32 protein-coding genes and 2 pseudogenes are annotated in these 41295 nt (G+C 73.4%); 21 read left to right on the top strand and 13 right to left on the bottom strand.

Going from position 1 to position 41295, the window contains the following annotated elements; translation table 11 throughout:
- Positions 1 to 198: 198 nt before the first annotated feature.
- From J1M44_RS08860 to J1M44_RS08850, 3 genes are all read left to right on the top strand, one after another.
- Complete coding sequence (locus J1M44_RS08860; RefSeq protein ID WP_144823938.1) at positions 199 to 1155, top strand: PAC2 family protein; 957 nt, start codon at positions 199 to 201, stop codon at positions 1153 to 1155.
- Positions 1156 to 1191: 36 nt separating this feature from the next.
- On the top strand, positions 1192 to 2250 hold the full coding sequence (locus J1M44_RS08855) for a DUF4192 family protein (protein WP_206480853.1): 1059 nt from the start codon (positions 1192 to 1194) through the stop codon (positions 2248 to 2250).
- A gap of 234 nt (positions 2251 to 2484) precedes the next feature.
- Positions 2485 to 3945 carry an RNA polymerase sigma factor gene (locus tag J1M44_RS08850; protein WP_144824167.1) on the top strand — a complete coding sequence of 487 codons (1461 nt, stop codon included), beginning with the start codon at positions 2485 to 2487 and terminating at the stop codon, positions 3943 to 3945.
- 65 nt (positions 3946 to 4010) lie between these two features.
- On the opposite strand, the gene J1M44_RS08845 is transcribed toward J1M44_RS08850, so the two are convergent.
- Complete coding sequence (locus J1M44_RS08845) at positions 4011 to 4220, bottom strand: DUF7455 domain-containing protein (protein WP_002858172.1); 210 nt, start codon at positions 4218 to 4220, stop codon at positions 4011 to 4013.
- Positions 4221 to 4472: 252 nt separating this feature from the next.
- Between J1M44_RS08845 and J1M44_RS08840 the strand changes: the two genes are divergently transcribed.
- Positions 4473 to 6578, top strand: a complete 2106-nt coding sequence (locus J1M44_RS08840; protein WP_065573151.1) for a DNA gyrase/topoisomerase IV subunit B — start codon at positions 4473 to 4475, stop codon at positions 6576 to 6578.
- 123 nt (positions 6579 to 6701) lie between these two features.
- Here J1M44_RS08840 and J1M44_RS08835 read toward each other — a convergent pair whose 3' ends face one another.
- The 3 genes from J1M44_RS08835 to J1M44_RS08820 form a co-directional block, all read right to left on the bottom strand.
- On the bottom strand, positions 6702 to 7775 hold the full coding sequence (locus J1M44_RS08835) for an NAD-dependent epimerase/dehydratase family protein (RefSeq protein ID WP_144823940.1): 1074 nt from the start codon (positions 7773 to 7775) through the stop codon (positions 6702 to 6704).
- Complete coding sequence (locus J1M44_RS08830) at positions 7772 to 11152, bottom strand: 3-oxoacyl-ACP synthase III (RefSeq protein WP_342356586.1); 3381 nt, start codon at positions 11150 to 11152, stop codon at positions 7772 to 7774. The genes J1M44_RS08835 and J1M44_RS08830 overlap by 4 nt, the downstream gene beginning before the upstream one ends.
- Positions 11153 to 11292: 140 nt before the next feature.
- Positions 11293 to 13899 (bottom strand): DNA gyrase/topoisomerase IV subunit A, encoded by a 2607-nt coding sequence (locus tag J1M44_RS08820; RefSeq protein WP_136940480.1) that lies wholly within the window; start codon positions 13897 to 13899, stop codon positions 11293 to 11295.
- Positions 13900 to 13947: 48 nt separating this feature from the next.
- On the opposite strand from J1M44_RS08820, the gene J1M44_RS08815 reads away from it, so the two are divergent.
- Genes J1M44_RS08815 through J1M44_RS08805 form a run of 3 tightly spaced genes read left to right on the top strand, consistent with a single transcriptional unit; the run spans position 13948 to position 18581 of the window.
- The gene (locus J1M44_RS08815) at positions 13948 to 16677 is read left to right on the top strand and encodes a bifunctional acetate--CoA ligase family protein/GNAT family N-acetyltransferase (RefSeq protein WP_144823942.1); all 2730 of its coding nucleotides are present in this window, start codon (positions 13948 to 13950) and stop codon (positions 16675 to 16677) included.
- A 57-nt stretch (positions 16678 to 16734) separates the two neighbouring features.
- Positions 16735 to 17403, top strand: coding sequence for a DUF5998 family protein (locus tag J1M44_RS08810; RefSeq protein ID WP_049158347.1), 669 nt, complete (start codon positions 16735 to 16737; stop codon positions 17401 to 17403).
- The gene (locus J1M44_RS08805; protein WP_144823943.1) at positions 17400 to 18581 is read left to right on the top strand and encodes an alkaline phosphatase family protein; all 1182 of its coding nucleotides are present in this window, start codon (positions 17400 to 17402) and stop codon (positions 18579 to 18581) included. Before J1M44_RS08810 ends, J1M44_RS08805 begins: the two co-directional genes overlap by 4 nt.
- Before the next feature lie 19 nt (positions 18582 to 18600).
- Here the strand turns inward: J1M44_RS08805 and sepH are convergent, their stop codons facing one another.
- Complete coding sequence (gene sepH, locus J1M44_RS08800; protein ID WP_144823944.1) at positions 18601 to 20025, bottom strand: septation protein SepH; 1425 nt, start codon at positions 20023 to 20025, stop codon at positions 18601 to 18603.
- Positions 20026 to 20316: 291 nt separating this feature from the next.
- Here sepH and J1M44_RS08795 point away from each other — a divergent pair, with 291 nt between their 5' ends.
- Positions 20317 to 20616 carry a DUF4193 domain-containing protein gene (locus tag J1M44_RS08795; protein ID WP_002858157.1) on the top strand — a complete coding sequence of 100 codons (300 nt, stop codon included), beginning with the start codon at positions 20317 to 20319 and terminating at the stop codon, positions 20614 to 20616.
- A gap of 19 nt (positions 20617 to 20635) precedes the next feature.
- Here J1M44_RS08795 and J1M44_RS08790 read toward each other — a convergent pair whose 3' ends face one another.
- A complete protein-coding gene (locus J1M44_RS08790; protein ID WP_002858155.1) occupies positions 20636 to 21178 on the bottom strand; it encodes a DUF3093 domain-containing protein in 543 nt (180 codons plus the stop codon).
- Between the two features lie 116 nt (positions 21179 to 21294).
- On the opposite strand from J1M44_RS08790, the gene dut reads away from it, so the two are divergent.
- From dut to J1M44_RS08770, 4 genes are read left to right on the top strand one after another with little or no spacing between them, the layout of a single operon-like run.
- Positions 21295 to 21777 (top strand): dUTP diphosphatase, encoded by a 483-nt coding sequence (gene dut / locus J1M44_RS08785; RefSeq protein ID WP_002858154.1) that lies wholly within the window; start codon positions 21295 to 21297, stop codon positions 21775 to 21777.
- The gene (locus tag J1M44_RS08780; RefSeq protein ID WP_002858153.1) at positions 21774 to 22550 is read left to right on the top strand and encodes a DUF3710 domain-containing protein; all 777 of its coding nucleotides are present in this window, start codon (positions 21774 to 21776) and stop codon (positions 22548 to 22550) included. Before dut ends, J1M44_RS08780 begins: the two co-directional genes overlap by 4 nt.
- Positions 22547 to 22864 carry an OB-fold nucleic acid binding domain-containing protein gene (locus tag J1M44_RS08775; protein WP_144823946.1) on the top strand — a complete coding sequence of 106 codons (318 nt, stop codon included), beginning with the start codon at positions 22547 to 22549 and terminating at the stop codon, positions 22862 to 22864. Before J1M44_RS08780 ends, J1M44_RS08775 begins: the two co-directional genes overlap by 4 nt.
- Before the next feature lie 23 nt (positions 22865 to 22887).
- On the top strand, positions 22888 to 23592 hold the full coding sequence (locus J1M44_RS08770) for a DUF3159 domain-containing protein (protein WP_002858147.1): 705 nt from the start codon (positions 22888 to 22890) through the stop codon (positions 23590 to 23592).
- Here J1M44_RS08770 and J1M44_RS08765 read toward each other — a convergent pair.
- Positions 23544 to 24257 carry a potassium channel family protein gene (locus J1M44_RS08765; RefSeq protein WP_002858144.1) on the bottom strand — a complete coding sequence of 238 codons (714 nt, stop codon included), beginning with the start codon at positions 24255 to 24257 and terminating at the stop codon, positions 23544 to 23546. The genes J1M44_RS08770 and J1M44_RS08765 overlap by 49 nt on opposite strands.
- Positions 24254 to 24955, bottom strand: a complete 702-nt coding sequence (locus J1M44_RS08760) for a potassium channel family protein (RefSeq protein ID WP_049158350.1) — start codon at positions 24953 to 24955, stop codon at positions 24254 to 24256. The genes J1M44_RS08765 and J1M44_RS08760 overlap by 4 nt, the downstream gene beginning before the upstream one ends.
- A 134-nt stretch (positions 24956 to 25089) precedes the next feature.
- Here J1M44_RS08760 and J1M44_RS08755 point away from each other — a divergent pair, with 134 nt between their 5' ends.
- The 4 genes and pseudogenes from J1M44_RS08755 to J1M44_RS08740 form a co-directional block, all read left to right on the top strand.
- Positions 25090 to 27042 carry an APC family permease gene (locus J1M44_RS08755; protein ID WP_060774517.1) on the top strand — a complete coding sequence of 651 codons (1953 nt, stop codon included), beginning with the start codon at positions 25090 to 25092 and terminating at the stop codon, positions 27040 to 27042.
- 159 nt (positions 27043 to 27201) lie between these two features.
- The gene (locus J1M44_RS08750; RefSeq protein ID WP_002858141.1) at positions 27202 to 28674 is read left to right on the top strand and encodes a class I SAM-dependent RNA methyltransferase; all 1473 of its coding nucleotides are present in this window, start codon (positions 27202 to 27204) and stop codon (positions 28672 to 28674) included.
- Positions 28675 to 28875: 201 nt separating this feature from the next.
- A complete protein-coding gene (gene acnA, locus J1M44_RS08745; protein WP_002858140.1) occupies positions 28876 to 31578 on the top strand; it encodes an aconitate hydratase AcnA in 2703 nt (900 codons plus the stop codon).
- Between the two features lie 225 nt (positions 31579 to 31803).
- A pseudogene (locus J1M44_RS08740) lies at positions 31804 to 32228 on the top strand (transposase); the annotation flags it as partial.
- A gap of 386 nt (positions 32229 to 32614) precedes the next feature.
- Here J1M44_RS08740 and J1M44_RS08735 read toward each other — a convergent pair.
- The 4 genes from J1M44_RS08735 to J1M44_RS08720 form a co-directional block, all read right to left on the bottom strand.
- On the bottom strand, positions 32615 to 33238 hold the full coding sequence (locus J1M44_RS08735; protein ID WP_136940484.1) for a CueP family metal-binding protein: 624 nt from the start codon (positions 33236 to 33238) through the stop codon (positions 32615 to 32617).
- Positions 33239 to 33419: 181 nt separating this feature from the next.
- Positions 33420 to 33755, bottom strand: coding sequence for a metal-sensitive transcriptional regulator (locus J1M44_RS08730; RefSeq protein WP_174232817.1), 336 nt, complete (start codon positions 33753 to 33755; stop codon positions 33420 to 33422).
- Positions 33756 to 33766: 11 nt separating this feature from the next.
- Positions 33767 to 35902 carry a heavy metal translocating P-type ATPase gene (locus tag J1M44_RS08725; RefSeq protein WP_206480852.1) on the bottom strand — a complete coding sequence of 712 codons (2136 nt, stop codon included), beginning with the start codon at positions 35900 to 35902 and terminating at the stop codon, positions 33767 to 33769.
- 89 nt (positions 35903 to 35991) lie between these two features.
- The gene (locus J1M44_RS08720) at positions 35992 to 36579 is read right to left on the bottom strand and encodes a YdhK family protein (protein ID WP_144823947.1); all 588 of its coding nucleotides are present in this window, start codon (positions 36577 to 36579) and stop codon (positions 35992 to 35994) included.
- Between the two features lie 141 nt (positions 36580 to 36720).
- Between J1M44_RS08720 and J1M44_RS12030 the strand changes: the two are divergent.
- The 5 genes and pseudogenes from J1M44_RS12030 to J1M44_RS08700 all read left to right on the top strand — a co-directional run.
- Positions 36721 to 36825: pseudogene (locus tag J1M44_RS12030) on the top strand (cation diffusion facilitator family transporter); the annotation flags it as partial.
- 20 nt (positions 36826 to 36845) lie between these two features.
- Positions 36846 to 38861 carry a 1-deoxy-D-xylulose-5-phosphate synthase gene (gene dxs, locus J1M44_RS08715; RefSeq protein WP_002857092.1) on the top strand — a complete coding sequence of 672 codons (2016 nt, stop codon included), beginning with the start codon at positions 36846 to 36848 and terminating at the stop codon, positions 38859 to 38861.
- Positions 38858 to 39376, top strand: a complete 519-nt coding sequence (locus tag J1M44_RS08710) for a hypothetical protein (protein WP_002857091.1) — start codon at positions 38858 to 38860, stop codon at positions 39374 to 39376. The genes dxs and J1M44_RS08710 overlap by 4 nt, the downstream gene beginning before the upstream one ends.
- A 3-nt stretch (positions 39377 to 39379) precedes the next feature.
- Positions 39380 to 40354, top strand: coding sequence for an aldo/keto reductase (locus J1M44_RS08705; protein WP_065573138.1), 975 nt, complete (start codon positions 39380 to 39382; stop codon positions 40352 to 40354).
- Positions 40354 to 40692 (top strand): PLD nuclease N-terminal domain-containing protein, encoded by a 339-nt coding sequence (locus J1M44_RS08700; protein ID WP_065573137.1) that lies wholly within the window; start codon positions 40354 to 40356, stop codon positions 40690 to 40692. Before J1M44_RS08705 ends, J1M44_RS08700 begins: the two co-directional genes overlap by 1 nt.
- A gap of 7 nt (positions 40693 to 40699) precedes the next feature.
- Here J1M44_RS08700 and J1M44_RS08695 read toward each other — a convergent pair whose 3' ends face one another.
- Positions 40700 to 41212, bottom strand: a complete 513-nt coding sequence (locus J1M44_RS08695; protein WP_065573136.1) for a Rieske (2Fe-2S) protein — start codon at positions 41210 to 41212, stop codon at positions 40700 to 40702.
- Positions 41213 to 41295: the final 83 nt, after the last annotated feature.

The following is a 41295-nucleotide window of genomic DNA, read 5'->3' as shown; positions in this document are numbered from 1 at the left end:
CGGCGGGGTGGGCCGGGCCGTCCCGCGTCATCCTAGCCAGAGGGCTCGCGCGCCCGTCCAGGGCGCGCGGGCGCGGAATAGGAGGGTGCCGTGCCGTGGTTGACTGACGCCAGAGGACAGGGAGGGATCCGCGTCCGTCGCCATCCGGGCGGCGGGGACGGCTCTCCCGCAGACGGACCACCGGAAGGGGAACGAGACGTGCAGGACGCCGCGCCGCTGTACACCCGTCATGAGGGGGCACCCGTGCCCCCCGGCCTGGGCATGCTCGTGGCCCTGACCGGGCACATGGACGCGGGCCGGGTCGCTCGGCAGGTGCGGGCCGCCCTGCACGAGCACCTGACCCATCGGACCGTCGTCTCCTTCGACGTCGACTCGATGTTCGACTACCGCGCCCGGCGTCCCCGGCTCCGGTTCGACCGGGACCGCTACCGCGATCTGCGTCTGCCCGCGCTCGAGGTGCAGCTGGTCGAGGACCTGCTCGGTCACCCCTTCCTGCTGCTGTCCGGTCCCGAGCCGGACTTCCGGTGGCATGCGGTGACGGAGGCTGTGCTGGGCCTCGCGCAGGAGTGGAAGGTGGACTCGCTCACGTTCCTCGACGCGGCCCCGCTGCCCGTGCCGCACACGCGACGGCTCGGGGTCACGACCCACGGGTCCCGCGCCGACGCCGTGGAGGGGCTGTCCACGTGGAGCCCGGAGGCGGACATCGTCGCGGGGCTGCTGCAGATGCTCGAGCTGCGCGCCGAGGAGGCGGACCTGCCGACGGCGGGCTACACCGTCCATGTGCCGCACTACGTGGCCGAGGCGTCCTTCCCCCAGGCGGCCGTGGCCGCGCTCGAGTACGCGGGGGCCGCCATGGGGCTCATGCTGCCCTCGGACGACCTGCGAGACGCCTCGCGGGACATCGAGGCCGAGCTGGAGCGTCAGGTCTCCGGGTCCGGAGAGATCCAGCAGATGATCGCCGGCCTGGAGCGCAACTACGACCAGAACGCCGAGGACCAGGAGCGGTCGCTGCTGGAGACCGAGCAGGGCCTGCCCGACGGCGACGAACTCGCCTCCGCCGTCGAGGCGTACCTCGCCGCGCGGGACGCCGGCGGCGGGTCCGCTCCTGCACAGGAGGACGGACCCGGTCGTCCGTCCACCGACGACGGGGACTGATCCCACCGCGGGTGCCCGGTCGGCGAGGGTGGCGGCATGGAAGCCCCCACCTCGCTCGACGCCCCCGTCCTGCCGGCCCGCGGCCCGGAGGACCTGCTCGCCTACGTCGGCCACGCCCTCGGGCGGTTGCCCGAGGACAGCCTCGTCCTCCTCACCCTGCGTGACGGGCGCCTGCGCGCCGTGGTGCGGGTCGATCTGCCTCCCGAGGAGGTCGACGTCGGCGCCTGGGCCTGTGCCGTGGCCGAGGTGTGCCGGCGGGACGCGGCAGCGGACGCGACGCTCTGCCTCGCGTTGCCGGACGGCGCCCGGGCCACGCTGACCCGTCCCGGTTGGGCCGCGGCGCTCGATGACGCCCTGGCGTCCGCGGGTCGCCCCCTGGCCGCGGCCTGGACGTGCGCGCACGGACGGGCGCGCCCCTGGTGGGGGAGCAGCGTCGCCGAGGAGGGCCCGCTCGACCCCCGAGCCGCGCCGCTGTCCCTGCACCTGATGACCCGCGGTTCGGTCTGGGCCCGCGCGGCGGTGCCCGACCCGGTCCCGCGCCGTGGTCCCGCCGCGGCCCGGCCCGACGACGCGCGGTGGCGGCCGCCCGAGCAGGACGTGCCCCGGGCACGCCGCGCGTGGCTGGCGCAGTGGGAGTCGGTGCTGACCGGCACGGCGCGTGGCCGCGGTGCGCCCGCACCCGCCGTGCTGGGCTCGCCTTTGACGCGTCCGGCCTGGCGCGACGGCCTGCTGCTCCATGCCGCCGCGCCGTCCGGCGTGGCCACGGGGGATCCGGGGGACGAGGAACGGATCCTCACCGCGGCTTCGAGCCGGGCGCCGGCCTGGGACCGGCTGGACGCGCTGCGGGCGGGGCTGCGCGCGCTCGTGCCCGTCGCGACGCCGGCCGTGGCGGCTCAGGCCCTGGCGCTGGCCGGGTGGGTCGGCTGGGCCCGCGGCCACGGCTCCGACGCGGACGCCCACCTGACGGCGGCGGCGGCGCTGAGTCCCGACGACCCGTTCGTCTCCGTCCTGCGACGCATCGTGGCCGCAGGGTGCGTCGCCGGCTGGGCGACCGACCCGGCCACCGCGTGGCGGTCCGACGGTGGCGGCCCATGAGAGAATGATGCGGCTTCACGACGGTACGGCCGACCGCAGCCCGTTTCCGGGGTTCGGAATAGATCGGTCTCAGCCGTCGTTGACACTCACGGACCCTGCAGTCGGCGGGCCCGGACGACGTCGGTCGTCCGGGCCGCGACTTGACAGGGTCACGTGTATATGGACTGCAAGGATCCGCGGGTGGCCGCGGACGAGACGGAAAGGCCTCGAGTGACCACTTCGACGACCAGCGGTGTGCAGGACGGCAAGGAGACCACTGCCTCCGAGGCCACGACCACGCGCACCCGCTCCACGGCAGCCAAGAAGTCGGCAGCCACGAAGAGCACCACGACCCGGACGACCGCGACGAAGTCGGCGGCGACCAAGACCGCTGCCACGCCGACGGCCAAGAAGAAGGCGACCCGGAAGCCCGCCGCGGCCAAGACCACCGCCACGGCCAAGACCACCGCCGCGAAGAAGACCGCCACGACCCGGGGCAAGAAGGCCACCGCCTCCGCCGCCTCCGCCGAGCAGGCCGAGGACGACGAGGAGCTCGTCGAGGCGCGCGAGCGCACCGAGGCCGCGGACGCCGTCGAGGAGGACGTGGTGGCGGACGAGACCGCCACCGAGGACTCGGACGATGAGGACGCGGACGGCTCGGACGCTCCGGAGCGCCCGGCGATGGACGCGGAGGCCGTGACCGGCACGACGGCCGCCACAGGCCAGAAGGTGGCCCAGTCCAAGGGCGCGTTCGTCATGGACGACTCCGAGGACGACGCCCCGGTGCAGCAGGTGGTCGTGGCGGGCGCCACGGCGGACCCGGTGAAGGACTACCTGAAGCAGATCGGCAAGGTCGCCCTGCTCAACGCCGAGCAGGAGGTGGACCTGGCCATGCGCATCGAGGCCGGCCTCTACGCCGAGCACGTCGTGCAGCACGAGGCCTCCGACGACTACCGCGAGCGCCGGGACATCCAGCTGATCATCGCGGACGGGCGCAAGGCCAAGAACCACCTGCTCGAGGCCAACCTGCGTCTGGTGGTCTCCCTGGCCAAGCGCTACACCGGTCGCGGCATGCTGTTCCTGGACCTCATCCAGGAGGGCAACCTCGGCCTGATCCGCGCCGTCGAGAAGTTCGACTACACCAAGGGCTTCAAGTTCTCCACGTATGCCACGTGGTGGATCCGTCAGGCCATCACCCGTGCCATGGCGGACCAGGCCCGCACCATCCGCATCCCGGTGCACATGGTGGAGGTCATCAACAAGCTGGCCCGCGTGCAGCGGCAGATGCTCCAGGACCTCGGCCGTGAGCCCACCCCGGAGGAGCTGGCCAAGGAGCTGGACATGACCCCGGAGAAGGTCGTGGAGGTGCAGAAGTACGGCCGCGAGCCCATCTCGCTGCACACCCCGCTCGGCGAGGACGGCGACTCGGAGTTCGGCGACCTGATCGAGGACTCCGAGGCCGTGGTGCCCGCAGACGCCGTCTCCTTCACGCTGCTCCAGGAGCAGCTGCACTCGGTGCTGGACACCCTCTCCGAGCGCGAGGCCGGCGTCGTCGCCATGCGCTTCGGCCTGACCGACGGCCAGCCCAAGACGCTGGATGAGATCGGCAAGGTCTACGGCGTGACGCGAGAGCGGATCCGCCAGATCGAGTCGAAGACCATGTCCAAGCTGCGTCACCCCTCCCGCTCGCAGGTGCTCCGGGACTACCTGGACTGAGTCGGAGCGGCATGACGAAGGGCCGGACCCCCGCGGGGGTCCGGCCCTTCGTCATGCCGGGCGCGTCAGGCGCCGGCGGTGAGGCGGTCCGTCTCGTCCTGCCACAGCGCGGCCTGGGGACGCAGCGCGTCCTCGACGGCGCGGGCGTGGTGGGCGCAGAACTGGAGGGCACCGCCCGAGTGCAGCACGGCGCGGACGTAGGCCTGCGCGCCGCAGCGGTCGCAGCGGTCGGAACGGGTGAGGGCGGCCGGCTCGGCCACGGCGGTGATGGACATGGTGTCCTCCTCGGGTCTCTCGGGGCTGGAGGGCGACGACGCCGGTGGGGCGGGCCGGTCCTCCTCTTGTCCCATGGAACAGCAAGGATGGCAGGGAACTTCCCCGCGCGCCCGCCCCGCACCCGCGTTTCGCCACCCGCGTACGCGAGCGCCCGGGCCGGGCGGCCCGGGACGACCGGCTCGGATCCTGGCGTGTCCGGCCCGCGGAGTAGGCTGGACCGGCCGCCGTCGTCCACCGAAAGGCCCGCCCCCGTGCCCGCGAACACCGAGTACAACGCCCGCCACCTCTCCGTGCTGGAGGGGCTCGAGGCTGTCCGCAAGCGGCCGGGCATGTACATCGGCTCCACCGATTCCCGCGGCCTCATGCACTGCCTCTGGGAGATCATCGACAACTCGGTGGACGAGGCCCTGGCCGGCTTCGGGCAGTCCATCGAGATCACCCTGCATCCGGACGGCTCCGTCGAGGTCGAGGACAACGGGCGCGGCATCCCCGTGGACGTGGAGCCGCGCACCGGCCTGTCCGGCGTCGAGGTGGTGTTCACCAAGCTCCACGCCGGCGGCAAGTTCGGCGGCGGTTCCTACGCCGCCTCGGGTGGCCTGCACGGCGTGGGCGCGTCGGTGGTCAATGCCCTGTCCTCGCGCCTGGACGTGCAGGTGCTGCGCGGCGGCAAGGTCCACCAGATGTCGTTCCGGCGCGGCGAGCCGGGCCGCTTCCAGGACGGGTCGCGCCCGTCGCCGGACGCCCCGTTCGAGCCGTCCACGGACGCCTCGCCGCTGGACGTCGTCGGGAAGGCCAAGCGCGGGCAGACCGGCACGCGCGTGCGCTACTGGGCGGACGAGCAGATCTTCGTGAAGGACGCGACGTTCTCCGCCGAGGAGCTCCAGGCGCGGGCGCGCCAGACCGCCTACCTGATCCCGGGCCTGCGGATCACGGTCAAGGACCTGCGCCGCCGACCCGGCACGCCCGGCGCCGACGGCCCGGTCGAGGAGGTCTTCCAGTACGACGGCGGCATCTCCGAGTTCGTGGAGCACCTCACGCCCGCCACCCCGGCGACGGACGTGTGGCGGATCCAGGGCTCCGGCACCTTCAAGGAGCGGGTCCCGGTGCTCGGCGAGGACGGGCGCACCTCCATGCAGGATGTGCAGCGCACGTGCGAGGTGGACGTCGCCCTGCGCTGGGACGTCGGCTACGACACCGTGTTCCGGTCCTTCGTGAACATCATCGCCACACCCAAGGGCGGCACCCACCAGTCCGGGTTCGAGGCGGCACTGCTGAAGGTGTTCCGCGCCCAGGTCGAGGCCAACGCGCGCCGGCTCAAGGCCGGGTCGGACAAGGTGGAGAAGGACGACGTGCTGGCCGGCATGACCGCCGTCCTGACGGTGCGCCTCGCCGAACCGCAGTTCGAGGGGCAGACCAAGGAGATCCTCGGCACCTCCGCGGTGCGGCGGATCGTCTCCCAGGTGGTGGAGAAGCAGCTGACCGCCCGCCTCACCTCCACGGCCCGCGCGCAGAAGCAGCAGGTGCACACGCTGCTGGAGAAGGTCGTCGCCGAGATGAAGTCGCGCATCTCCGCGCGCACCCACAAGGAGAACCAGCGACGCAAGAACGCCCTGGAGACCTCGACGATGCCGGCCAAGCTGGCGGACTGCCGCAGCAACGACGTCGCCTCCTCCGAGCTGTTCATCGTCGAGGGCGACTCGGCTCTCGGCACCGCCAAGCTGGCCCGGTCCTCCGACTTCCAGGCCCTGCTGCCGATCCGGGGCAAGATCCTGAACGTGCAGAAGGCCTCCGTCTCGGACATCCTGGCCAATGCCGAGTGCGCGGCGCTGATCCAGGTCGTCGGAGGTGGTGCGGGGCGCAGCTTCGACCTGGATGCGGCCCGCTACGGCAAGGTCGTGCTGATGACGGACGCGGACGTGGACGGTGCCCACATCCGCACCCTCCTGCTGACGCTCTTCTTCCGCTACATGCGACCCATGGTCGAGGCCGGGCGCGTGTACGCAGCAGTCCCGCCGCTGCACCGGATCGAGGCGGTGACCCGCGGCGTGAAGGAACGCGAGGTCATCTACACGTACTCCGAGCAGGAGCTGCACGCGACGCTCGCCCGCCTGGAGCGGGAGGGCCGCTCGTACCGCGAGCCGATCCAGCGCTACAAGGGCCTGGGCGAGATGGACGCCGACCAGCTGGCCGAGACCACCATGGACCCGCGCCACCGCATGCTCCGCCGCGTGAACATCGCCGAGGTGGAGGCCGCCGAGCGGGTCTTCGACCTGCTCATGGGTTCCGCGGTGGCCCCGCGCAAGGACTTCATCGTCTCCCACGCCGACGAGCTGGATCGCGAGCGTATCGACGCCTGACCCCCGCTTTCGTTCGGGAAACGGCGGCGCGGCCGCCGCCGTCTCCCGAACGAAAGCGGCGTGACCCGCGCCGTTTCCCGAACGAAAGCTCTGGGTGGGCGCCCGTTCCGGCCGCGGCGGACGTCAGCGGTCGCGGTAGTACGCCGCGACGCGGTGCAGGCCCTCGTCGATGCTCACGGTCGGCGTCCACGAGAGGACCTCGCGGGTGCGACGCTGGTCGAACCAGTGGGAGGTCGAGAGCTGTTCGGCGAGGAACTCGGTCAGCGGCGGCTCGCCGTCGTCGGAGCCCACGCCCCGGGACCGCAGCCCGAACAGGTCCCGCTCCCACGCCCGCTCGATCAGGGCGCCGGCGCGCCGGGCCAGGCCCGCCGGGACGCGGCGCTCGGGCTCCGCGGCGCCGCCCGCCAGCGCGATCTGGCGGATCAGCTCGCCGACCGGTCGCGGCTCGCCGTTGGTCACCACGAGGGCCTCGCCGTGGTGCACGTCCGCCGCGGACACGGCCGCCACCACGGCCTCGACGGCGTTGGCCGTGTACAGCGTGTCGACCAGGGGAGCGCCCGTGCCGAGCACGGGCATCCGCCCGGCCCGCGCGCGCTGCACGATCCGGTCGGTGAGCTGCAGGTCCCCGGGCCCCCACATCAGGTGGGGGCGCAGCACGAGGACGCGGAAGTCGTCGCGGTCGGCGGCCAGGGCCAGCCGCTCGCCGGCCGCCTTCGTGCGGGCGTAGGGTCCGCGCGCGTGCTCGGGGCTGGCGGCTCCGGCGCCCTCACCGACGATGGAGTCGCCGGCGTGCGCCACGGAGGGGGAGGAGACGTGGACGAAGCGTCGCACGCCGTGGCGCTGCGCGGCATGCAGGAGGATGCGCGTGCCCTCGACGTTCACGGCCTCATACTCGTGCTCGGGGCCGGACACGGACACCTTCGCGGCCACGTGCACCACGGTGTCCGCGCCGGTCAGGGCCTCCTCGACGGCGGCCGGGTCGGTCACGGACCCGCGCACGTCCCGCGCACCGGGCACGCCCGACGGACGCCGCTGCAGGGTGGTCACGTCGTTGCCGGCATCGGCGAGCACCCGGGCGACGCCCGCACCCAGCAGCCCCGAGGCGCCGGTCACCAGGACGCGGCGGGACTCGAGGCGCTCGACGAGGTCGGGCATGCCGGCGGCATCGAGGCCGACGTCGTAGCCGAAGCCGCTCACAGCGCACCCGCCTTCCCGCCGGCGAGCACGGACTCCGCCCAGTCGGCCACCCGGGCGCGGTCGATCTTCGAGTTGTGCCGGATGTCCGTGGGGATCTCATCGGCCACGAGCACCGCGGCCACCGGCAGCGGCTCGAGGGCCGCGCGCACGGCGGAGGCCAGCGCGGTCGGGGCGAGGCCCTGCTTGGGCCGGCCGTCCCGGTGGTGACCCGGGCGCCGCGCCGGGCGCGTGGCCGGCACTGCCGCCTCCACGACGACGACCACGGCCTGCGTGCCCCGGGGCCCGACGCCGACGACGGCGCTGCGCCGCACCGGCCCGAGGGCGTCGACGGTCTTCTCGGGCCCGCCCGGACCGACCGGGCCCTCGGGCGTGGTGATCACGTGCTGGAGCCGACCCTCGAGCCAGACGCGGCCCTCGGCGTCGAAGTGGCCGACGTCGGCGGTGCGGTGCCACACCCGGCCGTCCCGCCGCCACAGCCCGTCGCGCTTGCTCTGCTGGTCGGTGTGCCAGAGCGCGTCGTAGCGGTCCTTCAGGTGGGGGGCGCTGACCACGATCTCACCGAGCACGCCGTGGCCCCGCGCGGGGTCGAGGATGACGTCGTCGGCGCTGCCGTCCTCGAGCAGCGGCGCGATGGCCAGGGACACCGTGGGCAGCGCGGAGCCCACGCAGACGCCCTCGTCGTCGGCGGTGCGCAGGCGCTGCACCTCGGCGCCGTCGATGTCCGTGAGCAGCAGCCCCTCGGTCATGCCCCACGGCGTGTGGACCCGGGCGTTCGGCATCAGGTCCGAGACCTGACGCATCAGCTGCGGGTGCACGGGGGCGCCGGCCGAGAGCACGAGACGCACGGCGTCGAGCGCCTCGCGCCGGGGCGCGTCGAGGCCGTCGGCGGTCGCGACCACGTTCGCCAGGGCGGCGGGAGAGGCGAACAGCACGCTCGACTGCCCGGCGATCGCGGCGTCGGCCAGCTTCTGCGCGGTGAGGGTGGCCGGCTGGGTGACGTCCATGTCCGGGGAGACGGACGCGGCGCCGAGGGCGGGCCCGAGCAGCGCGAACGGGGCGAAGCCGGCCAGCAGGGAGCCGCCCGGACGGATGCCCAGGGTGCGGGAGATCAGCGCCACGAGGCGGCCCAGCCGCTCGTGCGTGTACACGACGCCCTTGGCCGGGCCCGTGGAGCCGGACGTGAACAGCACCGCGGCGTCCGCGTCCAGGGCGGGCTCGGGCAGCACGGTGCCGTGCTCGTCGACGGCGTCGCCCGCAGCCGGGTCGCGGTGGCGGTCGACCATCGCGTAGAGCGAGTCGGAGACGTCGAGCAGGCGGCGCTGGGCGGCGCCGGGCTCGGTCACGGAGATCCGGGTGCCCGGCCAGGACTGGGCGCGGGCGAGTGTCAGCCCGGGGTTGCGGCCGATGATCCAGCGGGGGCGGGCCGACTTCATCGCCCGGGTCATGCCCTTGACGCCGAGGCCCTGGTCCGCCACCACGGCGACGGCGCCCACGCGCAGCACGGCGTACAGGGCCGCCGACAGGTCGCGGCCCGGCGGCACGAGCATGGCGACCCGGTCGCCCGGCCGCATGCCGGCGGCCCACAGCCCGGTGGCGATGGCCGAGACCATCTCCTGCAGCTCGCCCCAGGTGACGGCCACGGGTCGGCGGGCGGTGCCCACGAGCGAGCGGCCGGCCTGGGCGCCGGCCATGTCCACCAGCGCGGTGTACTCGCGGTGGTCCGAGCCGGGGGCGCCCCAGTCTCGCAGGTGGTCCCAGAGTCGGACCGCGCCGGGCTCGCGGGCTCCGGGCTCCTGGCCGAGGTCCACCTCCAGGCCCGGGTCGGCGGCCGCGTCGGCGGTGGCGTGCGGGACGGGGCCCGGCAGCCCCGAGGCGGGGTCGGAGAGTTGGCCGCCGCGCAGCAGCTGGGCCCACTGCAGCAGGGGCGCGGTGATGTCGCGGTCGTCCACGAGCAGGTGCCCCGCCCGCTCGTAGCGGTGCACGCGCGCGTGGGGCAGGCGGTCGCGGAGGTCGTCGAGGTAGCGGTCCAGGAAGACCGGGTCGTCGGCGCCCCACAGGATGAGGGCGGGCACGTCGGTGCGGCCCAGGGCGGCGAGGTCCTCGCCCACCCGCTGCAGTTCGGGATGGCTGCCGTGGCCGGGGTCGGCCGGGATGTCCGCGACGAAGCCGCCGACGCCGCCGCGTCGGGCCGCCGTGTCGTAGGGCAGGTGGTAGGCGGCTCGGGTCTCGCGGTCGAGGGCCGGGGTGGCGAGGGAGGTCGTCACGGAGAGGAAGGCGTCCGTGGTGACGGTGGAGGCCGGCAGGACGGGCCCGGCGAGGGCGGCCTGCAGCGGGGCGGGGATCGGCGCCCCCTCGGGCTGGTGGACCGCGGTGTTCAGGCCCGAGCCCACGCCCAGGCAGACCACCGTGTCCCCGTCCTCCAGGGCGTCCATCTCCCGCACGAGGGTGATGGGCAGCGACGCCGGGCCGACGTTGCCCAGCGTGGGGAACGTCGTCGGGATGCGCGCCGGGTCCAGGTGGGCGGACTCCGCGATCGCGTCGGTGTGCATCTGCGAGACCTGGTGGGTGATGAACCGGTCGGCCTCCGGCCACGCCCACTCCGCCGGGACGTCGTGCCACGCGTCCATCACGAGCTCGAGACCGTCCTTGAGCAGGGCGGTGGAGTCGGTGTACATGCCGTGGTGGTCGCCCACGCACAGGCCGTGGTGGTCGGTGCCGGCGCGGGTGATCCCGCGGACGATCCGGTGGGCGTCCGGATGGTCCTCGATGCGGCCGACGACGGCGGCGGCAGCCCCGGAGCCCAGCGTCAGGGACGCGAACTGCTCCATGAAGTTGCCGCGGTGCGTGGTCTCGGCGTGCAGGTTGGCCACGGTGGCGGCCTGCACCTTCGAGGCGTCCTCGGCGGCGACCACGACCGCGTAGTCGATCTGGCCGGCGTCCACGAGCGTGGAGGCGAGCATGAGGCCGTTGACGAACCCGAGGCACGCGTTCGTGATGTCGAAGTTGGTCGCGGAGGTCGGCAGCCCCATGAGGTGGTGGATCCGCACGGCCACGGAGGGCTCGAGCGTGGCCCGGGTGACCGAGGTGTTCACGAGCAGCCCCACCCGTTCCCGGGGGACGCCGGCCTGCTCCAGGGCCGCGACGCCGGCGCGGGCGGCGGCCTCCTGGAAGTCCTCGGTCTCGTCCCAGTTCCGTCGGCTGCGCACACCGGCCACCCGCTCCAGGAGGGAGCCGGGCAGGCGCAGGCGGGTGAGCACCTCCGCCAGCTGGTCGTCGAGGTCCTGCGAGGTGACTTCGACGGGGGCCTCCACCTCGGTGACCGCCAGGAGGGCGGCGCGGGAGTACTCGTAGCTGGCGTTGCCGGACACGTTCGTCACCAGGACCAATCTGCGGGGGGTCGGGGGAGGGGGTGCTCACCTGCGGTGAGACGACAGCCCACTGTATCGGAGGGGCCGGGTGGGGCGCCCATCGGGGGCGTCGATCGGCCCGGGGCGAACAGGGTCGCCCCGGGCCGGGATCAGTCCGCGGACACGGCCACGGCGTCGTCCTCGGCGGGCGGGGCCGGGACGAGTTCGGGGGAGGCGCCGGCGCCGACGGCCTCGATGCGCTGGTCCACGGGCACGCCCGAGCCGTCCCGGCGCCCGTACTCGATCGGCAGCGCGCGGGCCACGCCGGCCCGGGAGGCCGCGAGCGCGGGCGCGGCGCCGATCCAGCCGAGCTCGAGGCCGCTCTCGCCCTTGAGCAGCCGGTGGGCGCGCACGCCGCCGGTGCCGCGGCCCTTGGCCGGGTACTCCCCGAGCGGCGTGACCTTCACGGAGCCTGGGGCGGAGCCGAGCACGTCCGCCTCGCCGTCCGTCACGGTCACCACGACGGCGGGCCGCGGGTGGGCCGCGGCGTCCGCACCGGTCTCGGTGAGGGAGGCCGCGGGGGCCACCCCGAACGCGAGCACCGTGTCCCCGGCGGCCAGCCGGATGCCCGCGACACCGCCGCCGGCCGGGCCCTGGGGGCGCACGGCGGAGGCGGCGTAGCGCAGCAGCTGGCCGGTGCGGGTGAGGAAGACGAGCTGGTCGGCCTCGTCCGGGGCGGGGGCGGCCCCGACCACCGCGTCGCCGTCCTTCAGGGCGACGGCGTCGACGACCTGGCGGTTCAGGGGCCACTCGGGCCGGACGCGCTTGACGACCCCGTGGGCGGTGCCCAGTGCCATGACGGTGTCCAGGGGGACCAGGGCCACGAGCGTCTCGCCCTTGGCCAGGGGCACCAGCTCCGCGGCGGGGAGGGCCGTGGTCATCGCGGGGGCCGCGGACGGCTCGCCGGCCACCGGCAGGTCGACCGCCTGGAGGCGGTGCAGCGCGCCGGCGGAGGTGAGGGCCCCGATCTCGCCGCGGGCCGTCGTCGGGACCACGGAGGCGAAGGCGTCGTGCTTGCGGCGCCGGCCCTGCGGGGCGATCGGCGTGCGGTCCGCGGTGCGCAGCAGGCGTCCGGAGGTGGAGAGCAGGGCCCAGCACGCCGTGTCCGGGACCATCAGGTCCGCCCCGGCCTGACCGGCGCCGGCGGGGGTCGGCCCGGACGGCGCGGGCCCGGCGGCGGGGGCCGCGGCGGTCTCGGCCTCGAGCAGGACCGTGCGGCGGTCGTCGCCGTGCTCGTCGGCCACGGCCTGCAGCTCGGACGAGACCACCTCGCGCAGCCGCGCGTCGGAGGCGAGGATCGCCTCGAGCTCGGCGATCGCGGCCTGCAGCTCGTCGCGCTCGGCCTCCAGCTCGATGCGGGAGAACTTCGTCAGCTGGCGCAGCCGCAGCTCCAGGATGTGATCGGCCTGCACCTGGGTGAGGTCGAAGACGCCCATGAGGCGGGTGCGCGCGGCCGCGGTGTCGTCCGAGGAACGGATGATCTCGATGACCTCGTCGATGTCCACGAGCGCCAGCAGCAGGCCCTCCACGAGGTGGAGGCGGTCGCGGTGCTTGCCGAGGCGGTGCCCGGTGCGGCGCCGCACCACGTCCAGACGGTGGTCCACGTAGACGCGCAGCAGGGGCAGCAGGCCCAGGGTCTGCGGCTGCCCGTCGACGAGCGCCACGTTGTTGATCCCGAACGTCTCCTCGAGCGGGGTGTGCCGGTAGAGGGCGGCCAGCACGGCCTGGGGGTTGAACCCGGACTTGAGCTCGATCTGCAGGCGCAGCCCGTTCTTGCGGTCCGTCAGGTCCACGACGTCGGCGATGCCGCTGAGCTTCTTCGCGTCGACGCCGGCCTTGATCCGCTCGATGACCTTCTCGGGGCCCACGCCGTACGGCAGCTCGGTGACGACCAGGCCGGTGCGACGCGCGGTGACCTGCTCCACGGCGACGGCGGCCCGCATGCGGAACGTGCCGCGGCCGGTCGCGTAGGCGTCGCGGACGCCGTCGAGCCCCACGATCCGGCCGCCCGAGGGCAGGTCGGGGCCGGGGATGTGGGCCATGATCGCCTCGAGGTCCGCCGCGGGGTCCGCGAGCAGGTGGCGCGCGCCCGCCACGACCTCGCGCAGGTTGTGCGGGGCCATGTTCGTGGCCATGCCGACGGCGATGCCGGTGGTGCCGTTGACGAGCAGGTTGGGGTAGGCGGCGGGCAGCACGGCCGGCTGCTGGAGCTGGTTGTCGTAGTTGGGGATGAAGTCGACGGTGCCCTCGTCGAGGTCCGCGGTGAGCGCCAGGGCGGCCGGGGCCATGCGGGCCTCCGTGTAGCGCGGGGCCGCGGGGCCGTCGTCGAGCGAGCCGAAGTTGCCGTGCCCGTCCACCACGGGCAGGCGCAGGGAGAACGGCTGGGCGAGGCGGACCATCGCGTCGTAGATCGCGGCGTCGCCGTGGGGGTGGAGCTTGCCCATCACCTCGCCCACCACGCGGGCGGACTTCACGTGGCCGCGGTCCGGGCGCAGGCCCATGCGGGACATCATGTAGAGGATGCGCCGCTGCACCGGCTTGAGGCCGTCGCGGGCGTCCGGCAGGGCGCGCGAGTAGATCACCGAGTAGGCGTACTCGAGGAAGGACGCCTCCATCTCCTCGGAGACGTCGACGTCGACGATGTTCTCCTGCTCCAGCGGCAGCGGGCGCGGGGCGTCCTGCTCGGCGGGGCGGGAACGGGATGAACGGGCCATCATGGTGGTCGGGGAGTCCTCACGGCGTCGGGGATTGTCTACAGTGATCCTATGGGTGAGACCGAAGCCGACCGCGGATATCCCTCCCATTGGGAGGCCGATGTGGTGCTCCGTGACGGCGCCACGGCCCACCTGCGGCCCATCTCGCCCGAGGACGCCGCCGAGTTGCAGCGCATGCACGCCGGGCAGTCCGAGAACTCCATCTACCTGCGCTACTTCACGTACAAGTCCGAGCTAAGCGCCAAGGACCTGGACCGGTTCACCCACGTGGACCACCGGGACCGGGTGGCGTTCGTGATCACCCGCGGCGGCCGCCTGCTCGGCGTGGGCCGCTACGACCGCTACGGGGACTCCGACACCGCGGAGGTCGCCTTCAACATCTCCGACGCCGCGCAGGGCCGCGGACTGGGCTCCATCCTCATGGAGCACCTGGCCGCGGCCGCCCGCGAGAACGGCATCCGCCGCTTCACCGCCGAGGTCCTGCCCGAGAACCGCAAGATGCTCTCGGTGTTCCAGGAGTCCGGCTTCGAGGTGACCCGCCGGTTCGAGGACGGCGTCGTGGCCGTCGAGTTCCCCATCGACCCCACCGCCCGGTGGCGCGCCGTCGTCGAGTCCCGCGAGCACCGGGCCGAGTCCCGCAGCGTCGCCGAGCTGGTCGAGCCCGCCTCCGTGGCCGTCGTCGGCGCCTCCCGCGATCCGCAGGCCGTGGGCTCGCTCGTGCTGCGCCACGTCCTCGAGGCGGGCTTCACGGGTGCCGTCCACGCCGTGAACCGCGCCGCCGAGGACGTCCAGGGCCTCACCGCCCACCGCTCCCTGGCCGACATCGGCGAGCCGGTCGACCTCGTCGTCGTCGCCGTGCCCGCCGACGAGGTCGAGGCCCTCATCCCCGAGGCCGCCGCGGCCGGGGCCCAGGGGCTGGTCGTCCTCACCTCGGGCTACGCCGACGCCGGCGCCGAGGGACTCGAGGCCCAGCGCCGCCTGGTCTCCCTCGCCCGCGCCCACGGCATGCGCGTGATCGGCCCGGCCTCCACCGGTCTGGTCCGCACCGACCCCGCGATCCGCCTCAACGCCTCCCCGTCCCCGGGCCTGGCCCAGCGCGGCCCCGTCAGCCTGTTCAGCCAGTCCGGCGCCGTCGGCGCCATGGTCTCCGCCGGCGTCAAGCGCCGCGGGGTGGGGATCTCCACCTCGATCAGCGCCGGCAACCGTGCGGACGTCTCGGGCAACGACGCCATGCAGTTCTTCGAGGCGGACCCCCACACCGCCGCCGTCGGCGTGTACCTCGAGTCGTTCGGCAACCCGCGCAAGTTCTCCCGCATCGCCCGGCGGCTCTCCCGGACCAAGCCCGTCGTGGTGGTCCGCTCCGACGTCACCGGGCGCTTCCTGCCCCCGGGCCACGAGACCCGCACCACCCAGGCCCCCGAGGGCACCGTGGACTCGATGCTCGACCAGACCGGCGTGCTCGAGGCCCACACGCACGAGGCCATGCTCGACATCCTCATGGCCGTGGCCAGCCAGCCGCTGCCCACGGGCCACCGCGTCGTCCTCGTGGCCGACTCGCTCGCCCTGGACCGGCTGGGCCGCGACGCCGCGGCCGAGGCCGGGCTCGAGGTCACGGCCACCGTCGGCCTCGTCGGCAGCGAGCAGGGCATCGCCCCGCCCGCCGACACGCTGGTCTCCGCCGTCCGGGACGCCGTCCGCCACGAGCGGGCCGACGCCGTCGTGGTGCTGGCCCGCCTCGGCCTGCACCAGGCGGACGACGAGCCGGAGCGGCTGGCCCAGGCCCTCGCCGACGCGACCCGGGACGCCCGCATCCCCGTGCTCGGCTGCCTGACCGACGTCGTCTCCCCGCGCTACCGCGGCGCCACGCTCGGCGCCGCCGGGCCCGTGGACGACGACGCCGAGCCCGGCTCCCTGCAGCCCGGCCTGCCCTTCTACCCGTCGCCGCAGCAGGCCCTGTCCGTGCTCGGCGCGCTCGCGGACTACGTCCACTGGCGCTGCCAGGAGGTCGGCGAGCCGCTCGAGCCGACCGGCCTGCACCCGCATGAGGCCGAGGAGCTCGTGGAGGCGGCCGCCGCGCGCGCCGAGGGCACCGAACTCGTCCGGCTCCCCGACGAGGAGACCGAGACGCTGCTGGGCCACTACGGGATCACCGTGCTGCCCTCGGCCCGGTTCGAGACCGCCGACGAGGCCGTGGCGGCCGCCGAGCGGCTCGGCTTTCCCGTGGCCCTCAAGGCCGTGGACCCCCACCTGCGGCACCGTCTCGACCTGGGCGGCGTCCGCCTGAACGTGGTGGACGCCGACTCGCTGCGCCGCAACGTCGAACAGATGCTGCGTCTGCTCGCGCCGTTCGGCGTGCGCGAGCTCGAGGTCCAGGCCATGGCCCCCGCCGGGCAGGCCTGCATGCTCACGGCGCTCGAGGACCCGCTGCTGGGCCCCGTGGTCTCCTTCGGCATCGCCGGCGACGCCACGGACCTGCTCGGGGACTGGGTGCACCGCGTTCCCCCGCTCACGGACCGGGACGTGGCCCGCATGGTCCGCGCCCCCCGCGCCGCCGTGAAGCTGCGCGGCACCGGCGGGGTGCCCCCCGTCGACCTCGCCGCGCTCGAGGACCTCGTGGGCCGCGTCAGCGTCCTCAAGGACGACCTGCCGCAGGTCGCCCGCCTGCGCTTCGCGCCCGTGCTGGCCGCCCCCGAGGGCGTGACGGTGCTGCAGGCCGAGGTGCACGTCGCCAACGCGGCCCGTCGCACCGACTCGGCCCGGCGCGCGCTGCGCGGCCGCTGACCGGGCCGTCCACAGCGGGCCCGGGCGGCCCGGCGCCGGACCCGTAGCATGGGGGACATGAGCCCGTTCCGCAGGAGTCACGAGCCCGGCCGTCCCGACCACCGCCCCGGCACCCCCGAGGCCGAGGGCCGGCAGCGCGAGGCCCGCACCCTGGACGGCAGCGGCGGCCTCGACGCCTCGCTCGTCCGCGCCGGCTTCTACCCGGACCTCGTGGCGCACGCCATCGCCGTCGAGCTCGAGGGCCGCACCCCGGACGCGCACCTCGTCCACGTGGACACGCACTTCGACTACGAGGAGATCCACCGGCACATCACGGCCCTCGTGCTCGCCGGGGACACCCTGCTGGCCGTCCACCTCGACGATCACGCCGCCGACCCGGCCGGCCAGGCGGTCCTCGCCCAGGTCTCCACCGAGATGGTCCCGGTCCGCGCCCTCGGCTCCGTGGTCCTGACCACGGGCCACGCCGACCCCGCCCGCTTCCGGCCGTCCGACCCCGTGGCCGAGATGACCCTCGGGTTGATGTGGGCCGGCGGCCAGCGCCTGGACCTGCAGCCCGCCGGCTGCGCCGACCCCCAGTGCGACCTCGACCACGGCTACACCGGCACCGCCACCCGCGAGGACCTCGTGATCCGCGTCGCCGCCGACGCCGACGGGCAGGGGGCCGTCGACGGCGCCCTGGCCTTCGCCCGGGCCCTGCGCCGCGCCCACCTGGCGGCCACCACGTGACGGGGCCCGCCCTGCCCGCCGGCGTGGTCCCCCCCGACCGCGCCCTGCGCTCCGTCCTGACCTCCGCCGCGGCCGCCCTCGGCGTCCCGGGCTGTGAGAACGCGCTCGCGGTCCCGGAGGGGCGCCGCGTGGTCGTGGCCCTGGTGGACGGCCTCGGACGGTCCCTGCTGAAGCGCTTCGGCGGCCACGCCCCCACGCTGCGCGTCGCGATGGCCGACGGCGGCCGCGTCCTCGAGGTGGCCGTGCCCACCACGACGGCCGCCTCCCTCACGAGCCTGGGCACCGGGCTGGACGTGGGGGAGCACGGCGTGGCCGGCTACGACGTGCTCGACCCGGACCGGGGCGTGGTGATCAACCAGCTGGGCGGCTGGGACGAGGCCACCGACCCGGTGGGGTGGCAGCCGAAGCCCACCGTGTTCGAGCGCGCCGCCGCGGCCGGCGTGGACGCCGTCACGGTCTCGCTGCCCGCCTTCGAGCGTTCGGCCCTGACACGGGCGGGGCTGCGTGGCGGCCGGTTCGTGGCCGGCCGCACGCTGATCGCCCGCACCCAGGCCGCCGAGCGCGTGCTGAATGACGCCCGCGTGCCCACGCTCGTCTACTTCTACGTCAACGAGCTGGACAAGGCCGGTCACCGGGACGGCGTGGGTTCGGACCGGTGGCTGCACGCCCTCGAGGAGATCGACGCGGCGGTGCGGCGCCTGGTGGACCGCGTGCCCGCCGGCACGGTGGTGCTCGTCACCGGCGACCATGGCATGGTCGACGTGCCGCCGTCGCGCCGCGTGGACTACGCCGCCCTGGACGAGGCCGGGGAGCTCGCCGACCCCACGCTGCTCGAGGGGATCGCGCACACCGCGGGGGAGCCCCGTCTCGTGCAGCTGCACTTCCGGTCCGATGCGGGTCCGGACGTGCGCGCGAGGGTGCGGCGCGCCTGGGCCGAGCGCTGCGGGACGCACGCGTGGGTGCTCACGCGGGACGAGGCCGTCGACGCCGGCTGGTTCGGCACCGTCGTCGAGGACCGGGTCCGTGCCCGCATCGGGGATCTGCTCGTCGCCGTGCACGGGGATCTGGCCCTCTACGACGGCCGGCGGGTGCCCCCGCACGCCTTCGAGATGGTGGGCCAGCACGGCGCGCCCACGCGCGCTGAGCGGGAGGTCCCGCTGCTCACCTGGCACCGCTGAGCCCGCCCCGGGGCCGGGGTCAGTCGCCCTTGCGGCCGAAGACGATCTCGTCCCAGCTGGGCACGGACGCTCGGCGCGCGGCCGACCGGGCCCGGGGGCGCGGTGTGACGGTCGGCATGGCCGGGCGCGCCGCACGCTCGCGGGGCGCGGGCTCCGCCCCCTCGTCCTCGACACCCGGCTCCGCGACGTCTGCGGCAGTGTGCTCGGCGCGGTCGGTCTCGGTGGCCGGTTCCGGCTCGTCGATGCCCGGGGCGTCGTCGGCGGTCGTGAGGGCACCCTCGGCGTCGACCGGGGCGAGCCGCTCGGGCGCCGGGGCGGCCTCGCGCTGACTCCGGTCCTGGTGCTCGCGGGCGATCAGGTGGGCGAGCGCGTCGTCCGACTCCAGGTCCGCGCCCACGCGCTGACCCCGGCGCACCCGCAGGATCTCCAGCAGATCGGCGTCGCGGTCGGCGGCGGGCGAGTGCGCACCCGCGGGGGTCACGGCGTCCTCGGCGTCCACGTCGTCCGTCACCGGTTCAGCCGCGGGGGCGCGGGGGACCAGGTCCCAGGCCTCCGCCTCGGACAGGGCGCGGGCCCAGGCGTTCTCGGGTTCGAGGTGGCGTCCGGCCGGGCGGAACGTCCAGAGCGCCGGGGGTGCCTCGTGGGTGGGCAGACCCCTCGCACCGGCCACGGCGAACCGGGCGGCCACGGTCCAGCCGGCCTGGTCCTCGCGCCACGCGTCCCACTCGAGGCTCGCCTCGTCCACGCCCAGCTCGGCGAGCCGGTGCGCGGCGAGCTCGCCGAGCGTCGTGGGGCCGCCGTCCTGGACGAGGTCCGAGTAGAGGTCGGGCCCGCCGACCCAGACCTCGACGGCGCGGGCCTGCCGGGCGATCCAGTCGCGCTCGGCCAGGACGGGGTGACCGTAGGTGCGGATGCGCGAGAAGGCGTTCCCGCTCTCCCGGGCCACCTGCTCCACGGAGGCGCCCGCACGGATGCGCTGCTGGATCTCCCGGGGGGTGAGGGGCACGGCCTCCTGGGTCGCGGCGGCCTTGACGGACTCCTGGTCGGTCAGCGGCGCCGGGGTCGGGCCGTCCGCGGTCTCGTCGTCGGCCGCGGGCCGCGGGTCGATGCGCGGGGTGAGCGCGAGGTCCTCGTCCGGCCGGGCCGGGCCGGAGGGCACGTCGGGAGCCCGCTCGCCCTCCTCCGCGGCATCGTCGGCGTGCGTCGTCGCGTCCACCGGTCCCTCGGCGTCCTCGTCGTCCGCCCCGGGGACGTCCATCTCCGTCATGTCGTGCCAGGCTGCGGGGCCGTCCTCGGCCGGTCGCCCGTCCTCCGGCGCAGCGCCCTCGATGACCAGCCGGCGCAGATAGGGGGAGAGGGCGAGCGTGTGCTCCTCACCCTCGGGCCCCGACAGGCGCAGCGCGTCGCCGTCCTCGGTGGGTCCGGTCAGTCGCAGCTCTGCCATGGCGGTGGTCCCTCCCACGTCGTGTTCTGGTCACCGGGCATGCGGACGCCCGGCCGGGCATGCCCCGATCCTAGCCGCCGGGCCGCAGACCACGGCCCGGGCGAGGGACGAGCGCCCGCGCGAATCCGCCCTGGGCGAGCATGCCGGTCAACATTTGGCACGGGTTCGGCCATGGTGCACAATCTACGCGCAACGGCGCAGGCCGGTGATGCGTGGCCCGTCCACGACGCCGTCCGCGCAGTGCCGGCACCGGTCCCGGTGCCGTCCCCCACCAGCGGAGCGTGAAACCCCATGGCCACTGACTACGACGCCCCTCGCAAGAACGAGGAAGAGCTGAGCCAGAACTCCATCGAGGAGCTGAAGGCACGGCGCACGGACACCCAGTCCGCCGTCGTGGACGAGGACGAGGCGGAGGCCGCCGAGGGGTTCGAGCTGCCCGGCGCCGACCTCTCGGGTGAAGAGCTGATGGTGCGGGTGCTGCCCGCCCAGTCGGATGAGTTCACCTGCGCCTCCTGCTTCCTGGTCCGCCATCGCTCGCAGGCCGCGCGAGAGAAGAACGGCCTGATCTACTGCACCGACTGCGAGGGCTGAGCCCCCGCCGCCGGGGCGGTCAGCGGTCCTCGGCCGCCCCCTCCTGCCGGGCCATGGTCCCGCCGAGGGCCGCGACCAGCTCCTCCGGACGCCGGGTGCTGGTCAGCCAGTAGGGCGTGCGGTCGCGCTCGTCGGTCAGCTGGATCCGCACGACGGGCGCGATCCAGCCGCGCACGTTCACGAAGGCCAGCCCGTGCAGCAGCGGGCCGCGCTGGGCCCGGGCATCCTCGCCGCGATACCCCGTGACCTGACCGACGTGATGCCGTTCGATGCTGGCGCGGCCCACCTGGAGAGTGCGTTCGCGCACCACGATGCGCGGGGTGGTGGCCACCAGGATCAGGACCTCGACGGCCAAGAACACGACGGCGGCCGCGATGCCCAGCCCGAGGTCGATCGGCGCGAACACGAGGATCGTCAGCGCCGCCAGCATGAGCGCCACGGCCCAGACCCCCGCGGAGGGCGTCAACCGCTCCTCGAACAGGACCGGATCGGGTCCCGCCGCAGCACCCTCGGGGGCGCGGCGGGAGGCATCGGCGACGGGGTGCTGCTGGGGATCACGCATGGGTCCCAGCTTCCCACATCCGGACTCCGGTCCCGCCGCGCGGCACCGGCGAGGGCGCCCGCCCGGCCGCCTCGACACGGCCCGGGCCGACGGGTGCTCGTGTAGGGTCGGGCCTCGTGACCGACTCCGCCGAGCTGCCCGTGCCCCTGCACGCCCTCGATCCGGGCCTGGCCCCGCCCGCCTACGCGCAGCGGGGCGACGCGGGCGCGGACCTGCGCACCGCCGTCGACGTGACCTTGGCCCCGGGCGAGCGCGCCCTCGTGCCGACCGGCGTGGCGCTGGCCATCCCGGAGGGCCACGCGGGGTTCGTGCACCCCCGCTCGGGCCTCGCGGTCCGCCACGGCCTGAGCGTCGTCAACGCCCCCGGCACCATCGACGCCGGCTACCGCGGCGAGATCAAGGTGCCCCTGATCAACCTGGACCCGACCGAGCCGATTGTGCTGCGCCGCGGCGACCGGATTGCCCAGCTCGTGCTGCAGCCGGTCGTGCGCGCCCGCTTCGAGCCTGTGGACGCGCTGCCCGACTCCGAGCGCGGGGTCGGCGGCTTCGGCTCGACCGGCGGCTTCACCGCCGACATCACCCCTGGGAGGACGTCGTGATCTTCGGACGCAATCGCACCGTGCGCCACGAGCAGGTCAGCCTGCCGGACGAGCTGCTGGAGGAGCGCGACCTCGAGATCGCCGCCGCGCCGGAAACTGTCGACGTCGGTCCGCACGACGTCGCCACCCGCCCGGACCCCGCGGGCATGATCGACCTGGGGTCGCTGCGCCTGCGGGCCGTCCAGGGCATGAAGCTGCGCCTCGACGTCGAGGACGCGACGAAGCGGATCGTCGCCGCCACCGTCAGCCTCGGACGCTCGGCCCTGCAGGTCCAGGCGTTCAGCGCCCCGCGCCGCACGGGTCTGTGGGACGACCTGCGCGCCGAGCTGCACGACTCCCTGTCGACCACCGCCCACGCGACCGTGCAGGAGCAGTCCGGCCGCTTCGGCATCGAGATCCTCACGCGCGTGCCGGCGGCGCTGCCGGACGGCTCGCCGGGGTGGAACGTCGCCCGGTTCGTGGGCGTGGACGGTCCGCGCTGGTTCGTCCGCGGTGTGTTCCACGGCGAGGCCGCCTTCCAGCCGGAGGCCGCCGAGGCGCTGGAACAGGTGTTCTCCGACCTGGTCGTGGTGCGGGGCGACGAGCCGCTTCCGCCGCGCGAGCTGCTGCCCCTGCGTCCGCCTCCCAACGCGCGCCCGCTGCAGCGTCGCCGCCCGGCCCCGGACGAGGGCCGGGACGTGCTCGCGGACACCGCCGCCGGCCCGGGGGACGGCGCGGCACCGGAGGCCACCGCGCTGCCCGAGCGCGGTCCGGAGATCACGGAGATCCGGTGAGTTCCGCCGTCGCGCCCCGCCCGGTCGGGGCCGCGGGCCGCATCGAGCGCCGCGGCGTCATCGCCTCCGTCACGCTGCCCGGCGCGGACGAGGCGACCGTCTTCCGCGCGTCCCTGGCCGACCGCCCGCCCGCACCCGGGAGCATGGGGCCCGCCGAGACGCTGCAGCTGGTCTGGCACGGGCGGCGCCGCGTGCCCGGCGTCATGCCGGGGGAGTGGCTGACGGTCCGCGGCCGCGTCACCCAGATGGACGGCGTGCCCACCCTGCACAACCCCGAGTTCGACCTGGTCGACGCGCCCGGCGCCACGCTCTGAGCACGGCCCCGAGAGGAGAGCCCATGACCGAGCCGCACGGCCCCGCCACCGCCGCCCCGGACGGCGCCGGCCCCCTGCCGTCTCGAGCCCGTCTGGACGAGCGCGGCCGCCTCGACGCGCTGGGCAGCGTCGGTGGCTGGCGCGGCATCGTCGAGGCCTCCCTGCCCACCCTCGTCTACATGGTCGGCTACGTCGCCACCCAGCAGGTGTGGCCCTCCGGCGTGGCGGCCGTCGTGGTCGCACTCGTGCTGGGCGTCGCGCGCCTCGTCCAGCGCCAGTCGCCGGTCCAGGTACTGGCCGGCCTCGCCGTCGTCGTTCTGTCCGTCGTGGTCTCCCTGACCACCGGCCAGGCCCGCGACTACTACCTGTGGGGCTTCGTCACCAACGCCGCCTATGGCCTCGCGTTCGCGGTGTCCGCCCTCGTGGGTTGGCCCGCGGCGGGCCTGGTGCTCGGCCTCGTGCGCGCCGAGGGGACCCGCTGGCGGGCCCAGCGGCGTCGGCGCCGCGCCTACGCCGCGGCCACCTGGATCCTGGTGGCCGTGTTCGCGCTGCGCCTGGCGGTGCAGGTGCCCCTCTACCTCGGGGACGCCGTCACCGCGCTCGGGGTGGCCCGCCTGGTGATGGGCCTGCCGCTCTATGCCCTGGGGCTCTGGCTCGCCTGGTCCGTCAGCTCGCCCGGTCAGGACGACGGCGTGCCGGCGGACTCCGCCGTCTCCGAGCGCCCCTGAACGCGGCCCTCGCCGATGAGGAGGCGACGCAGGGCCGGCTCGGCGGAGCCGGCGGCCAGGAAGAAGAGCTCGTCGCCCACCTCCAGGACCTCGTCCGCCGACGCCTGCCGGGGGGCACCGTCGCGCACGACCGCCACGAGCGGAGCCTCCTGCGGCCAGGACACGGTGCCGATGCGTCGACCCTCGAGCCAGTGCTCCGCCGGAACCCGGAACTCGGACAGCGCCGCGCCGCCGGCCTCCAGTCTGAGCAGACGCACGAGGTCCCCGGTCTCGACGGCCTCCTCCACGAGCGCGGTCATGATCGAGGGGGTGGACACGGCCACGTCCACACCCCACGACTCGTCGAAGAGCCAGTCGTTGAGCGGGTTGTTGACGCGGGCCACGGTGCGGCCGACGCCGAACTCCGAGCGGCTCAGCAGGGAGCACACGAGGTTGACCCGGTCGTCACCGGTCGCCGCGACGAGCACGTCCGCCTCCAGGGCGCCGCACTGTTCGAGCACGGTCAGGTCGCACGCATCCCCGAGGACGAGGCGCGCGCCGCCGACATCGGCCTTGCGGGCCGCGTCCGCGCGCGCCTCGACGACGACCACCTCGTGGCCGTGCGCGTGCAGCTCCCGCGCGATGGAGGCGCCCACGGCGCCCGCTCCGGCGATGACGGCCCTCATGCCCGTCCCTCCTCGTCCTCGTCCGTGCCGTCTGGCACGCGTGCCTCGCCCTGCAGGGCGGCCTCCACCCGGTCCCGGCGGTCCACCGGGTAGACGGCGTGGAGCACGTCGCCCTCCTGCAGGCGGTCGCCCGGCCGGGGCAGCTGACCGTCGCCGAGCCGGGTGAGGTAGGCGATGCGCATCCCCACCGTGGACTCGACCTCGGTCAGCCGACGGCCCCACCACGAGGAGTGGGGGACCAGCTCGGTCACGAGCAGTCGGCCGGAGCCGTCGCGGTGCTCCGCGTCGGCGGTGCCGGCCGGCAGCAGCCGGTGCAGCACCTGGTCGGCCGTCCACTGGATCGAGGCGACCGTGGGGATGCCCAGGCGCTGGTACAGCCGGGCCCGGTCGGTGTCGTAGATGCGCGCCACCACGTGGTCCACGTGGAAGGTCTCGCGGGCCACGCGGGCGGCGATGATGTTCGTGTTGTCGTCCGCGGTCACGGCCGCCAGGCCCTGCGCGCGGTCGATGCCCGCGGCGAGCAGCGCGGAGCGGTCGAAGCCCACACCGGCCACGAGCTCGCCGGAGAAGCCGGGGGCCAGCCCCTCCACGGTCCGCGGGTCGCGGTCCACGAGGGCGACGCCGTGACCGGCCGCGTCCAGCGCGGCCGCCAGCCGGGTGCCCACCCGTCCGCCGCCGACGATCACGTAGTGGGCCATGCCCGTCCCTGCCTCTCGTGCGGTGCTCCGTGCGCCGGGGAGCCGACGCGGGCTCCATCCTCGCATCCGGCGGGCACGTCCGGGAGCATCCGCGTCGCCGCGGTGCCCGGGCCCGGCGGGGGTACCGTGGTGCGGTGGCCTCGCTGTCCTCCCTCCTGCGCCGCGGCCTCCTCGGTCGCCCCGTGACGTCGCACGCCGCCGACGAGCCCCGCATGAACCGGTGGCGGGCGCTGCCCGTGACGTCGTCGAACGCCCTGTCCTCCCTCGCCTACGCCCCGGACGAGGTCATCCTCACCCTGGTCGCCGCCGGCACGTCCGCGCTCGCGCTCGGACCCGCCGTCGGCTGGGCCGTCGTCGCGGTGATGTTGCTCATCGTCGTGTCCTTCCGCGCCGCGGTCGCCGCCGTTCCGCACGGCGGCATCTACCACATGGCCGGCACGAAGTTCGGCCCGAGGGCCGGTGTCGTCGCCTCGGCCGCGCTCCTGCTGGACTTCGTGTTCACCGCCGCGGTCTCCGTGGCCGCCTTCGCCCACTTCGTGGCGGCGTTGGCCCCCGGGCTCACCGTCGGCAGCCGCGTGCTGGTGGCCTCGGCCGCGCTCGTGGGCGTGCTGCTGGCCGCACTCCGCGGGGTGCGGCTGTCCCGGTGGGTGCTGCCCGTGCTCGTGGGCGTGTTCGTCGCCCTGACCGGGCTGCTCGTCCTGGCGGGTCTGTGGCAGGAGGGTCGTGGGCTGCTCGGCGCGGCGCCGACGGCCGGGTGGACGCAGGAGGGCGCCGGGGTCGGCGAGACCGTCGGCACCGTGGCGACGGCGCTGCTCGCCCTGCGCGCGTTCAGCGCGGGATCGGTGCTGCTCACCGGCGTCGAGGTGCCGGTGTCGAGCACCCGCCTGATGGCCCGGCCGGCCGTGCCCATGGTGCGGTGGGTGCTCACCGTGATGGCCCTCACCCTCGGCGCGCTGACTGTGGGCGTCATGCATCTGGCCCAGCGCACCGGCGTCGTCGTCGGGCTGGAGCTGGAGAACCTCCGGGACGCCGCGGGCGCGGAGGTCACGCCCGACCGCGCCCCCGCCCCCGTGCTCGCCCAGCTCGCGGACACCGTGTACGGCCCGGGCAGCGTCCTGTCCGTCGCCACCATCGCGGCCACCGCCCTGCTCCTGCTGTTCGCGGCCAAGTCGGCGTTCCGCTCGTTCCCCGCCCTGGCCGCGCGCGTGGCCGAGGACGGCTACCTGCCCCGGCAGCTGAGGGTCCGCAGCGACCGGCTCGTGCACACGTGGAGCGTCCTCGGGATGGGGGCCGTGGCCCTCTCGCTCGTGTTGTTCTTCGAGGCCCGGACCGCCCTGCTGGTACAGCTCTACGTCATCGGCGTGCTCCTGGCCTTCACGCTCGCGCAGGCCGGCATGCTGCGGCTGTGGCGCCGTCGGCTCGTGCACACGCCGGGCGCCCGGGCCCGCGCGGCCGTCCGGCTGCGCCTGATCATCACGTCGGTGGCCTGGGTGGTCACGGCGCTGGCGGGCGTCGTCGTCCTGGTCACCCGCTTCACGCAGGGCGCGTGGGTGGCGCTGCTGGCGATCGTGCTCGGCTCGCTGGTGATGGGGCGGATCCGCCGCCACTACGCGGACGTGGACCGCGAGCTCGCACCGGACCCCCAGGACGACGCGCGGGCCCTGCCCTCGCGGGTCCACGTGGTGGTCGTCGTGACCACGCTGGACCGGCCGGCACTGCGGGCGCTGGCCTACGCCCGCGCGTCGCGGCCGTCCTCGCTCGAGGCCGTCGTCGTGGACGCCGAGCGCGCCGCCACCCTGGAGGTGATCGACGCCTGGGAGCGCGCCGGCCTGCCGATGTCGCTCACCGTGATCGCCTCGCCCTACCGCGACACGGTGGCCCCCCTGGTGCGGCATGTGCGCGAGCACCGACGCCGCTCCCCGCGGGACCTGACCATGGTGTTCATCCCGGAGTACGTGGTCCGGCCCGGCTGGCGCACGCTCCTGCACAACCGAACCGCCACCCGCCAGACGCGGCGGCTGCAGCGGGAGCCGGGCGTGATGGTGGGCTCGGTGCCGTGGCAGGTCCACGAGGGCCAGGGCTCCTGACCGCCCCGGCGCCCCCGGCGAGCGGCGGATGACGCCGTCCGACGGCGCGCCCAAGATCGAGGCGACACAGCCGCATCGGTCTGCAAGGATGGTGATGATCTGGCCAGTCGATGCTCAGGGCAAGACCTGAAGCGCGCTGCGATGCGAGAGGAGCCAGAGATGGCAGTCGTCGACACAACCACAGACGTCACCGGGATCGGAGGGACCATCGAGGTGGAGGTCGGGGCCATGGCCCACGGCGGCCATTGCGTGGCCCGGCACGAGGGGCGGGTCGTCTTCGTGCGCCACGCCGTGCCCGGCGAGAAGGTCCGGGTGGCCCTGACCGAGGCCGAGGAGGGCGCCCGCTTCTGGCGCGGCGACGTCGTGGAGGTGCTGCGGCCCTCCGAGTTCCGCCGCATCCACCAGTGGAAGCTGGCCGACATGCTGCGCGCCCACGCCTCGGGCCGCCCGCCCGTGGGCGGCGCCGAGTTCGGCCACATCGTGGTCCCGCACCAGCGCCGGCTCAAGGCCCAGGTCTTCCGGGACACGGTGCACCGCATCGCCGACCTCGCGGTGGAGCCGGAGGTGTGCTTCGCCGGCTCCGAGGACGAGCCCACCGGCCAGCGCTGGCGCACCCGCAACGCGTTCGCGGTGACCCCTCAGGGGCACATCGCGATGCACGCCTACCGTTCGGCGACCCTGCTGCCCGTGCGCAACATGCCGCTCGGCGTGCCCGCCCTCGACGCGCTCGCCCTGTGGGACTGGGACTTCACCGGGGCGGCCCGCGTGGACGTCGCGACGCCGGCCTCCGGCTCCCGCCCCCTCGTGCTGGTGACGCCCACCCCGCAGACGCGGGCGGACGAGGTCAAGCTCGGCCGGCTGCGCACCCGGATCCGCCAGGCCGCCAATGCGTGCGGCGTGGACGTCTCCACCGGCCTGGCCCTGCCCGGCCCGAAGCGGTTCCTGCCGGTCAAGGTCGAGCGCATCACCGGGAAGACCTGGGTCGAGGAGACCGTGGAGTCCGAGCGCGGCGGCACCAAGCGCTTCCGTGTCACGGGTGACGGCTTCTGGCAGGTCCACCAGCACGCCCCGGCCACCCTCGTGGACGCGGTGCTCGAGGACGCGCGCGTCGAGCCGGGCCAGGTCGTGGCCGACCTCTACGGCGGCGCCGGCCTGTTCAGCGCGTACCTGGCGGACGCCGTGGGACCCGAGGGCCGCGTGTACTCGGTGGAGGCCTCCCGCCAGGCCTCGAAGGACGCCCGCCGCAACCTGCACGACCAGCCGCAGGCCTCGGTGCTCAACGGCCCCACGGACAAGGTGCTCGGCAGCTGGCTGAAGTACCCCGAGCGCCCCGTGGCCGACGGCGGCCTCGGCGGTGCCGCGCTGGACACCGTCGTCCTGGACCCGCCGCGGGCCGGCGCGGGGCGGCGGGCGATCGAGCGCATCCTCGCGCTCGAGCCGGGCCGCATCGTGTACGTCTCGTGCGATCCCGCCTCGTTCGCCCGTGACCTGGCGTGGCTGCGCGACGGCGGCTACGAGGTGGAGCGCGCCCGCGTGTTCGACCTCTACCCGGACACGCACCACCTCGAGTCGGTGACCGTGCTGGTGCCGGCCGCCCAGAGCACCCCGGCCGCGGCCGTCGTCGAGATCTGATCCGGCATCCGCGCGGCGGCCTGCGGGCCGCCGCGCGCCATGCCCGCGTCACACGGGACCGGCGCGGTACCCTGGGACGCAGTGCGGCACCTGTGACGCAGACGACGCCCGTCCCGGACGGCGCGCGGTCCGCGACCGCGGGTGACCACCCCCCACTGGACGAGCGCCCGGAGGAAACCGGGCGGGAAGAGGAGTCCTCTTGTGACCACCGTCGACAGCTTCGGCTCCAAGGGCGTCCTGGACGTCAAGGGCGCCGAGTATGAGATTTTCCGTCTGAACAAGGTCGAGGGGGCGCAGAAGCTGCCCTACTCCCTGAAGGTGCTGCTGGAGAACCTGCTGCGCACCGAGGACGGCGCCAACGTGACCGCCGACCAGATCAAGGCCCTGGCCGCCTGGGACCCGAACGCCCAGCCGGACACCGAGATCCAGTTCACGCCGGCGCGCGTGATCATGCAGGACTTCACCGGCGTGCCCTGCGTCGTGGACCTGGCCACCATGCGTGAGGCCATCCAGGACCTGGGCGGCGACCCGGAGCGCGTGAACCCGCTCTCCCCGGCCGAGCTCGTGATCGACCACTCCGTGCAGATCGACTCCTTCGGCAACGACGCCGCCATCGAGCGGAACATGGAGATCGAGTACGAGCGCAACGGGGAGCGCTACAAGTTCCTGCGCTGGGGCCAGACCGCCTTCGACGACTTCAAGGTCGTCCCCCCGGGCATGGGCATCGTCCACCAGGTCAACATCGAGAACCTGGCCCGCACCGTGATGACCCGCGAGGTCGACGGCGTGCTGCGCGCCTACCCGGACTCCTGCGTCGGCACCGACTCGCACACCACCATGGTCAACGGCCTGGGCGTGCTCGGCTGGGGCGTCGGCGGCATCGAGGCCGAGGCCGCGATGCTCGGCCAGCCCGTGTCCATGCTGATCCCGCGGGTCGTGGGCTTCAAGCTGACCGGCAGCATCCCGTCCGGCGCCACCGCGACCGACGTCGTGCTGACCATCACCGAGATGCTCCGCCAGCACGGCGTGGTCGGCAAGTTCGTCGAGTTCTACGGCGAGGGCGTCGGCTCCGTGCCCCTGGCCAACCGCGCCACCATCGGCAACATGTCGCCCGAGTTCGGCTCCACCGCCGCGATCTTCCCGATCGACGAGGTCACCCTCGACTACCTGCGCCTGACCGGTCGCTCCGAGGAGCAGGTCGCCCTCGTGGAGGCGTACACCAAGGAGCAGGGGATGTGGCACGACCCGTCCTCCGAGGTCGCGTACTCCGAGTACCTCGAGCTGGACCTGTCCACCGTGGTGCCCTCCATCTCCGGCCCGAAGCGCCCCCAGGACCGCATCGAGCTCACCGACTCCAAGGACCAGTTCCGCAAGGACCTGCACAACTACGCCACGCAGGACGAGGCCGGCGAGGGCCGCCCGTCCAAGCTCGTGGACGTGGCCATGGCGGACGGCCGTCAGTTCCAGCTGGACCACGGCGCCGTGTCCATCGCCTCGATCACCTCGTGCACCAACACGTCCAACCCGTCCGTGATGATGGCGGCCGGCGTGCTGGCCCGCAACGCGGTCGCCAAGGGCCTGAAGTCCAAGCCGTGGGTGAAGACCTCCGTGGCCCCGGGCTCCCGCGTGGTCACCGACTACTACGAGAAGTCCGGGCTGCGCGAGTCCCTCAACGACCTCGGCTTCAACGTGGTCGGCTACGGCTGCACCACCTGCATCGGCAACTCCGGCCCGCTGGAGTCCGAGATCTCCGAGGCCATCCAGGAGAACGACCTGTCCGTGACCGCGGTGCTCTCCGGCAACCGCAACTTCGAGGGCCGCATCAACCCGGACGTGAAGATGAACTACCTGGCCTCCCCGCCGCTGGTGGTCGCCTACGCCCTGGCCGGCACCATGGACTTCGACTTCGAGAACGAGGCCCTGGGCCAGGACACCGAGGGCAACGACGTCTTCCTCCAGGACATCTGGCCGGACCCGACCGAGGTCCAGAAGATCATCGACGCGTCGATCGACACCGAGATGTTCACCTCGCAGTACGCCACGATCTTCGACGGCGACGAGCGCTGGCAGTCCCTGGAGACCCCCTCGGGCTCCACCTTCGAGTGGGACGAGAAGTCCACCTACGTGCGCAAGCCCCCGTACTTCGAGGGCATGACCATGCAGCCGGACCCGGTGTCGGACATCTCCGGCGCCCGCGTCCTGCTCAAGCTGGGCGACTCCGTGACCACGGACCACATCTCCCCGGCCGGCTCCTTCAAGTCGGACACCCCGGCGGGCCGCTACCTGCTGGAGAACGGCGTGCAGCGCAAGGACTTCAACTCCTACGGCTCCCGTCGTGGCAACCATGAGGTGATGATCCGCGGCACGTTCGCGAACATCCGCATCAAGAACCAGCTGCTCGACGGCGTGGAGGGCGGCTTCACCCGCGACTTCACCCAGGAGGGCGCCCCGCAGGCCTACGTGTACGACGCGGCGCAGAACTACGCCGAGCAGGGCACCCCGCTGGTGGTCCTGGGCGGCAAGGAGTACGGTTCCGGCTCCTCCCGTGACTGGGCGGCCAAGGGCACCGCGCTCCTGGGCGTCAAGGCCGTGATCACCGAGTCCTTCGAGCGCATCCACCGCTCGAACCTCATCGGCATGGGTGTGCTGCCGCTGCAGTTCCCCGAGGGTGAGAACGCCGACTCGCTGGGCCTGACCGGCACCGAGACCTTCGACATCTCCGGCATCATCGCCCTCAACGAGGGCACCACGCCGAAGACCGTGAAGGTCACGGCCACCGGTGAGGACGGCAAGGTCACCGAGTTCGACGCGGTCGTCCGCATCGACACCCCCGGTGAGGCCGAGTACTACCGCAACGGCGGCATCCTGCAGTACGTGCTCCGTCAGATCGCCTCGAAGGCCTGATCCACGGGACACCGCGCGCGGGCACCACGACGGCGGCCCGCCGCCCTCCGCACGGGGGGCGGCGGGCCGCCGTCGTCGTGGGCGCCGGGGGCGACTCCGGTGCACGACCGCTCTTCATCCCCCAGTGCAGGGACCGGCTCACCCTTGGGCCAGACGGGCCTCGGGCGTGTCTGACAATGAAGCCGGGGGGCGGCCGGCACCCTCGACGACACGTCCCGGTTCCAGATGCTCTCCCACGCCCCCACAGGCCGGCAGGGCCGGCCGTTCGCCGATACCCGCACGATGCTCGACGCCATCATCCACCGGTACAGGTGCATCGATCCCCTGGCAGGACCTGCCCGAGGTCTACGGGCCCTGACAGTGACGTGTGGACCTGGCACCGGCGCATGGCCGAACAGGGCATCTGGACGACGATGCGGGCAACACCGACCCCCTGCAGCGGAGGCCGAAGGCCTGATCGATGGGTCGGCCTCGGTAGACTCCACGATCGCCCACGCACATCAGCGCGCCACGAACACCACCCGGCTCACAGGGGGCTGGATCGAACGACAGGAATCCGCGTGAAGGACCCCGCCGATCACGGCATCGGGCGCCCCTGGGGCGGGCTGAGCACGAAGACCCATCAGCTGATCGACGGGGCAGGGCTGCCGTGGTCCTGAATGCTGTGCTCGCGTGGTCGACGGCATTCTCAGACACGCCCTCGTAGCGTGTTCGAACTGATCAACGATCCAGGTCAAGTGCTCAAGAGGCTCGGCGAGGCTCAGCACCGGCAGGCATGAGCGTGAGGACCCGGACAGAGAGGATCCCCCACAGTGCACATCGTGAAGGGGCGTGAGTGATGTAGTGCTCTTCAGTTGGCACTGATTGATACTGGTCGACGAGGCTTCAGCCCGGTCTGCTTATGCCCTCCGATGACTCTGAAGCCGGCTCTCGGGCGAATCCTCACATCGGGACGCCGAGACCCTTGGGGCATCCAAGGACGGGACGTCTCGACGCCTGATCTGTCGGGGCTGCAGAGGAGCATGAGGCCTGGGCCTCAAGCCAGCTGAAGACCGGTCAAGCAGGTGGGGTCGTCGGGGCGGGTCGAGATGGCCTTTTCCGCGGTGCGGCCTTCAGCTGAGACCGTGAGAGTGGCGTCAATTCCACGCGGCAGCCAGACCCCGACGAATCCGTTGTCGTGAGTCGTCAGCGTTTCATCGAGGATGGTCTCCCCGGACGTCGCCTCGACCACGGTGACGTGGACGTCCGTATTGGCGAGTTCGCCGCTGCACGTAGTGAGGCTGTGGAAGTAGCATTCGTGAGTCTGGCTGCGATACGGGGCGATAGAGACGTAGAATTCGTCTTCTGGCATCCGCAGGGTGGTCTGATTGTTCTGATCGTCGGTCAGTACAAGCTGGTCCGGTTCAATCGAAGCGATGAATTCGGACGAGCGATCTGTCATCTTCGTTGAGTCGAGGCGCTCGATGATCTCGCGAGCATTCAATCCGTCTAGATCGTGCTCGACCACCAGTGAGCGATCGGATCCTGGATCAGCGGACGGTCCCGCATCAGCACAGCCGCTGAGCAGGAGGACGGCGCTGGTCGCCAGACCGGTGAAGGCCGCGCAGATTCTCAGGCGGATCCTGGAGGACTGGATCGGAGCAACAATGGCAAGTGGCATGCCCAACTCTTTTCTCAGGTGAACGTGTTCATGTCGTCAGGTTGGACCGAAGGCATCCGAGTTCGCCGGTGTCAAGGGTTCGACGAGGTGCGACGCACGCCTGCCCGGAGACATCGAGAGCCTTGTCCTGATCTGGGGCCAACCGGTCCGAGGCACCCTGTGTTGACGACATCGGATGGTGTCAGGAGCGCACGAGGCGATTGATGGCGTCGCTGGCCTCCTGGATCGTGGCGATGGCCGCGTCTTCATCGCCTTTCCTGACGGCGTCGGGCACGCACTGCTTGGGGTGGTCATCGAGCAGACCGGTCGCCACTCCTTGCAGGGCGCGGGTGAGGGCCGAGACCTGGGTGAGGATGTCGATGCAGTACTTTTCGTCATCGATCATCGTCGTGATGCCGCGGGCTTGGCCTTCGACACGCTTCATGCGGTTGCGGTAGCGGTCCTTGTCACTGATGTAGCCGTGCCGATGGGCTCCGGTGTCGGTGCCGGTCTCATCGGCTGCAGTGTCAGTGGTCACGGGTGTGTCCTTCACTTCTGGTGCTCCAGGACGGAGCGGGTGCTGGCAGCTGGGGCGAGGTCGATGCGACGCAGCAGCTGGGCGTTGAGCGCGACGACGACGGTGGAGATCGACATCAGGATCGCGCCCACTGACATCGGCATGACGAAGCCGACGGGTGCGAGCACGCCAGCCGCGAGCGGCACGGAGAGCACGTTGTACCCTGCAGCCCACCACAGGTTCTGCTTCATTTTGCGGTATGCGGCGCGGGAGAGCTGGATCACCGAGAGCACGCTGCGCGGGTCGGAGCTGGCGAGGATGACACCGGCAGAGGCGATGGCGACGTCGGTGCCGGCCCCGATGGCGATGCCGACGTCGGCCTGGGCCAGGGCAGGGGCGTCGTTGACGCCGTCGCCGACCATGGCGACCTTCTTGCCCTCCTTCTGCAGCTGGTCGACCTTGGCGGATTTGTCCTCGGGGCGGACGCCGGCGAAGACCCGGTCGATGCCGAGCTCTCTTCCCACCTCGTTCGCCACGGCTTCCGCGTCGCCGGTGATCATGACGACCTCGACGCCGAGCTGATGGAGCGCATCGACGGCGTCGCGGGACTCTGGGCGAACCTCGTCGGCGAGCTTGAGACCGCCGATGACCTTGCCGTCGCGGAGGACGTGCAGGATGATCGCACCCTCTGCCCGCCATTCGTCGGCGACACCGATCTCGTCCTGGCCGGTCTCCTCGAGCAGACGGGGTCCGCCGACGCGGATCTCATGGTCGGCCACCGTCGCGGTGACGCCGACCGCCGGGGAGGAGGTGAACCCGCTGGCCGGTTCGACGGCGAGGCCCTTCTCCTTGGCGGCGGTGACGATGGACCGGGCGAGGGGGTGCTCACTGTCGGCCTCGGCGGAGGCGGCCAGGGCGAGAAGCTGTTCGGCATTCAGGCCGCCGGTCGGCTCCACGCCGGTGACGGTGGGCTCGCCCTTGGTCAGGGTGCCGGTCTTGTCGAAGAGCACCGCGTCGACCTGGCGCATGGACTCCAGGGCGAGGCGGTCCTTGATCAGGACGCCGCCGCGGGCGGCGCGCTCGGTGGCGATGGACACGACCAGAGGGATCGCCAGACCCAGCGCATGGGGGCAGGCGATGACGAGGACAGTGATGGTGCGAACGACCGCGTCGTCGGGGAGCCCGAAGAGCGTCCAGACGACGGCGGTGATCAGCGCAGCTCCGAGGGCGAACCAGAACAGCAGGGCCGCAGCCCGGTCGGCGATGCGCTGGGCACGGGAGGATGAGCCCTGCGCCTCGGCGACGAGCCTGTTGATGCCCGCCAGAGCCGTGTCGTCGCCGGTGGCGGTGATCTCTACGCGCAGGCCGGAGTCGGTGGCCACGGTGCCGGCGGTGACGTTCTCGCCCTCGCCGCGGGCGACGGGGCGTGATTCTCCGGTGATCATGGACTCGTCCATGTCGGCGCGGCCGTCGACGATGGTGCCGTCGGCGGGGACGCTGCCGCCAGGCCGGACGATGACGACGTCGCCGACGCGCAGCTCTGCCGGGTCGACCTTGACGACGTCGTCTCCCTCTATCCGCTCAGCCTCGTCAGGGAGCAGCGCGGCGAGGGAGTCCAACGCCGAGGTGGTCTGGGCCAGGGAGCGCATCTCGATCCAGTGGCCCAGCAGCATGATGACGATCAGCAGCGCCAACTCCCACCAGAACTCGAGCTCGGGGTGGACGAGACCGACAGTGGCGGCCCAGGAGGCGAGGAACGCTACGGTGATGCCGAGCGCGATGAGCAGCATCATCCCCGGCTGGCGGCTCTTCAGCTCGCTGACAGCACCGGTGAGGAACGGTGTGCCGCCCCAGGCGTACATGACGGAGCCGAGGACTGCGGCGACCCAGCCCGCCCAGCTGGGGACCGAGTAGCCCAGGAGCATGGCGAACATGGGGGAGAACGCGACCACCGGGATGGCGATGATCAGGTTGATCCAGAACAGCCGCCGGAACTGGCCGACGTGGTCGCCGTGGCCCGCGTGACCACTGCCGTGATGACCGTGCCCGGCGTGGTCACCGTGTTCCATGGTGTGGTCTTTGTTCTCGGCGCGCGAGTCGTCATGGTGGCCGGACTCGGTGGTCGCGACGCCGTCGTGGTCATGGTGATGCGTGGTCGGGTCCGTCATGCTCTTCGCTTCCCCTCGTCATTCCCCGATCTTTCCTTCGATCGGGTCGTATTTCGCCGCGGACCTTCAGCGCGCCCGCGGCGACCGGCTCAGGAGGCCGGCTTGATCTCGCTCTCGACGACCCACTTGTGGTTGGTCATCGTCATGCCGTCGGACTCGTAGTCGACCATGTAGACGGTCTCCTCGGTGGAGGAGGCGATGGTCGCCTCCGCGCCCTCCATGCCTTCCATGTGTTCGGCCTCGAGAGTGACCTCGGTGCCGTCGGCCAGACGTTCCTCTCCGGCGTCCTTGATCTCCTGCTGGACGACCCACTTGTGATCCTTGACCGGCTCCCCGCCTGTGGACGGCGTGAAGTCCACCGCATAGGTGTACGTGTCGTACGCGCCGGCGATCGTCGCGTTCGCACCGTCCATGCCCTCCATGTGGTCGGCGGTGAGCGTGACCTCGGTGCCGACCGGGTATGTGGGCGACGCAGCCGTCTCGATGCCCTCGGGGGCGGGGCCGCCGTCCATCGGATGCTCCATCCCGCCACTGTCAGAGCTGCTGCCGTGGCCCTCGTGGTGGCTGGTCGTCGAGGGGGTCGCTTGGTCCTGGTCACCGCCGGTGCTGCAGCCGGTGAATACGAGCGCTCCTCCGAGCACTCCTGCGACGACGGTGGTCATGAGGCGCTTGCGCATGAAGTCTCCTGTTCATTCTGGTTCAGTCAACCCTATACCCCTCCGGGGTATAGATCGACTGCCGATCGGCGGGCGTGGACTCGCCCGGCCATGATCCAATCGACCCGGGGTGGTAGCACTGATGCTGCGATGGAGGACAACGGCTCGGCGGCTCTGGTCGCAGATGGAGTCGAGGCCCGAACGGACGGGTTCACCTCGCTCGCCGTCGTGACGGGAGCGGCTGCGTCCCGCCCGGGTGCGGACCCGCGGAGTAGGCTGGTCGGACCATGGAACATCTGCCCCCCACGAGCCCCGGCGCCCCGCTGCTGCCGCAGATCGCCCGCCCGGCGGACCTGTCGGCCCTCACGGAGGACCAGTTGACCGCGCTGGCGGCGGAAATCCGCGCCTACCTGATCGCCCACGTCTCCAAGACGGGCGGCCACCTCGGGCCGAACCTGGGCGTCGTCGAGCTGACGCTGGCCGTGCACCGCGTGTTCGAGTCGCCGAAGGACGCGGTCATCTTCGACACGGGCCACCAGTCGTACGTGCACAAGCTGCTCACCGGACGCCAGGACTTCACGACGCTCCGCCAGGAGGGGGGCCTCTCCGGCTACGGCGATCGCACCGAGTCCGAGCACGACGTGGTGGAGTCCTCGCACGCCTCCAGCTCGCTCTCCTGGGCGGACGGCATCGCGCGGGCCTGGGCGCAGACCGGGCAGGGGGACCGCACCGTGGTGGCCGTGATCGGCGACGGCGCGCTGACCGGGGGCATGGCCTGGGAGGCCGTCAACAACATCGCCGCCGGCCGGGATCGGCGCGTGGTGATCGTCGTCAACGACAACGGCCGCTCGTACGCGCCCACGGTGGGCGGCGTCGCCGAGCACCTGGGCGGACTGCGCCGCGGGGTGCTGGACAAGGTGCGCACCCACCACCGCTACGAGCAGACCCTCGACTACCTCAAGCGCCGCCTCCAGGAGGCCGGCCTCGCGGGTGAGCTGGTGTACCGGCCGCTGCACGCGGCGAAGAAGGGCCTCAAGGACCTCTGGGCGCCGCAGGGCCTGTTCGAGGACCTGGGCATGAAGTACATCGGCCCGGTGGACGGTCACGACCTCACCGCCATGGAGGAGGCCCTCGAGGACGCGCGGGCGTACGGCGGGCCCGTGATCGTCCACGCGATGACCGAGAAGGGGCACGGCTACGCTCCGGCGGTCGCGCACGAGGCGGACCAGTTCCACGCGATCGGCGTGATCGACCCCTCCACGGGCGAGCCCATCACCTCGTCCACGGCCCAGTCCTGGACCTCCGTGTTCGGCGAGGAGATGGTCGCGATCGCGGACGAGCGGCCGGACGTCGTGGCCATCACGGCCGCCATGCAGAACCCCGTGGGCCTGGCCCCGATGGCGCTGGCCCACCCGGACCGGGTGTTCGACGTCGGCATCGCCGAGCAGCACGCGGTCACCTCGGCCGCCGGCATGGCCTTCGGCGGTCTGCACCCCGTGGTGGCCGTCTACGCGACCTTCCTCAACCGCGCCTACGACCAGGTGCTCATGGACGTGGGCCTGCACCGTGCAGGAGTGACGTTCGTGCTGGACCGCGCGGGCGTCACCGGGCCGGACGGCCCGAGCCACCACGGCATGTGGGACCTGGCCCTGCTGCAGTCGGTCCCGGGGTTGCGGATCGCCGCGCCCCGCGACGCGGACACGCTCCGGGAGGAGCTGCGCGAGGCCGTCGCCGTCGAGGACGCGCCCACCGTGGTGCGGTTCGCGAAGGGCTCGGTCGGCGAGCCGGTGCGCGCCCTGGAGCGGCTGTCGGACGGCACGGACGTGCTCGCCCGGCGCGGCGAGGCCGGCGGACGCGACGGCGCCGAGCGGGACGTGCTGATCGTGGCGGTGGGCGCGATGGCCGAGCTCGGCCTCGACGTCGCCGAACGGCTCGAGCGGCACGGCATCAGCGCCACGGTGATCGACCCGCGGTGGGTCCTGCCCGTGGCCCGATCCGTGATCGACACGGCCGCCCGCCACCGGATCGTCGTGTGCCTCGAGGACGGGGTGCGGGCCGGCGGCGTCGGCTCGCGGATCCGCCAGGAGATGCGCGCGGCCGGCGTGGACACCGCCCTGAACGAGGTCGGTCTGCCCGTCGAGTTCCTCGCCCACGGCAGCCGCGAGCAGGTGCTGGCCCGCGTGGGCCTCACCGCGCAGCGCATCACCCAGGACACCGTCGCCCAGGTCCTCGGCGCCAAGGTCCCGTACGCCCGGCCCGTCCCCGAAGACGCGGCCGCCCCCCACCACCAGGAGCAGGCATGAGCATCGTCCGGCTGTACCGTGCGACCGTCGGCGACGACGGCGCCCGGCTCTTCGAATACCGCGAGGCATGGGCCGACGCGGAGGCCGGGGAGTTCGTGGTCCACCACGGCCGGGTCGGCCAGCCCGGCACCGTCGGGGAGCAGCCCCTGGCCGACCCGGCCGAGGGCGATCAGCTGCTGGCCGCGTTCGTGGCACAGGGCGCGGAGGAGGGCTTCGCCGAGGCGGACCCCGCGACCTTCGCCGTGCTGCCGGTGGCCTACCGGCTCCGCGGCCGGGAGGCCACCGCGATCGAGCGGCGCACCGTCGAGCGGCTGCGCGTCGAGGTGACCCACCAGCTGGCCTGGCGCGGTCTCGGCGAGGTCGAGGACGTCGTCGACGAGGCCGGTGCCCTCGTGCTGCGCGTCCGCACCCCCCACGCGCGCAAGGCCGCCGCCGAGATCCCGGCGGCCGCCAAGCGCGCCGACGGCGTGCAGCCGAACAAGGTCGACGTCCGCACCGCAGAGCAGGAGGGCTGACCCGTGCGCCACACCCGTCTCGGCCGCTCCGGGCTGACCGTCTCCGTCATCGGCCTGGGCTGCAACAACCTCGGCCGCCCCGGCACCGCCACGCTGGAGCAGGCCGGCACCGACGCCGTCGTCCACGCCGCGCTCGACGCCGGCATCACCTTCTTCGACGTCGCCGACATCTACGGCGCCGAGCCCGGTCTGTCCGAGGAGCGGCTCGGCCGCGCCCTGGGCGCCCGCCGCGACGAGGTGGTGATCGGCACCAAGTTCGGCATGGACATGGGCGGTGTCGCCGGCGACGACGGCGGCGCGCGGGGCTCGCGCCGGTACATCGTGCGCGCCGTCGAGGACTCCCTGCGCCGTCTCGGCACCGACTGGATCGACCTCTACCAGTTCCACACCCCGGACCCGGCCACGCCCATCGAGGAGACCCTCCGTGCGCTCGACGACCTCGTGCGCGCCGGCAAGGTCCGCTACGTGGGCCACTCGAACCGGGCCGGGTGGCAGATCGCCCAGGCCGAGTACGTGGCCCGCGAGCTGGGCGTGGAGCGCTTCGTGTCCGCGCAGAACCACTACAACCTGCTGGACCGCCGGGCCGAGCTCGAAGTGGTCCCGGCGGCGGCGGAGTTCGGGCTCGGCGTCCTGCCGTACTTTCCGCTGGCCAACGGGCTGCTCACGGGCAAGTATTCGCAGGGCGACGCCCCCGAGGGCTCGCGCCTGTCCCACGTGCGCCAGCACATGGTGGCCGACGCCGACCTGGAGCAGCTGGCCGCGTTCGGCCGGTTCGCCCGAGAGCGGGGGATCACCGAGGTCCAGGCCGCGATCGGGTGGCTGGCGGCGCAGGGACCGGTGTCGTCCGTGATCGCCGGCGCCACCCGTGCCGCGCAGGTCGTGGAGAACGCGGCGGCGGCCGACTGGCTCGCCACCGCGGAGGACCTGGCCGAGCTGGACGCCCTGTTCCCGGGCCCGGAGAAGGTCGCGCTCTTCTGATGGTCGCCGCCCTGAGCGGCGCGGCCGGTGCGGCGGCCGCCAACCCGCTCGTGCCGACGCCGGGGGAGGCCGCCCTGGGATGGACCGTGTCCGTCGTGGCCGGCGCGCTGTGGGTGGCCGGCTTCGTCTCGCTGGGCCGCAGCCCCCTGGACGCGCGGGCGCGCCTGCCGTGGGTGGGCGTCATGCTGCTGCTGCCGGTGCTGGGGGCGCTCATCTGGTTCTGGTGGCGGCACCGCTACTACCCGGCCCGGCGGCGCGAGCAGCCGGGATGGGACCCCAACGACCGCTCCGCCGTCGTGGTGCCCCCGCGGCGACGCTACGGCGCGCCGGAGGACTGAGCCGGGCTCAGAGCTTGACGACGATGCGGTCGTCGACGACGGCCGCGTCGTAGTCCATGAGGGCCTTGCGGGCCGGGCCGCCGAACGGCTTCCCCGAGGTGACGTCGAAGTGCGAGCCGTGGCAGGGGCACGCGTAGGCCGGGCCCTCCTGCCGGTCCACGACCTGGAGCAGGCAGCCCTGGTGCGTGCACACGTTGGTGAAGGCGGTCACCGTGGTCTCGTCCACGCGATGCATCATCAGGGTCCGGCCCTGCACCTGGACCTCGCGCGACGCGCCCACGGGCAGCTCGGCGGCGGGCAGCGCGTCGACGGCGTCGGAGCCGGTGTAGTGGTCCTGCGCGGTGTCCTCCTCGCGCAGCCGGTCCGTGCAGCCGGCCAGCGCGAGTGCGCCGGCACCCGCGGCGGCGACGGCGGCGCCGCGGCCCAGGACGGTGCGGCGGGAGGTGTCCGGGCGGGCGTGGTCGCCGCAGCAGCCGGGCCGGGAGGAGTTCGGGGTGAGGGGGGAGTCCTGCGTGGTCATCGACCCATTATCGCCCGTGACGAGGGCGGATGCGACCGGGCCCGACGGGTGCGAGGATCGGGGGCTGTCTCTTCTACACATCT

It is taken from the genome of Micrococcus sp. KRD128 (assembly GCF_017168395.1).
Lineage (GTDB): Bacteria > Actinomycetota > Actinomycetes > Actinomycetales > Micrococcaceae > Micrococcus > Micrococcus luteus.
This window is presented reverse-complemented; position numbering and strand designations above follow the sequence as displayed.

Coding starts and splice junctions, on each gene's coding strand:
- J1M44_RS08790 (WP_002858155.1), bottom strand. CDS start 21,178: ATGCGTGATCCCCAGCAGCACCCCGTCGCCGATGCCTCCCGCCGCGCC.
- J1M44_RS08710 (WP_002857091.1), top strand. CDS start 38,858: ATGAGCATCGTCCGGCTGTACCGTGCGACCGTCGGCGACGACGGCGCC.
- J1M44_RS08735 (WP_136940484.1), bottom strand. CDS start 33,238: ATGCCACTTGCCATTGTTGCTCCGATCCAGTCCTCCAGGATCCGCCTG.
- J1M44_RS08810 (WP_049158347.1), top strand. CDS start 16,735: ATGAGCCCGTTCCGCAGGAGTCACGAGCCCGGCCGTCCCGACCACCGC.
- J1M44_RS08820 (WP_136940480.1), bottom strand. CDS start 13,899: ATGATGGCCCGTTCATCCCGTTCCCGCCCCGCCGAGCAGGACGCCCCG.
- J1M44_RS08795 (WP_002858157.1), top strand. CDS start 20,317: ATGGCCACTGACTACGACGCCCCTCGCAAGAACGAGGAAGAGCTGAGC.
- J1M44_RS08720 (WP_144823947.1), bottom strand. CDS start 36,579: ATGCGCAAGCGCCTCATGACCACCGTCGTCGCAGGAGTGCTCGGAGGA.
- sepH (WP_144823944.1), bottom strand. CDS start 20,025: ATGGCAGAGCTGCGACTGACCGGACCCACCGAGGACGGCGACGCGCTG.
- J1M44_RS08695 (WP_065573136.1), bottom strand. CDS start 41,212: ATGACCACGCAGGACTCCCCCCTCACCCCGAACTCCTCCCGGCCCGGC.
- J1M44_RS08855 (WP_206480853.1), top strand. CDS start 1,192: ATGGAAGCCCCCACCTCGCTCGACGCCCCCGTCCTGCCGGCCCGCGGC.
- J1M44_RS08765 (WP_002858144.1), bottom strand. CDS start 24,257: ATGAGGGCCGTCATCGCCGGAGCGGGCGCCGTGGGCGCCTCCATCGCG.
- J1M44_RS08760 (WP_049158350.1), bottom strand. CDS start 24,955: ATGGCCCACTACGTGATCGTCGGCGGCGGACGGGTGGGCACCCGGCTG.
- J1M44_RS08815 (WP_144823942.1), top strand. CDS start 13,948: ATGGGTGAGACCGAAGCCGACCGCGGATATCCCTCCCATTGGGAGGCC.
- J1M44_RS08725 (WP_206480852.1), bottom strand. CDS start 35,902: ATGACGGACCCGACCACGCATCACCATGACCACGACGGCGTCGCGACC.
- J1M44_RS08845 (WP_002858172.1), bottom strand. CDS start 4,220: ATGTCCATCACCGCCGTGGCCGAGCCGGCCGCCCTCACCCGTTCCGAC.
- J1M44_RS08700 (WP_065573137.1), top strand. CDS start 40,354: ATGGTCGCCGCCCTGAGCGGCGCGGCCGGTGCGGCGGCCGCCAACCCG.
- J1M44_RS08770 (WP_002858147.1), top strand. CDS start 22,888: ATGACCGAGCCGCACGGCCCCGCCACCGCCGCCCCGGACGGCGCCGGC.
- J1M44_RS08750 (WP_002858141.1), top strand. CDS start 27,202: ATGGCAGTCGTCGACACAACCACAGACGTCACCGGGATCGGAGGGACC.
- dxs (WP_002857092.1), top strand. CDS start 36,846: ATGGAACATCTGCCCCCCACGAGCCCCGGCGCCCCGCTGCTGCCGCAG.